Here is a 57,671-nt window from a genome sequence, read left to right as displayed (position 1 = left end):
TCTACTCTCTCACTCTCCAACTAGATAAAAGGGTATGCTTTAAGGGTTAGAAATTCTTCAAAATTTTCGCAGAAAATCAATTCATTGAAAAGTTCTTTGGCGAGGTTGAATTTTCCGCTTTTGAATCGGGTTTCACCTACATATTTTTCAATATGATCCATTTCTTCTTTTTCCCACTGCAGTACCATGCTTCGGGTTAATGTTCTGTCATCACTCAGAACCGCTTCATTTTTCAGCCATTGCCAGATTTGTGTTCTTGAAATCTCAGCAGTAGCGGCATCTTCCATCAGATTATAAATAGCGGCAGCACCGGTTCCCATCAGCCAGCTTTCAAGATAAAGAATTCCTACATTGATATTTTTACGGACTCCTTTTTCTGTGATTTCTCCTTTGGTAATTTCCAGCAGCTGGCTTTCTGTTATATGGTATTCAAATTTTTTATCGATCTGATTTTGGGAAGGCATAAACTGGTCAAAAACTTGTTTTGCTACAGATACCAATGCCGGATGTGCAACCCACGTTCCATCGTGGCCATTTTTCACTTCCCTTTCTTTATCATTTCTTACTTTTTCAAAAGCAATAGTATTGGCTTCGTCATCATCTTTTACCGGAATTTGAGCGGCCATTCCGCCTATAGCATGTACATTTCTTTTATGGCAGATTTCAATCACCCTCTTTGAATAAGCACTCATAAAAGGAGACGTCATGGTTACCTGATCTCTGTCCGGAACAATAAATTCGGTAAGGTTTCTGAATTTTTTAATGTATGAGAAAATATAATCCCATCTTCCGCAATTCAATCCTGCGCTGTGTTCTTTTAATTCAAATAAAATTTCATCAATCTGAAACGAAGCGGTAATCGTTTCTATTAAAACAGTCGCTTTAATGGTTCCCTCCGGAATTCCGAGATAGTTTTGCGCAAAAACAAAAACTTCATTCCACCAGCGTGCTTCTTTATAATGTTCCAGTTTTGGAAGATAGAAGTAAGGACCGCTGCCATTTTCCAAAAGCTGTTTTGCATTTCTGAAGAAATATATTCCAAAATCAGTCAGTGATCCGGAAGCTTTTTCTCCATTGATTTCAATATGTTTTTCAGGAAGGTGCAGGCCGCGTGGACGAACCTGTAAAACAGCCGTTTTTTCATTAAGTGTGTATGCCTTTCCTTTTTCGTTCACAAAATCAATAGTCCGGTTAATGGCATCAGAAAGATTAATCTGTCCCTGAATACAGTTTTCCCACACCGGCGAGCTGCTGTCTTCAAAGTCGGCCATAAATGTAGAAGCACCGGAATTCAAGGCATTGATAATCATCTTGCGGTCAACAGGACCGGTAATTTCTACTCTTCTATCCAGCATATCGTCAGGAAGCGGAGCACATACCCAATTTCCATTCCGGATGTCTGCTGTTTCTTTCAAGAACTCAGGAAGATTTCCTTTATCAAAATTTTGCTGAGTAATTTTTCTTTCTTCTAAAAGTTCAAGTCTTTTATGATTAAAGTTCTGATGAAGCGAAATCAGAAAATCTGCCAAATCGGGAGTAAATACTTCCTCAAACCGCTTCTGTGCCTTTATTTCTAATTGAGTCTTTGTTTCCATAACCTATTGATTTTGTGATTTGATATTACAAACATAAATAAAAATTTTCACAAATAGCGAACGTTCGCTAAATTTATTTAAAAATTATTATGCGAATAATCGCATCTAATTATTTATATTTGAAGTAATGAATTCAGAAAGCGACTTTATCAAAACAGTTTTCGGGCTAAAACTGAAACAGCAGAGACAAAAGAAAAACTGGTCTCTGCAGGACCTTGCTGTAAAGACAGGATTATCAAAATCTTACCTCAACGAAATTGAGAATGGGAAAAAGTATCCCAAACACGATAAAATTATTCAGCTTTCTGAAGCACTCAGCTGCACTTTCGATGATCTTGTTTCTACCAAGCTAGATAAAAGTCTGGCCCCATTCAACGAAATTCTTCAGTCTGATTTCTTTAAAGAAGTTCCGCTGGAGTTATTCGGAATTAATAAAAACAACCTCATCAGCATTATCAGCGATGCACCGAAAAAAGTAACGGCTTTTATTAATGCCCTGATCGAAATTTCTCAGAATTATAATCTTGGTAAGGAAAGATTTTATTTTGCCGTCTTAAGGTCATTTCAGGAATTATATGATAACTATTTTCCTGAAATTGAAGAAAAGGTTGATCTGTTTACCCGGGAAAATCAGTTACAACCCGGAAAAGATCTAAAGTCTGACATACTGGAGGCAATTCTTGCAGAAAAATTCAGTTACACCATTCAGTCTGAAGATTTTGAAAAATATGGGACTCTGGATAATCTTCGTTCTCTTTTCATTCCTGAAAAAAAACTATTGCTGCTAAATCAAAAACTGGAAAAGGATCAGAAAACATTCATTCTGGCTAAAGAAATCGGCTTCAATGTACTGGAATTAAAAAACCGTCCCAATACCTATTCGTGGCTTGATTTCGGAAGTTTTGAAGAAATTCTGAATAACTTTTACGCGTCTTATTTCGCAGGAGCATTGCTCATTTCAAAAGAACCTGTCATTGAAAAGACCGCAGAATTTTTCCAGCAAAATACATGGGAACCTAAAAGTTTTGAGAGCCTTATCAGCAGTTTTACCCACTCGCCTGAAACATTTTATTACCGGCTGACCAACATCCTCTCGGCAGAAATGGGAATCAAAGATCTTTTTTATTTATGTCTGGTAAAAAAGAAAAATTCGGATAAAATACAGATTTTAAAGGAGCTTCACCTTAATCATCAGCAGGCTCCTCATGCCAATGCAATGAACGAGCATTACTGCAGAAGATGGATTGCGGTAAAAAATCTTGGTGATTTAAAAGAAAATGAAACCCTGACGGATGCTCAGGTTTCTCATTATAAAGATCAGGGAATAAGTTATCTGGTAATTTCTACTTCACAAAAAAATCCTTTCTCAGATGGAAGCAACAGAAGTTATTGTTTGGGGATTTTACTGAATTCCCAAACAATTAAAAAAATAGGTTTTATCAAGTCTCCTTCCTTAAAAACCATTAATGTAGGCGTTACGTGTGAATCCTGCAGTATTCCTGACTGTGAAGTAAGACAAGCACCACCGGTAAGACTGGAAAAGGAACATTTTAATATGAGTATGAAGAATGCTGTTGAGAAGATCAGGAAGACGTTTGATGATATTTAAAAAGTGAATGGTGAATTGTCAATACGCTTCGCTTGTGAATTTTTATGTGAGGTTCGGGATGCGGGATTCGGGTTTGTGAATAATCGAATTCGCGAACAATAATAATTCACTATTGACATTGCGAAGCAAAAATTGACAATTATTTTCATATCTTAGTAAAAACACACTATGATATTAGATATATTGTTTCCTAACCGCTGCATCCACTGCAGCAGAATCATTGATCCTGAACTTTTGGTTTGTGATCTTTGTTTCAGTCAGATTCACTTTACCCATTACAATTATTTTGAAAATAATCCGATTAAGGAAAAATGCAGTTTATTTTTTCCGGTTGAAAACGCATTCGCTTTAATACAGTTTGAAAAGGAAGGTTTAAGCCGTCAGATTATTCACGATCTGAAATATAGAAGCAGGGAAAAAGCAGGAAAAATCCTAGCTGATTGGACAGCAGAACGACTTGATTTCAAAGATAATTTCCCTGACCTTTTAGTAAGTGTACCACTTCATCCAAAGAAACTGAAGAAAAGGGGATATAACCAGCTGCATTTATTTACTGAAACTTTATCTTCGTTTTATAACATTCCTTTTGATCATAATTTAATTAAACGAAATCATTATTCTAAAGCACAGGCCTTAAAAGACAAGAAACACAGACTGGAAACTGTCAATACATTCTCCACAATCAAGCCTGTTACCGGAAAACATATTCTTTTGATTGATGATGTTTTCACGACAGGAAATACGGTTTCATCAGTGGCGTGGGAGATTTTAAATGCAGGAGATAATAAAGTAAGTGTTTTAGTGATGGCTGAGGATGTTTGATATGGGAACGGATGCGAGTTTCGGGTTTCGGGATTCGGGATTTTCTGTACGGAGAAATAATCAAAATATTTTTAAATCCGAAAACTCTCAGACACTCTTACACTTCCGCTTCATCCATTTTCACGATTCAATTCTTTTTCCTAATTTTCAGAAAACTATACAACTATGCCCAATCTGATTTTACTGCACGGAGCTTTAGGTCACAGCGACATTTTCAAACCTTACCTGAATGTCCTGTCATCCTATTTTACAGTTCATACTCCTCTTTTTTCAGGACATGGAGACCTGAAACTTCCTGAAGACGGCCTCAATATTAAAAAGTATGTCGAGGAATTATCCGAGTATTGTAAAGTGAACCATCTGACAGACGTATCTATTTTCGGGCACAGCATGGGTGGTTATGTCGCACTTTGCTACGCAATGGAAAATCCTGACAATGTAAATTCTGTTATAACACTGGGCACAAAGTTCGACTGGACTGAAGAACAGGCTTTAAAAGAAAGTAAGATGCTTAATCCGGATGTTATTCTTGAAAAAATTCCGCAGTATGCCCAGCTTTTAGAATCACAGCACGGAACAAAGTGGAAACAGCTTCTTCCTGGTATTGCTGATTTAATGATTGATTTAGGTAAAAATCCTCCTCTGGAAAATAATTTTGCTACGATTACCACTCCCGTTCAAATCATGGTGGGTGATAAAGATAATATGGTAACGCTGGAAGAGAGTTCAAGGGTTTACAGAAGCCTTCCAAATGCAAAACTGGCCGTACTTCCGGATACAAAGCATCCTATGGATAAAGTACGACCTGATTTATTATTGAACTTAATAAAAGATTTCTGGAATCTTTCTTAATTATCGCTGAAGTTTTTCTCCGTAGCTCAAATCTCCGGCATCTCCCAATCCTGGTGTGATATACCCTTTTGAAGTTAAGTGTTCATCAATTGCTCCTACCCAGATATGAGCTTCAGGATATGCATTCTGAACAGTTTCAACTCCCTGTTTCGATGCAATGGCTGCAACAATATGAAGCTGGGTTGGATTTCCGTTGGTCAGCAAATCTTTGATGGCTTCAATAAGAGAAGCACCAGTTGCAAGCATAGGATCAGCTACAATAAGGGGTCTGCCTTCAATGCTTGGGCACGTAAGATAATCCTGTTTGATTGAGAAATAATCGTTGGCATCATGTTTTCTGTAAGCTGCCACAAAACCGCAGTCTGCTCTGTCTAAATAGTTCAGGATTCCTTCGAATAACGGAACACCTGCTCTTAAGATGGTTGTAATAACCGGCTGCACGGCTATTTCCCTGCTTTTTATTGTATCTAAAGGAGTTTGAATTTCAACTTCTCTGTACTCCAGTCCTTTACTGATTTCAAAAGCGGCAATCTCCCCGATTCTTTCCATATTCCTTCTGAATCTCATTCGGTCATGCTGGATCGTAACGTTTCTAAGTTCGTTAATCCATTCGTTGACAAGAGAAAAGTGTTGCGATAAAATAGTAAGCATGAAAATTTTATTTTTAATTTCAGTTAATTGATATTAATTGCCGCAAAATTACAACTAAAAAACGAATTGAAAGATCGGGCTGGAAGAGAAAGTCTGGTTGGGTGATATAAAAAACTCCGGCAAGCTTCGCTTGCCGGAGTTTTCCGATGAACATTTGTTCTATTATTTTTGTCTGAAATACACTTCAATCGGAACTCCGGTAAATCCGAATTCTTTTCTCAGCTGATTTTCAGTAAATCTCTTATACGGTTCTTTCACATACTGCGGAAGGTTACAGAAGAATACAAACTGTGGTGACGGCGTAGGAAGCTGAACACAATATTTGATTTTGATATATTTTCCTTTCAATGCCGGCGGTGGTGTATTTTCGAAGATCGGAAGCATTACTTCATTCAGTTTTGAAGTTTTAATTTTCTTCTTACGGTCTTCATAAACCTGCATAGCTACTTCTACAGCTTTTAAAATTCTTTGTTTCGTTAACGCTGAAACGAATAAGATTGGAATATCCTGGAACTGACCGATTTTATCTTTGATTGATTTTTCAAAATCACGCATCGTATTGGTCTGCTTATCCTCGATCAAATCCCACTTATTCACTAGGATTACGATTCCTTTTCTGTTTTTCTGAGCCAGTCCGAAGATATTCATATCCTGAGATTCCCATCCTTGTGTAGCATCCACCATGATGATCACGACGTCAGAATATTCGATAGAACGGATCGATCTCATTACAGAGTAGAATTCAAGGTCTTCGTTTACCTTAGACTTTCTTCTCATCCCTGCAGTATCTACCAACACAAATTCGTGTCCGAATTTGTTATATAAAGTCTGGATACTATCTCTCGTAGTTCCTGCGATATCGGTTACAATATTTCTTTCAACATCCAATAAAGCATTAGTCATGGTAGACTTTCCTACGTTTGGACGGCCTGCAATCGTAATTTTAGGCAATCCTTCAAAAGGATCTTTATATTCTGTAGTAGGGAAATCTTTAACGATATCATCTAACAAATCCCCTGTTCCTGAACCTGTAGCAGAGGAAAGTGTGTAATATTTATCAATTCCTAACTGATAGAATTCTGTTGCAGGAAGTTCTTCCTTGGAAGAATCTACTTTATTAATAACAATATAAATAGGCTTGTTGGATCTTCTGAGAAGTCTGTAAATTTCGTGGTCTGTGTCAGTAAGCCCTTCTTCCACGTTCATCATAAAGATAATAGAAGTAGCTTCATCCACCGCTAATTGTACCTGCTTACGGATTTCTTCTTCGAAGATATCATCTGTACCTACATCATAACCTCCGGTATCAATTACCGTAAAGTCTACTCCATTCCAGTCTGATTTTCCGTAGTGACGGTCTCTGGTAACACCAGCTGTAGAATCTACAATAGCTTCTCTTCTTTCTAATAAACGATTAAAAAGCGTGGATTTTCCTACGTTGGGACGTCCAACGATTGCGACAATATTTGACATAAAAAATGTTTAATAATCCTTTTGCTTTGCTCAGGATATGTTATTAATGGGTTACTCCAACTTTTGGAGCCCAATTTTTTGCAAAGATAAGGTTTTATTATTTAACAGATTGAAGCTGGGAGAAGGAGGCTGGATGTTATTATCCATCGGACAAATTAATGTAAGCCCTACTCTTTCAATCTAACAAATATATCCACAAATCTACTGTTTATGGGTAGAAGAAGATTTTTTTAAAAAATTTTAATGAAAAATAATTCTTTGGATATCAATACATAAAGCTATCTTCTTACTAATTATGTTAATTAATCTTTACTTTAGATTTTCATATTTAAAATAATTTCTATAATTTCGCGGCATAGAAACAGACCCATGGTGTAGCGGTAACACTACTGATTTTGGTTCAGTCATCTGGGGTTCGAATCCCTGTGGGTCTACAAACCATCCTTTTTCAAGGGTGGTTTTCTTTTTTATTACATTATTACTACTTTCTATATTTCTTCTAGTTAAATTTATGTAATAAGTCTTTCATATGTGAACTAAAAAAAATATTTTTACAAAAATAAAAAATCAATAACCTAACTTAAACCAACATGAAAAAACTCTATATAGGGACATTGTTCATATGTTCCACCTCATTATTGTATACACAGGAAATTATCTGGCAGAAAGACATCAAGTCTTCCACACAAGATATTTTAAGTCAAGTAATTACAACTGCAGACGAGCAATATCTTATCACCGGAAGTTCTATTCAAGCCAATAAACTCTATACTTCTAATAGCAAACAAAACAATGGTTATGACTTCCATGTAATCAAATTGAATCAACAAGGAGAACAGTTATGGGAGAAATACTTCTCAGGATCTGATCATGATTATTTATCTGCTACTGTAGCAACACAAGACGGAGGATTTCTATTAGCAGGAACTTCTTATTCTGTAAAAGGGTTTGATAAAAAGGAAGATTCAAAAGGACAATCAGATATGTGGTTAATAAGAATCAATGAGTTCGGGGATCAACTATGGCAAAAAACAGTGGGAACTACCGTTGACGAGATAACTAAAACAGTCATTCAAACTACGGATCTAGGATTTCTAGTGGCTGGAAATATTCAAAACGCTCCTAATGGTTATGGTTATCAAGATGTATTGATTATCAGACTAGATAAAAATGGAAAAGAATTATCACAGTTGATTATAGGAGGAAATGATCTAGATGAAATAGAAAAGATGATTCCAACAAAAGACGGAGGGGCATTACTGGGAATTTATTCAAGGAGTTCCGAGGTTCGTGTCTCGGGATCAATAAAAAAAATAAACGAAACCATCCCGCCCCCCGTATCCCGAATTGCAAAATCCACAGAAAACTTTGGTGAGGGAGACTACTGGATTATCAAATTGGATAAGAATGGAAAAATAGAATGGGAAAAGAACTTTGGAGGGAAAAGAGATGATCATATCAGAACCCTAGCCTTAACTTCAGCTGGCTTTATTATAGGTGGAGAATCCAGATCGGAAAGGTCAGGAAATAAAACAGTGGATATCGAAGAAGGAACCGATTTATGGCTGATATCTTTAAGTGAGAAAGGAGATGAACAGTGGCAGAAATCGTACAATTTCAAAAACAGGGATATCTTAGTGGGAATGAGTGTGATTCATTCCGCAGATGATAAATCTTCCAAAGGAATTTTACTAGGTGGTTACACTCAAGCTGAAGGAAGAATAGAAACTGATGATGAAACTTTTTGGATGCTATATCTTGATCATAATGGTAATGAACAGTGGAGAAAACATGTAAAGGGAAAATCCAGAAAAAAGGAAGAGAGACTTTCAGATTTAAAACTCAACAGAGATGGTTCCATTATTTTGGCTGGAACCAGTGCAGAGCAACTGGGTAAAGAGAACTGGAAGATTGTAAAGCTGGGAGACAAACAGATTGATCAGTTAATTGAAAAATATGATATTAAGATCTATCCAAACCCTGTTTCAGATTATGCCTATGCAGAAATTGGTCTTGATTTCAAAGAGGTTGAGATTATTTTATATGATATGAGTGGAAAGCAGATTCAAAATATAAAAACAAAAAATAGAATAACAAAAATCAATACCCAAAATTTAATCCAAGGAGCATATTTAATAACTATAAAAACGGATAATAACAAAACAGCAAATGCTAAAATCATCAAGAAATAAAATGAAAAGAACATTACTTATTGTAGCTTTTATTACAGTCAACTTTATCAATGGACAGGACGATCCAAGTTCAATATTGTCCTATTCCACTAGTAATACAGCAACTCCCAATGCATATAGTTTTATAAAATATAAAGAGTCACCCGTTAATTATTATAGCGGAAAAGCTTCTTTGTCAATACCTATTTATACAATCGAAGTAGGAGGGTTAGTTTATCCAATATCTTTGGATTATACTCAAGGAGGAGTCCAGGTAAACAGTTTAGCATCTGATGTTGGACTAGGCTGGAGTTTATCATCATGTTTTGTGAATAGAACCGTAGTAGGAGATGCAGATTTGGAAACTATAAATAATAGTCTTACTTCTTATCAAATGAAATATGGTTTCTTAGATAAACCTTCAGGAAGTCTGAATAATCCCAAGGAGGTTCAATATGATTTTTTCCCAGATATATTCAAGGTATATGCTCCTCAATTTACCACTAACTTTTATTTCTATAATAAAACTTCAGTTGTAGAGTTAGATAAAAAAGGGACAAAAATAGACTGGAATATGGCTTCTAAAAATTATAATTATCTGAAATCATCATATAATGGGCAATGGATAAATAATGATAAAAACATTAAAGACTATGAGAATTTCAATTTAATTAGTAAAAATGGAATTTCTTACTCCTTCCAAGATAAAGATATTACACATAGCTTCACTTCATCTACAGTCGCATTTGGTACAGGAGAACAATTTGGAAGAATAAAAGGGTCTTATCCAAGAGTAAGTGCTTGGCATATTTCTAAAATGAAAAATCTGACCAATAACGAAGAAATCAACTTTGTATATGAAACTTATTCTGCAACAAAATACACTGAAGATGATATTACAAATGGGCCTAATTACCGTATTGACGCTACATACCCTACAAAGCATACTCCTACAAATTATCTTCCTTTTGCTACCGGATGGGCAAATGACAGTGGTAAGCATTACAACAGAATGCTTTCTGTACAACGAATTAAAAAAATCATTTTCCGTGGAGGTTCCATAGAATTCAATTATGGAATAGATAGACAAGATTTATATAATGGCAAGGCTCTTACAAACATTCTTGTAAAAGACGGAGTAGGAAATATTATTAAACAATTTGATATGAATTATGATTACTTTTATTCTACACTTCAGAAAAATGAATTCAGTAAAAGATTAAAATTAATATCTGTACAGGAGTCCGGACAAAATAAATACAAATTTGATTATTATGAAGATAACAAACTTCCAAATATAGGTTCACCTCTTCAGGATATTTTTGGATATAATAACACTAATGAGACCATAGTGGAAACACCTACCACATATACTCCTAAATATTATTTCTATCCAAGAAAGTGGGAAAGTAGTATATTACCCTATAATCTTACAAGCGATACTCATTACTTACTAAATGGTCAAATAGATAAAGAACCTAATGAACTATCCAAAACTTGGTCATTAAAAAAAGTAACCTTTCCAACAGGAGGAACAAATATATATGTTTTAGAAAGTAATACTTTTGATTTATGGGGAAATATAGTTAAAGGAGGAGGAGTAAGAGTTAAACAACAAATTATTCAGGATGAAAACTCTTCCAGAACAATAGATTATAAGTATAATAAAACAGCCAATATAAGCAGTGGATATTTATTCAATGTTCCATACGCTGGCTATCCCGCCTCGACTCTTTATCCAACAACAACAACAGTCCCTCCAGATCTGTCAAATTATACTGAGCTGGAAAAATATTTTTTCCTGTATACCAATGCAAAAATAAATTATGATCTTCTCAACAATTTTTTTGTTGGCTATTCAAAGGTTGAAGAGAATGAAAATGGGAAAAAATCAGTATATGAATATACTAATGATGAATATCCTAATATTCAGACAAGAACAGATTACACATATGCCAACATAGTAGCAGGTGTGGGATTTAATCCAGTAGGAAAGTTTATTATTCCAAACAGTGCCTACGGAAATGATGTTTATTCCGATCAAAGCTATAAAAGGGGATCATTAAAATACCTTTCACAATATGACCAAAATAATAATCTGCTACTAAAAAAAGAGAACACATATAAAAGCTATGATAATTCTGGTCCAATTAGTTATCCTAACAATATTGAGTTTATTGGATCTGCTATTTATTCTGATCCTATCGGAGGTGGTATTTCTGAATTAATGCAGAATAAAAAAGTATATAGCTCAATTTACAATAACCTGGTTCATAGTAAGACAACGATATATAATACAACTGGAAATATTGTTCAGGAAGCTTATTCAGACTATGATGATGTTCAAAATACTAGGACAGCAAGAAATCTTATTGGTAATGGAATTCAAAATCCAGAATATAATATTAGCTATTTTTATTATCCCTACCATTTTCCTTCTGATATGCAAGACCTTATTAATATTAACAAAATTAATAAACCTGTTATGACATATAATTACAAAGGAGAGCTTGATGCAATGGGAGAAGAAGATCCGAATAATTATCCTATTCAGATTGTTTCCAGATCAAAGACAATCTATAAAAAAGATGCTTCCTCCAATAATTTTGTACTTCCTGAGAAAACCCAGACAGCGATGGCTGACAATCCATTTATAGATGGTACAACCAATGATTTATATGATGATAAAGGAAATTTATTACAATATACACCTAAAGATGGAATACCCGTAACCATAATTTGGGGTTATAATCAAACAAAACCTATAGCTAAAATAGAAGGTATCACTTATTCACAACTTGCTAATATCATGAATTTTCCAAATACCAATATTGGATACAAATCATTACAAATTGTAATAAATTCAGATTTAGATACTAATGATAATTTTGAAAATCAAACTTTTATACCATCACTAAATACATTTAGACTAAACAGTCAATTACAAAATTTTAAAATAACCACACTTGCTTATGACCCACTAGTTGGAGTAAAAACAATTATTCCTCCTTCAGGAATAAGGGAGTTTTATGTTTATGATTCTAAAGGGAGACTAAAGGAAGTAAGAGAAAATGATATTAATGGCAATATTATCAAAGAATATAATTACAATTATAAACAATAATTAATTGTTCTAAGATAACAGTTAATTCAAAATTATTATAAATGAAAAAACTTTTAAATATATTCGGTATTCTGTCAATAACAAGCATTTTAAGTGCCCAAACAGTAACTGAAAATTACATTGAAACGAAAGTTTATCTTGAGCCAGTTACTACAAGCAGTTCAACAGCTAAACAAATTCATACTGTTCAATATTTTGATGGCCTGGGAAGACCAAAGCAAGTTGTTAATGTAAAAGCAACTCCAGCAGGAAATGATATTGTTATCCCAACTATTTATGATAGTTTTGGGTTACAAACAAAAAAATTTCTACCCATTCCTAAAAATTCGACCTCAAATGGAAATATATATCCACAAAATCCTAATGCTAATTTTCCTGTAGAAGATATTACTAACTTTTATCAGGGTGAAAAAACGTATTCAGAATCTATAGTAGAGGTATCTCCACTAAACAAAATCTTGCAGTTAAAACAAGTTGGAAATGCCTGGGATTCAAAGCCAGTTAATTTTAAATACGAAACCAATACTGCTGTCGATGGTGTTAGAAAATATGAAGTAGCTTCTACATGGAATCCCATTTTAAATGTTTTTAGCAATACAGTACCTACATTTCAGTCATATCCGGTAAATTTATTATATAAAAACACTGCCAAAGATGAAGACGGAAATGAATCAATAGTTTTTAAGAACAAGATGGGACAGATTGTTTTAACGCGAAAAATAATCAGTGCTACAGAAAAAGCAGACACTTATTATGTCTATAATATTTATGATCAACTAGTTTACATTATACCTCCTTTAGCTTCTGTTAATTCTTTATTGGATACAACTACTCTTGGAAAGCTTTGTTATCAATATATCTATGATGCTCAAAACAGAGTTGTAGAAAAAAAACTTCCAGGAAAAGGGTGGGAATACATGGTATATGATAAGCAAAACAGGTTAGTATTAACGCAAGATGCCAACCTTGGAGCAAACAAACAATGGGTATTCTCTAAATATGATAAATTCGGAAGACCCACATATACTGGAATTCATTTAAGTGTAGAAAGTTATGGAAGTGCTGGACGTTTAGCCGAGCAAAATAATGTGGATGCCAAAGGAAGCAATAATACTGAAAGAACAGCATCCTATAGTAATTTTAATGGTTTAAATTTATATTATACATATGCTACAAGTTATCCAAGTTCTTTCACTACATTGTTAACAGTAAATTATTATGACACTTATCCTGTTGACTCACCTCAGCCCTCAAATGTTTTTTCCCAAAATCTTCTTTCTGATAATTTGACTAACAATAACTCAACAAATGGACTTCCTTTAGCCAGTTATATTAAAAATATTGAGGACGATGCATGGACTAAAACTTATTTATGGTATGATACAAAAGGAAGAATAACAACAACTAAAAACCAATATTCATCTGGTGGATATACTACAATTGATAATAAAATTGATTATTCTGGAGCCATTATTCAAACCAATACTTATCATAAAAGTGCAGCTAATAATCCTGAAACCGTTATTTATGAAAATTTTGAATATGATAATCAATTGAGACCATTAAAACATTGGCATCAAATATCTGGTCAACCACAAGAGTTACTTAGCAATAATACTTATAATGCTATTTCCCAAATTATCAATAAAAAAGTGGGAGGAACACAAGGAAGCCCTATTCAAGATATTAACTATGAATATAATATCAGAGGCTGGCTTTCTAAAATAAATGATCCCCAAAATTTGAATGGTAAACTATTTGGTTATGAAATTAAATACCATAATCCAGCTAATTCATATTCTACTCCAAAATTCAATGGAAATATATCTGAAGTAGACTGGAAATCAGCTAATGGAAATATATTAAAAAGATACTATTATCAATATGATGGACTAGATAGATTAAAAGATGCAATATATGAAGAACCATCCACTACAGTACCTTCGGCAAACCACTATGGAGAATCATTAACTTATGATATAAATGGTAATATCAAAACCTTAAAAAGATATTCTCGTTCTTATGACAACACTCCTTTTATGATTGATGATCTGGATTACAGTAATTATGATGGAAATCAACTCATTTTAATTTCTGATAACCAAAATAATAGTCTTGGCTATCCTTCAGGTGGTAATCCTATTACTTATGATGCCAATGGAAATATGAACAGTCAATTAGATAAAGAAATAATAAATATTAATTACAATTTATTAGATCTTCCATCTCAAATTACTTTTAATTATCTTGATACAAAGTTAAATTTTAAATATAGAGCAGATGGGACAAAAACCCAACAAACTTATACTTATTTCAATAATAGAAGCCAAACTCTTCTCAGCATCTATACCCATTATTTAGACGGATTTCAATATTATTCATCTTCTCTACAATTTTACCCTACTTCGGAAGGTTATTATGATTTTAAAAATAATCGATATGTTTACCAATATAAGGATCAAGTCAATAATATAAGATTAGCCTATTATAAAGGTTCTAATGGAGCAACCATTGATAAAGAAACAAACTACTATCCTTTTGGTATGGAATATGTTGGCTACAATGGCACATATCCTTTAAATACAAACTATAGATATAGTTTTCAAGAACAAGAAAAAATGGAACTAACAGACTGGAGTTCATTCAAATGGAGAAATTACGACCCTACCATGGGTAGGTTCTTCAATGTAGATCCACTTTCTGAGCAATACAGTTTTCAATCACACTATAATTTTTCTGAAAATAGAGTGGTGGATGGTATAGAACTTGAGGGATTAGAAAGACTAAGTACAAATGGAGACTTCTTAGATTATAAAGAAGCCGCTGATTTTGCAAGAAATACTGGTGGTTATGTTCATTTTCGAGATAATGAGATTCCTGAAATATGGCACGACATTGAGAATATTGCATTAACAGGATCAAAAAGAGAAGCTTCACTACCAATACCAATCCCAAATATCGACTTATCAAATGCACCACAAATGGGACCTGCCCCAGAAACACTGGGAACCATGATTCAAGATTTTAGAGATGCAGAGGCTCCAGGTGGTATAATTGGCACTTTAGGCAAAGGAGTTATTGACGGTGCCTTAGATGGAGCTAATCTTTTAAGAAATGTTGTTCTAGGTAAAAAAAATTATGATGGACTTGCTCCTAGAATGACTGGATGGGACGGTTCTCCGATGGGAGGTGAGGAAAGTCTGGATGCTAGCGCGAGTGGAATTATGTTTTTTGGTAGTTTCATGACTGGAGGTCTTTCTGGAGAAGTTAATGCACTAAAAAAACCGCTAAATGCAATAAAAGATCCTATATCTTATGAAGATAAAGCAAAAAATATGTTGAATGAAATGCAAAAACAAGCAAAACAAATGTCTAAAGGTCTTGAATCAGGAAGACATGGTGAATGGATAAATAATAAAATAAAATTAATACAATCATCGTTAAAAAATTTCAAAGAAACTGGGATTGATGACCCCGAGTTTTTAAAATATTTTGAAAAAGAAATAAATAGCCTAAAGACAAAGGCAAAAGGCGTAAATCATAAGGGAGGAATGCGACCTAGGTAATAATTAAAGACAAATAAAAAATGGATAATGATATTTTCAACTACATTGATAAGATTTATGAAATAATTTCAGAATACAATTATGATTATAAAAAAACTTCACAGTCCTTAATTAGTTTGAAATCAGATATTTTAAATCATAATTTTGAAAAAAACGCCTATTATTATCAATTAATGGCAACACTTGAATATTTTATATATTTATCAAATAGTGAAGAATCTCCTTATAAGAGCTTATTGCCTAGTAATAGTAAGATTCACAATTATTTTCAAAAATCTCTGGAGCTTGATATTAACAATCCTCCATTAAGATATTTATTTTCTTTATATCTATATAACACTGGAGACTTTATAAATTCAAAACAGCAACTTTTAGAAATAGATACCCAATATTATAAAGATATAGAAATGTATGACAGAGTAATTAAAATAAAAGAATTGATTCTATGCTGCGAAATATTTTTAAACGAAGCCAAAGAAAGTAATATTATAGATTTCTTTGGAATATTAAAATCTTCTGAAGATTATACTTATCCTGGAGATCTGATTAAAACAATATATTACAACCAAAAATACTATACTAGTCAAATAAAATCTGAAATTAATACTTTTGAATAATTTTCCAGATATATATAATGAAAAATAACAGGCTGCCTTTCCAAGACAGCCTGTTAATTATTATGATTTAAGGAAAATTAGACCAGATCAAACCTGTCCAGATTCATCACCTTCGTCCATGCTGCCACAAAGTCTTTCACAAACTTACCTTGTGCATCAGCACTTCCATATACTTCAGCCACAGCTCTCAATTCAGAATTAGATCCGAAAACAAGATCGGCACGGGTTGCTGTCCATTTTGGCTGACCGGTTTTCCGATCAGTTCCGATATACAATTCTCTATCGTCTGACATTGCTTTCCACTGAGTTCCCATATCCAGAAGATTTACAAAGAAATCATTGGTAAGAACTCCCGGACGACTGGTGAATACGCCATGTTTTGAACCGTCAAAGTTCGTATCCAAAGCACGCATACCTCCTATCAGCACGGTCAGTTCCGGAGCAGTAAGGGTTAATAGCTGTGCTTTATCAATCAGTAAAGATTCTGTAGAGACCGTATATTTTCTTTTCAGATAATTTCGGAATCCATCAGCAGCAGGCTCAAGGTATCCCATAGATTCTACATCTGTCTGTTCCTGAGAAGCATCCATTCTTCCCGGAGCAAAAGGAACTTTTACCTCCTGACCAGCATTTCTGGCAGCCACTTCAACAGCAGCATTACCTGCCAAAACAATCAGATCGGCTAATGATATTTTTTTACCTCCGTTTTGAGAATCGTTGAATTCTTTCTGGATTCCTTCCAGAACATTTAATACTTTATTCAATTGAGAAGGATTGTTGACTTCCCAGTTTCTTTGAGGCTCCAGTCTGATTCTGGCTCCGTTGGCACCACCACGTTTATCACTTCCTCTGAAAGTAGAAGCAGAAGCCCAGGCTGTAGATATCAGTCCTGTATTGCTTAGTCCTGAATTTAAAACTTTTGATTTCAATGCCTCCACATCATTTTCATCAACCAGTTCGTGGTTGACTTCCGGAATAGGATCCTGCCAGATCAGTTCTTCCTGCGGTACATCCGGTCCCAGATAACGGGCGCGTGGTCCCATATCTCTGTGTGTTAATTTAAACCATGCTCTGGCAAACGCATCGGCAAACGCATCAGGATTTTCGTAGAAGTGTCTTGAAATTTTTTCGTATACAGGATCCATTCTTAACGAAAGGTCTGTGGTAAGCATGGTTGGTTTATGCTTTTTGTCAGCATCAAATGCATCAGGAATGATTTCAGCACCGTCTTTGGCTACCCATTGGTGAGCTCCTGCAGGGCTTTTTGTTAATTCCCACTCATTTTCAAAAAGATTTTTAAAGAAGTAATTACTCCATTGGGTAGGAGTTTCTGTCCAGGTTACTTCCAGTCCGCTGGAAATCGCGTCTCTTCCGCTACCAGACTTATATGTGCTTGCCCAGCCTAATCCCTGCTGTTCAATTCCGGCTCCTTCGGGTTCTTTTCCTACATGATCTGCCGGACCTGCTCCATGGGTTTTACCGAAAGTATGTCCTCCGGCAATCAAAGCAACAGTTTCTTCATCATTCATCGCCATACGTCCGAAAGTATCACGGATGTCTTTAGCAGCAGCAATAGGGTCAGGATTTCCGTCCGGACCTTCAGGGTTTACATAAATAAGTCCCATTTGTACAGCAGCCAACGGATTTTCAAGGTTTCTTGAATGAATATCTCCGTCTGCATTATCATCAGTAGGAAGAACCGCCGAATGTCCTTCTGCTACTCCCTCCGAACCGTGAGCATACCGTAAATCACCTCCAAGCCATGTCTTCTCAGATCCCCAATAGACATCGGAATCCGGTTCCCAGACATCTGCACGTCCTCCCGCAAACCCAAATGTTTTAAAGCCCATGGATTCAAGAGCGATATTCCCCGTAAGGATCAGAAGGTCTGCCCATGAGATGTTTCTTCCATATTTTTGTTTGATGGGCCACAATAATCTTCGTGCTTTATCAAGACTTACGTTATCAGGCCAGCTGTTCAACGGTGCGAAACGCTGTTGCCCAGCTCCTGCTCCACCTCTTCCGTCACCTACACGATACGTTCCGGCGCTGTGCCATGCCATACGGATAAACAGAGGGCCATAATGACCAAAGTCGGCCGGCCACCAATCCTGAGAATCTGTCATCAATGCATGAAGGTCTTTTTTTACAGCCTCCAGATCAAGGCTTTCAAATGCTTTGGCATAGTCAAAATCCTTATCCATAGGATCTGAAAGTGAAGAATGCTGGCGCAGAAGATCTACTCTAAGCTGATCAGGCCACCAGTCAGAATTCTGAGTTCCTCCTCCTGCTACATTCTTCTTCATTGTTCCGTTGTGAAACGGGCATTTACTGATGTCATTCAAATCTTTTTCCATTGTCGTTTATTTATTTTTTATGTTGATTAATACAGTTTCCAATTGTGTTCTAAGAACATCACAAACCTACAACGTTTGCTCAATAAATACAATCTATTAATTTTTATCTCAATGATAGTTAAAAACTATAAATAAATATTTTCAACGGCACAATATCTGGTCAGAATTGTGGTATTAAGTTAGTCATTTTTAAGATTAACTTAAATAAAAACAACAGTATACCTTCCAATTTAGAATTACTCAACGTAAGAATGTAAAGGGAGAAGGAAGTTGAAAGGAGGATGTTTGGCGTCACCATGAAAATAACATATTAATTGCTAAAAAATACACTATTACAACATTTTCTGGAAGCTGTTCCTTCTTCCAGCTTCTAACTTTCTTTCACTAAAAATAAATTAACTATCTTTATATTTATAAAACATGAACATCCGCTATGAAAAAAATAATTGTTGTCGTTCTCGTTGTATTTATCATCATACAATTTTTTCCTATCGATAAAACGAATCCGCCGCCAACTCCCGGTATGGATTTTCTGAAAATTAAAAATACTCCTGAAAAGATAGCGCATACAATCAGAACATCATGTTATGATTGTCATTCCAATGAAACAAAGTATCCATGGTACAGCAATATCTCCCCGATGTCATGGTGGGTAAAAAATCATATTGACGAGGGCAGAAATCATCTTAATTTTTCTACCTTTGCAGTGTATGAACCTAAAAGACAGCTTCATAAACTTGAGGAATGTATAGAAATGGTTGAAAAAAAAGAGATGCCGCTTGAATCCTATTATTTAGGCCATCAGAATGCTAAACTTTCTGATGAGCAGCGTGCAGATCTTATCCATTATTTCAAAAAAGTAAAAGAAGACACGGAAAGGGGAATCCTATTTAATAAATAACGTCATGGAAAATTGGGAAAATAAGCATATTGTATTTTTTGACGGAGATTGCGGAGTCTGCAATTTCTGGGTACAGTGGATTTTGGAACGGGACAATAAAGACCAGTTCATGTTTGCTTCTCTTCAATCTGATTTCGGACAGCAGTTTTTATCTGAAAGAGGGCTGGAAACCAATGTATTCAATACTATGTATCTGTGGAAACCCGGACGGTTTTATCTGATCAAGTCAAGGGCAGTACTGGAAATAGCTAACTTGTTGGGAGGCATATATAAACTTTCGTTTATCGGAAAAATCGTTCCGGCATTTTTAAGGGACAAGGCCTATGATCTTATTTCCAGAAACAGGATGAAGCTGGCCAACCAGAAATGTTATTTACCGGACCTTCATCAGAAGAAAAAATTTATTCAGGTGTAATTAATGATTCTTACACCATTTCATTTAACTTATAAAAAGATCATTCCGTAAGAGTTAGCTACAATATTAATGCATTGTATTGATTCCTACGGAATGACAAATAATAAGACGGATAGGTGTTCCTGTTTAATTTTTAATGTTTAATGTTTAATGTTTAATAAAAATTAAACTGAAGAGCAGCCTCTTACCAGCTTAATCAATTATCAATTATCAATTATCAATTATCAATTATCAATTATCAATAATTACTCATTACCCATTGCGCATTACTCATAAATTCAGCGACCACACAGAATAAGAATTCGGCGGACACTGGATTTTCACCCATTTATCTCCCTGAGTTGTTGGGTACCAGCTTGAGTTCCCTGTAAAATCTTTGATCTGCTGGCTGCTCCAGTTGGTTTCTATCCATCTTTCCTGCCAGTTTGAAGACGTATTGATGTAAACTACAAGTCCCGGATTACCATTATAACCGTTACGTCTTGCAATATATTCATCATTATCGGTGTAGAGAATGGAAGTTGTTCCGGTGGCTTTGTTATTGTGAATCCAGATCAGATTGTTCAGTCGTTCCTTATTTAACCATTCTTCATAATCTCTGTAAAAAATGGTAGGATAACCTTCATGGGTTAAGATATAGGCATATGCCGGCATTTTATTGTAGATGATATCGGTATCATGATTGGCAACAAAGGTGACTGCTTTGTATGGATTTCTTTTCCACATCATATCATCATTCAAAGCATTTAAATTACCATTATCAAAGGCTTCATCCATTTTATAATAGGCCGCAAAATCAAATACGGAACTGTTGGCATTATTGGCCCACCATTCCAATGTGTTGACATTTGAATCCCATAATTCCCCGACAGAAAATCCACCTACGTTAGAATTCCAGGTGTTAACAACCCATGGTCCGAACCCCTTAACGTAATCAAACCTCCAGCCATCAAATTTCATCACATTTTTATAATATTTTGCTACGGAATCATCTCTTCCCCAAAGCCAGTCCTGCACATGAGGATTCGCGTGGCATAAATCCGGAAAGCCACCAAAAGCCCCTTCATCATTATTCCCGTAAGCATTTTTGTAAAAGTCATTATAGTTTCTCTGGAATTTTCCGGAAGCCACACCAGAAAAATTGGTCCAGGTATTAGTTCCTGTAAAAGGATTGGCTTCAGACTGCCCGCCACTGTTGTGATTGATTACAATGTCTGCATACACCTGCATGTTTTCAGCATGCGCTTTCGTAATCAATGCTTCCAGTTCGGCTCTGGATCCGAAACGGGTTTCTGTGCTTCCATTCTGATTAAAATTTCCAAAATCATAATAATCTGTAGGATCGTATCCCATAGAATATGCACCGTTCTGTGCTTTTGATGCCGGCGGCAGCCATACCGCACCAATTCCGGCATTGGACCACGCTGTTATTTTGTCTTTAACGGTATTCCACCAGTTACCACCTTCCGGAACATCCCAGTAAAAGCCCTGCATAAGAACTCCGCCACCCGGTCCGGCTACGAATTTACTTTGTGTGGAACCTGAACCGCTTCCTGTACTGAAAGGCCGGCCATCATGATGGGTCACATTCACTGTTTTGTTATGAACCTCTTCCTGCTTGGTAGGTTCTGTCATTAATTCATCACTTGTACGGCATGAGCTTATTAATGCTAAAGCCAGTAGTGAAAGGAAAAAGTTTGTTTTTTTCATCGCTGTAATTAATTATCAATCTATTAAACAAGATACAATTTTATTAAAAACAAAATCAAATAAATGGGAAATATTTTCATTTCACCTAATAAATCAAGATGAAAGGCATTCAATTTTTTTCATTAAAAAATCATAAATTTTTCAGATTCCCGAGACAATTTTTCTTTTAATGCATATATTTGCATACTATGGAATACAACACCCAAAAAACTCAGCTTCATATGCCGGAATATGGCAGAATTATACAACAGTTAGTTGAGCGCTGCAAAGAACTTCCTTCCAAAGACGAAAGGAATGAAATGGCTATGGCAATCATCGATTTTATGGGTCAGAGAAACCCGCAACTTCGCGACGAGGAAAATTATAAACATAAACTTTGGGACCATCTTTTTATTCTTGCCAATTATGATCTGGATGTAGATTCTCCTTATCCGTTCCCTACAATGGAACAGCTGGCGGAAAAACCTAAAAGAATGGAATATCCAAAACTTCAAGGTGACTTTAAGTTCTACGGAAAAAGTATTCTTCAATTGATCGAAAAAGCAATCGAACTGGAAACGGGTGATGAAAAAGAAGCCCTTATCGAGGTGATTGCCAACAATATGAAGAAGTCTTATAATGTCTATAATAAAGAACATGTGACTGATGATGTTATTTTCCGCCACCTGAAAGAACTGTCTGAAAACAGGCTGGATCTTACCGGAATAGATTCTCTTGAAAAGAGTAAAATCTATTACACCAGCAATAACAACAACAGGAACAACAATAACAACAACAGGAACAACAGCAATAATAAAAATAATAACCAGCCCAACAAAAGAAGGCATAATAACAATCATAAAAACAGAAAATAATGAGTGGAACATTTCAAATAAGAGGAGGAAAAAGACTGCAGGGTGAAATAACTCCACAAGGAGCCAAAAATGAGGCTCTACAAATTTTATGTGCGGTTCTTCTGACGGACGAAGAGGTAAGAATTAAAAATATTCCTGATATCCATGATGTGAACAGACTGATTGAAATTCTTGGAGATTTTGGAGTAAAAATTACCAAAAACGGACAGGGAGATTATACTTTCAAAGCGGATCAGGTCAATTTTGATTATATAAAATCTAACGAGTTTAAAAAAGACGGAGCCAAACTACGCGGATCCATTATGCTGATGGGACCAATGCTTGCCCGTTATGGAGAGGCTTATATGCCTACTCCCGGAGGTGACAAAATCGGGAGAAGAAGATTGGATACTCACTTTCAGGGACTTGTTGAATTAGGTGCTGAATTCAATTATGATGAGGAGGAATATTTCTATTCTTTAAAAGCTAAGGAACTAAGAGGAAAATTCATCCTGCTGGAAGAAGCTTCTGTTACCGGAACGGCTAATATTGTAATGGCAGCCGCTTTGGCTAAAGGAAAAACAAGAATCTACAATGCTGCCTGTGAACCTTATCTTCAGCAATTATGTAAAATGCTGAACAGAATGGGAGCCAATATCTCAGGAATCGGGTCCAACCTTCTTACTATTGAAGGGGTTGAATATCTGAGAGGTACTGAGCATACCATGCTTCCGGACATGGTAGAGATCGGCTCATGGATTGGTCTTGCAGCCATGACAAAATCTGAAATCACCATCAAAAATGTAAACTGGAACCAGCTTGGGGTAATTCCGAATACCTTCAGAAAACTGGGAATTCAGCTTGAACAAAGCGGTGATGATATCTATATTCCGGCACAGGAGCATTATAAAATCCAGAAATTTATTGACGGTTCTATCCTTACGATTTCGGATGCGCCATGGCCTGGATTTACGCCTGATTTATTATCTATTATTTTAGTAGTGGCTACTCAGGCCAAAGGAAGTATTCTGGTTCATCAGAAAATGTTTGAATCCAGATTGTTCTTTGTGGATAAATTAATTGATATGGGTGCTCAGATCATTTTATGTGATCCGCACAGAGCTACGGTAATCGGATTGAACCAGGAAGCTCCGTTAAGAGGGACAACAATGGTTTCCCCGGATATCAGAGCCGGAAACGCCCTTCTTATTGCAGCACTTTCTGCGGAAGGAAAATCTATTATCCACAATATTGAGCAGATCGACAGAGGATATGAAAATATTGATGGAAGGCTAAGAGCTATTGGTGCTGACATTGAAAGAATCTAAAATTATTTTATTGAGCTAATCCTTTAAATAATGGCTTCGACAGGCTCAGCCTGACAACGCTTAAAAATTTCGGTTGGTATTAGGGCTGTCACCCTGAGCTTGTCGAAGGGTTATCAATAAGAAAACCTTTGTTAATTATTAATCCCGAGTTATTAATATTAACTAAAGGGATAAGCCAAGAATTTTATTTAAAAACGTTCAGAATATTCTGAGCGTTTTTTTGCTTTACTTCTGTCATTGACTACGTCGAATCTTTGATTTCTGACGAAGGAAGAATCTTATTGTCAATCAAATATATGAGATTCTTCACTACATTTCATTTCGCTCAGAATAACACCCTTGAGGCACCTCTGTTCTGCAGCAATTTGATTCGTCATTTAAATCTGTTATAGTGGCAAATAAAAAGCGCCCGGTAAAACCGGACGCTTTGAGTAATTAAAACTATATGAATCTCACTTAAAAATATGTTCTGCAGGTATATTCTACCGTCGTATTGATAAGTTTATTTTTATTCAGATACACTTCAAGCTGCTGGAAATCTTCTGAATTGACATTAATATATAACTGTACTGAACCGAAACTGTACCCGTTCACATACTCTACGTTAGCAGATAACACTCTATGATAAATGCCAAATTGATTGTAGATCGTATTCATCAAATGTTCAAATTTCATTTTACCATTCAACTCTATTTCCAATAACAATTCTTTTTTAGGCAGGTTAATTTTATTTTGTAAAACCTGCAGGCCGGGATTAGGTGTAATCATTGCTAAACATTTTTGGGTTAAACTCTGTCAGATCATATGACACTTTTGCTTTTAAATCTGTGACAAAAATATAAAAAAATATTAGTCTACCAAATTAGTAGACTAATATTTTTAAAAATTTAACATAAAAAAAGAAGCCTGTTGAGCTTCTCGTACGTTTTAATAGTTCCCTATTCTTTCCAATTTATCAGAACCAGCCAATCCGTTTGGGTTACAACCTGGCTCTCCTTCAGGGACTTTGAGATTTTTCTTAGTATAAAATTCTTCTCAGAATGTATTCGTTTTTCCTGTTTTGGGATCAATAAACGTCATCGGCTCCAGTTTGAAAATATGTTCGTCCCGAAAAGCTCTTTCCACAAAATCTGAACAATAATAGGAATTTTCATCAAGGATATAATTGAAATTGTAAGGTTTTCCCAGCATGGAATTCGCTTTTTTAACCGCTTCAGGAATTGCTTTCCGAAATTCCGGTTTTAACCGGTAAACAATCACATCCTGACCTTCTTCTTTCTGATCTTTAATAAAGTCTTTTAAAGCTTGTCTCTGAGAACCGCCTTTTGGTGCAGCATGCAGAACAAACATTTTGCGGCCCTCTTTTTCCAGAATTCCTATATGATCAAATGAAGCTGTTTTTTGTTTTTGAGTTACATTATTAATCGCTCCGGAAAGCCCTGTTTCTTTTGCAGTTACAAAAAGCAGGTCTCCGTTTTTGAGATCTATAGTACTTTCCGAAACATTATTATTACACTGTACTAATAATAACATCAGACCGTATAAAAGTCCAGCCACAAACCTCTTTTTTAATCTAAATTCAAACATTCGATTCTATTTTCGGAACCAAAATTACAAAATAGAAATCATTACATTTGTGGGAATATTGATCTATTCTTCACACCAACCCAAACACTCCAGGAATCTTATGCCCCATATTTTATTAATTGAAGACGACGACAGACTTTCAAAATTGATTACAAAGGGATTTCAGGAAGCAGAGTTTGAAGTCACTGCAGCTTACGATGGAAATTCTGGTCTGAAGCTGGCTTTACAGACCCATTTTGATCTGGTAGTGACAGATATTGTATTACCCAAAAAAGATGGTCTGGAATTCTGTAATGAAATCAAAAGTTTAAAACCCAATCTTCCTGTCATTATGCTTACTGCATTGGGAACTACGGATGACAAGCTGGAAGGATTTGATGCCGGAGCTGATGATTATCTCACCAAACCTTTTGAAATGCGTGAACTGGTGGCAAGGATCAAAGTACTTCTGAAAAGATTTTCACAACAGCCCCACCAAAAGATTTCTGTTCTTACATATGAAGGTATTGAAATGAATCTGGAACAAAAAACCGTGAGCCGCGATCATACGCCTATAAAATTGACCCCGAAAGAATTTAATCTCTTAAAATTCATGATGGAAAATTCAGAAAGAGTGCTTTCCAGAATTGAAATTGCAGAAAAAGTGTGGGAAACCCATTTTGATACGGGGACCAACTTTATTGATGTCTATATCAATTATCTCCGGAAAAAAATAGATAAAGATTTTGCAACCAAACTGATCCATACCAAAGCCGGTATGGGATTTATTCTTAAAAAAGACTACGAAACAGGTATTATACAGTAAGCATTAAGATAAACTAAAAATATCCGGATGAAAATAAGAACCCGACTTACGCTGCTTTTCACCTTAATTACTGCAATGCTTTTAGGTATTTACAGCATTTCGATCTATTATTCATCCAAAGAAGCCAGAGAACAATCTTTTTACAGCGAACTTCAAAATGAAGCGATTGCCAAGGCCGATTTATTTTTCCGAAGCTCACTCCCCGAGCAGGAAATGCATAAGCTTTATAAAAATAATACCAGAACGCTTAACGAAGTTCAGGTAGCGATTTATGACAGTAATAAGGAGCTGGTTTATCATGATGACGCCAAAGTAGATTATGTAAAGGAAACTCCGGAAATGCTTTCTCAGATATTTCAAAAAAAGAAAATTAATTTCTTTCTCAATGATCTGCAGGTCATCGGAATCGTGTATCAGTATGAAGGAAAAACGTATGCGGTAACTGCGGCAGCTTATGATCAGTACGGATATTATTATCTTACACATCTTCTTACCATCAGTATTATCTCGTTTTTCATTATTCTGATCTTGATCTATCTGGCCGGAATATTTCTTTCTAAAAAAGCATTGAGTCCGCTGACTGAAATGGTTATTCAGATAAAAAAAATAACCGCCGGGAAATTACAGTTACGCCTGAAAACAACCAAAGAAAAAGACGAACTAAATGAGCTTGCTGAAAACTTCAATGGAATGCTGGAACGGCTTGAAAATTCTTTTGATTCGCAAAAGCATTTTGTATCCAATATTTCTCACGAACTGAGAACACCTTTAGCAGCCATCATCACCGAGCTGGAACTCGCTTCTGAAAAAGATAAAACCAAAGAAGAGTATCAGGAAACCATTCAATTCGCGCTGGATGATGCCCGGAATATGGTAAAACTGTCAAATAGTTTAATGGATCTTGCCAAAGCAAGCTATGATCCCGATGAGATCAGTTTTTCGGAAGTACGTCTTGATGAAGTTCTTCTGGAATCTTATACCAAAATCACGAAAGATAATCCGGGATATAAAGTTTCAATGAACATTGAAGATTTGGTAGAAGAACACCAGCTTACCATCCTGGGAAATGAGTATCTTCTTCAAGTTGCCTTCAACAATCTTATTGACAATGCCTGTAAATATTCTCCGGAACATACTTGTCTGATTGATGTAAGTACGGATTCAAAAATCCTTACCATCAGTTTTACCAATACCGGAAATAGCATTAATAAAGAAGATTTACAGTATATTTTTGAGCCTTTTTACAGGAGCGAAAACTCCAAACATGAAAAAGGTCATGGAATAGGATTATTTCTCACCGAGAAAATTATTCTGCTCCACAATGCAAAAGTCAAAGTTGTATCGGAAAAGAATAAAACTATTTTTACGGTAGAGTTTATTACCCAGTAATTGATCAAAAGCTTCATTCAAATGTATTTGAATCTTAACTTCCCTTAAAACCTTAATTAGCTTAATGGTTTTTAAAATTTCTTATTTAATCATGAGAAAGAGATTTTTTATTGAAAACTGTCGTTCCTATACTCGCTGTAATCACACAGGCAATAGAAATCCATTGTAAAAAAGATAATTCTTCAGCAAGAAAAACCAATCCTGAAAGTGCTGCAAATGCAGGTTCCAGGCTCATCAGAATACTGAATGTCTTTGCCGGAAGTTTTTTGAGAGCCATCATCTCCAGTGAAAAAGGCAAAGCACTCGAAAGAACAGCCACGCCAAGTCCTTTTATAAAAATAGCAGGAGTAAGATTGAAAACGGCTCCATCCCAGATGGTAAAGGGAATAATGACAAGACTGGCAAATATCATCCCGGTGGTAACCGCATCTTTTCCATCCATTATTTTGGAGACCTTTCCACCCATTACAATATACAGGGCCCAGAACATCCCTGCCAGAAAGGCCAATCCAAGTCCTAACAAATCGACATGATCATTTTTCCACGGAACAATTAACAAAATTCCCACACAGGCCAGTAATGCCCACACGACATCCAACAGTTTACGTGACAATGCCAATGCGAGAAATAATGGCCCGGCAAATTCCACAGTAACAGCCAATCCCAGCGGAATCCTTTGAATCGCCATATAGAAAATAAGATTCATTGCAGCCAATCCAACTCCATAGATTGCACAGTATTTCCATTTCTGACTGTTAAATTGTAAAAACTTAGGTCGGTTAAGCAAAGTAAGCAAAACAGCAGAAAGTACAATTCTTAAAGTAACCGTACCAATCGCTCCGATTACAGGAAAAAGCTGTTTTGCAATGGAGGCTCCTCCCTGCACACAGATAATCGCTAAAAGCGTAGCCGGTATTGCTAAGTTTGATTTTTTCATTTCTAAAGTATATAATTCAAAAGATATTGGAAGGAAGTCTCCGGGATTTAACAAGCTTTTATTTCATATGACAGATTGTAAAATTCATCATACAAAAATCAGCCTCCAAATGTATTGAAATTTTATCGCTTATCATGGGTACAGTTTACACATATTAAAAGGATATAATAAACAACTATTTCCTGCAGAATCATCAAAAAAACAGGAAGGAACTTTCTCTAATAATTTTCTAATCACATTCTAAAGCTTTTCTAACGGCAAAAAAGGGCAGTCAGTTTTACTTTTGCACAGTAAAAAATAAAGCAATATGGACTCAGATCCTTACAGTAATTATCAATCTTAAAAGCTTTAGTTGTACTCACTTTTCCCGTACAGCTGAAAAGCTTATAAAAACAGGAAAAGTTATGAATACATTCGAATTTACCCTTCGTCTCCTTACCGCATTTTGTCTGGGAGCCGGTATTGGCTTCGAAAGACAGTGGCGCAAAAAAAATGCAGGTCTCCGCACCAACACTCTGGTATGTATCGGTTCTGCTGCATTTGTACTGATTGCTATCAGAATTGGTGGCGATGCAGCCGGCCGAATCACCTCTTATATCGTCAGTGGAATAGGTTTCCTTGGCGGTGGTGTTATCATGAAAGACGGCCTTACCGTAAGAGGATTAAATACAGCAGCCACATTATGGTGTTCAGCAGCCATAGGCGCATTATGCGCTTTGGGATATCCTCTGGAAGCCTTTATCACAGTTCTCTTCATTGTATCTACCAATATATTCCTGAGACCTACTCTATCCTCTCAGAAAGAAGCCAGAAGCAAAAAATGGTTCAGTACCAGGAAAAATAACAAAGAAAAAGTAAAAATCAGCAACAGCACTCAATTGTATTAAGATCATGAAAAAAATAATCTTAAGTAGTATTATTCTCTTTGCAATCTCTTGTAAAGACAATGCACCTCAGCAAAACAAAGATCCGGAAATCATAACAAAAGGTAATCAGATCACCATTCCGGAAACTCATCCGGTTTTCAAAAAAATTAAAACACAGATGGTAACCGAACAGGAACACAGCGACGGAGTGGTTTCAGCGGGAACAATCCAGGCAATTCCCAATCACTACGCGGAAATTGCCAGTCCTTTTTCCGGAAGAATTACAAAATCTTTTATTCAGCTTGGACAGAATGTTTCTGCCGGAAATCCACTTTTTGAAATCCTCTCATCAGATTATTTTTCAGTTCAGAAAGATTATACGGATGCTTTAAATGATGTACAGCTGTCAGAAAAAAATTACAGACGTCAGCAGGATCTCGTTAAACATGGAGTCGGAGTACAGAAAGAGCTGGACGAAGTGGAAACTGATTTTAAAAATAAAAAAACATCCCTTTCCAATGCCTCTTCTGCCTTGAAGGTTTATAACAGCAAAGGAGGAGGCATAGGAAGTCCGCTTGTTGTAAGGGCTCCCATTGGCGGAGAAATTATTTCCAACAAAATTGTCAACGGGCAATACCTGAAGGGAGATGCAGATCCGGTCGTGATCATCGCAGAATTATCAAAAGTCTGGATTTCAGGTGATGTAAAGGAAAAAGACATTCGCTTTGTCAATATTGGCGACCAGGTTTCTGTAAAAGTAAGCGCTTATCCCGACAGAAATATTACCGGAAAAGTATATCACATCAATGAAATGGTGGATAAAGATACACGAAGCATTAAAGTTCTTATTGAATGCGACAATCCGGACAGAAAATTAAAGCCGGGAATGTACGCCACCGTGAACTTCTCAACAACCCCTGAAAAGACGGTGATGATTCCTGTAACAGCTTTAATGCAGGAGGACAGTTCACAATATGTATGGATAAAAACAGGAAAAAACCAATTTACCAGACGTTCTGTGACAACGGGAGAAACCTATGAGAAAACTGTAAGAATCATATCAGGATTAAAACCCGGAGAAACCATCATGACCGAAGGCGGAATTTATATGCCGGATGCAAAATAATGTAAATGAAAAACTATGAAGAAATTATTGACAATCTCTATACAGAAGAGATGGCTGATGCTTGCCCTCTTCCTTTTACTGGGATTCTTCGGATACTATTCCTGGACCAGATTATCCATAGAAGCCTATCCTGATATTGCCGATGTCACTTCCCAGGTGGTAACGCAGGTTCCGGGCCTGGCCGCTGAAGAAGTAGAACAGCAGATTACCATTCCTTTGGAAAGATCTCTGAATGGTCTTCCAGGAATGCATGTGATGCGAAGCAAAAGTACCTTCGGGCTTTCCATTATTACGATGGTATTTGATGATGGTATTGATGATTACTGGGCAAGACAGCGTATCCAGGAAAGACTGACGGAAGTGGAACTTCCTTATGGGGCACAGCCGGGATTAGATCCCCTTACCTCTCCCATCGGCGAAGTGTATCGTTACATTATCGAAAGTAACAGCCACAGCCTGAGGGAATTGACAGATTTACAGAAATTTGTCATTATTCCCCGAATCAAACAGGTTTCAGGAATTGCTGATGTCACCAATTTCGGAGGAATTACCACCCAGTTCCAGATTGAGCTGGATCCGCATAAGCTTGAACAGTATGGTTTATCCCTGTCAGAAGTTACCGAAACAATCTCCAAAAACAATGTCAGCGCCGGAGGAAGCATGCTTCCCCGTGGAAACCTTGCGTATGTAATCCGCGGAATTGGTTTGGTAAAAGACCTGGATGACCTTGGAAAAATTGTAGTCAAAACCCAGAATGGAGTTCCTGTTTTTCTCAATGATGTAGGAACACTGAAATACGGAAACCTTGAAAGAAAAGGAGTCCTTAGCTACACAGACCGAAAACGAGATTATTCTGAAAGTGTGGAAGGAATTGTACTATTGCTAAGAGGACAAAATCCTTCCGAGGTACTGGAAGGTGTGCATGAAGCGATTGAAGAACTGAATAACGAAACTCTTCCACCCGGAGTAAAGATCCACCCTTTTCTGGACAGAACAGATCTTGTAAAAACAACGCTTACCACAGTTTCTCATACCCTTACCGAAGGAATTGTACTGGTTATTATTGTACTGATTGTATTTCTGGGAAGCTGGCGGGGAGCATTACTGGTAGCGATTACCATTCCGCTTTCTTTGTTATTTGCTTTTATACTAATGCATTTTACCAATATTCCGGCCAATCTTCTTTCACTGGGAGCGATTGATTTTGGAATCATTGTAGACGGAGCCATCGTCATGCTGGAAACCATTCTCAAGAAAAGAGAAGAAAATTCTGAAGAAACACTGGAAGAAAAAGCAATTACCCAAAGAGTGATTGAAGTGGCAAAACCTATTTTCTTTTCCACCATCATTATCATTACGGCTTACCTTCCATTATTTGCTTTTGAAAGAGTGGAAAAAAAATTATTTACCCCGATGGCTTTTACTGTTGGATATGCCCTGTTGGGAGCCCTTGCCGTAGCATTACTTCTTATCCCGGGATTAGCCTATGTGATTTACCGGAAACCACAGAAGATCTATCACAATAAATGGCTGGAGAAACTCGGCAAAGCCTATGGAAAAAGCATTGAAAAAATAATGCAGACTCCTAAAAGAGTTCTCATTCCCATTATGATTGTTTTAGTATCTGCCGGAATTCTCTCCTGGCATGTGGGAAAAGATTTCTTACCTGAACTGGATGAAGGCTCTATATGGCTGCAGGTACAGCTTCCACCCGGAATTTCTTTAGCCAAATCAAAAGAAATGAGTGATACCTTACGTGCCCGCACGCTGAAACATCCTGAAATTACCTATATGATGGTTCAGGCAGGACGTAATGATGATGGTACCGACCCGTGGACGGCTTCCCACTTTGAAGTATCAGTCGGAATAAAACCTTACAGCGAATGGCCTTCGGGAAAAACAAAAGCAGACCTCATCAAAGAACTTGCTGCAGATTATAAGGACATGCCGGGATTCACCGTCGGATTTTCACAACCTATGATTGATGGAGTTATGGACAAAATCTCCGGAGCGCACAGTGAGCTCGTGGTAAAAGTATATGGAGAAGATTTTAAGGAAACCAGGCGAATTGCAGAAAATGTATTGTCTACTTTACATACAATTCCGGGTTCGGCAGACCTTGCCATTGATCAGGAGCCACCGCTACCTCAACTGCAGATTATTGCCAACAGAGATAAAATTGCTCAGTACGGACTGAATGTAGCAGATGTGGCCGACCTTATTGAAGTGGCATTGGGAGGAAAAGCCATCTCCCAGATCTTTATCGGCAATAAAGTATATGATATTTCATGCCGTTACACAGAAGACAGCCGCGATACTCCGGATAAAATCGGAAATCTGATGCTGACTTCAGCTTCTGGAGCCAAAATACCTTTATCACAGGTAGCAGAAGTGAAATTAAGTACCGGAGAAAGCACAATTACCCGAGAAATGAATAAACGACATCTTACGGTAAAACTGAATTTAAGGGGCACCGATCTTTCTTCTTTTCTGAAAAAAGCACAGGATACAATTGAAAAAGATATCCAATACGATCATGAGAAATACCAGATCAAATGGGGCGGACAGTTTGAAAATCAAAACAGGGCATATTCAAGGCTGGCATTTATTGTTCCGCTGGCATTAGCTATTATGTTTCTGCTGCTGTATGGTGCCTTTGGAGATTTCAGGCAGGCTTTGGTACTGATGTCTATCGTTCCGCTGGCTTTATTTGGGGGAATGCTGGCTCTCAATATCCGCGGAATGTCTCTGAATGTATCTTCTGCAGTAGGATTTATCGCTCTCTTTGGAGTGGCCATCCAGAATGGAGTAATCATGATCTCTCATATCAATGATTTGCGTAAAAAAGGATATGAACTGAAAGAGGCTGCCATCAAAGGGGCAAAAGACCGTTTCAGACCTGTACTGATGACCGCGACGGTTGCTGTCATCGGATTATTTCCGGCATCGCTGGCCACAGGCATCGGTTCTGATGTACAGCGCCCACTGGCAACAGTAATTGTTTACGGGCTGATGTTTTCTACCATTTTAACCTTATTCGTGCTTCCGGCTATTTATTTTATGGCTGAACGCCGAAACAAAAAACAAAATTTAGAATCAGATGAAAATTAGAGTTCGTTTTATCATATTATCTATCGTATTGCTCAGCATTACAGGGATGAAGGCACAGGAAAAAGAACTTTTACCCTTTGAAGAATACCTGAGTCTTGTAGGAAATAAAAATTTAGGCTATGCTTCTCAAAAATACAATGTAAGCATGTCCGAAGCAGCGATTCAGACGGCTAATATGTTTCCTGATCCTGAGCTGGAAATGGAAACCACCAATAACGGAGTAAGACAAAGTATGGGTTATGTGTATGGTACCTCACTTGGCTGGACACTTGAATTGGGTGGTAAAAGAAAGGCCAGGGTAAATCTGGCAAGAGATCAATCGGAGCTGAGCAAAATACAATTGCAGGATTTTTTCAGGAATCTTCGTGCAGATGCCAGTTTAGGATATATTGAGGCTTTAAAATCCAAGGCTTTGCTTGAAGTACAGCAGGATTCTTATCAAAACATGCAGCAATTGGCAAAATCCGACAGTATCCGCTACCAATTGGGAACGATAACATGGGTCACTTCCAAACAGAGTAAGCTGGAAGCAGCTTCTTTGCTCAATGAAGTATATCAGGCTGAAAGTGCAGAGCAGCAGGCTCTCACCGGTTTATCTGTATTTCTGGGAGATGGCAAAATTACAGGCAGAGATATTGCCGGAGATTTTAATGCTTTCAACCGAGATTTTAATATTGATGATCTGATTCTTCAGGCTTTAAATGAAAGAGCAGATTTATTGGCTGCGAAACAAAATACAGAAGTAACCAAAAGCCAGATCAGCCTTGAAAAAGCTAATCGCATCATAGATTTGGGCATCAGTGCCGGAGCAGAACGGCATACCGAAGCTACGAATGAAATTGCTCCGTCTCCCACTGTAAATGCTGTCAAAATGGGTATTAGTATTCCTTTAAAATTTTCCAACAGAAGAAATGCCGGATTGAAAATAGCAGAAATGGCCCATTCGCAGGCAGAAGTTGAGCATAAACAGATCGAACAGGAAATAAAAGCTGAGGTAATGCAGGCTTATCAACAGTACACTGCCACTCAGAAACAGCTCAGACAATTTCATAACGGAATGCTTTCTGAGGCGAAAAGTATTCTTGAAGGAATCACTTACAGCTACAAAAGAGGAGAAAGCTCTATCCTTGAAGTATTGAATGCGCAGAGAACCTATAACAGTGTTCGAAAAGATTATTATGAAGCTCTAGCAGATAATGCTGCCGCTTTGATTGAGCTGGAACGTAAAGCGGGAATCTGGGATATTCATTTTTAGCTGGAAGAGGGAAGCTGGAGGATGGAAGTTTCTGGATGTCGATGAATAAATACACATCATTTAATTAACTTTTTAATATTCAGATTGCTCATCAAGGAATAACAACTGATAGTTTTTAAACACAAATATAACTTCCTACTTCCTACTCCCATCTTCCAGCTTCCAGCATAAAAAAGAGCCCTGAAATCAAATAGATTTCAGGGCTCTTTTTATTTCTTATACTGTGATTCATAAATTCCGATCCAGTCATCAGGCGTCATTTTCTGACTCAGCTCGGCAATCAGTTCAAAAGGAATATCTTCTGTTTTTTTGAAGCGGACACAGGATTTACCCATATCCAGCTTTTTCTTCGAATATTTGGGATATTCTCCTACGAACCAATCCAGAAGTTCCGGCTTGGAATATAGTCCCATATGATACAAAGCTATAAAATTCTTCTGGGAAGCAAGGTTGATAAAAGGCAACGGTGTCCCGGGTGCACAATGATATCCGGCAGGATAGGTTGTCAAAGGAACTACCCAGCCTATCATCCCATAATTTGAAGCGTCTTCAAAACCTTTCGGAAGGTTGTCGTTCACCGTATCAAAAAGTTTTTTAAAAGCTTCCTGTCTTTCTTCAGGAATTTTTGAGATATAATCTTCTATAGAAACCGACTGAATCTGCATGTGATAATTTTTTCTAAAATACGATTATTTTATAAAATTGTACACACTGAACATCTGAACCTCCTTGCTGCTCTTTTGAAGGAACATCATTTTGTTGACATTCGGAACGTACTGAATCATATTTCCATCTGCAAAACCGTAGTTCTGGAAGAAATTTCTACCTTTATAATCGAGGCTTACTTCCTGAGGTTTCAGATTGGCGAAGTCAAAAACTTTCATAGAAAATCCTGTATTACCAAATGCTCCTTTAGGATAGAAAGCGGAAATATAAAGTTTATCTCCTGCTTCAACCACATGAATTCTTTTTCCGGTAGAAGTTCCTGCTGCTACGAATTGCTTTACTTCACCTTCTTTATTAAATTTGATCAGCATTCCCGCATCCAGAGAATATACAGGATCAGGGAAACGGTTCATTGCTGTAGGCATCGGTCTTGTCACCGTCTCCTGCTGAACAGCCATTAAAGTTTCATCCCCTTTTACAATCGTTTTGATGACTTTCACATCACTCATGTCTTTGCTTCCAGCCAGATTGGTATTGCTGATGACTGCTTTCCCAGACTTCATATCATAGTACATTACCGTTCCAAAAGTACTTGCTCCAATGGTAACCGCTGCATTTTTTCTTCCAAAAGTTACCAGGTAATCATTATCATTTTTACTGAATGCATATAATTTTTCAGGAATATATTTATCATCGAACGGAAGGTCTTTATCTTCCGTATTGGAAACCAGTTCCAGCTTGTAAGCTTCCTTCCAGCCTGTTGCTTTACGTAATAGAACGATTTTCGCCGAGTTAGTTAATGTCAAAGACTTTTCAACATAATCATTACTCAATGTTATTTCTTTGTTCCAGACCGGAGAAAGTGTTCTCAAATCCATTACCAGCACATCATTGACATTATCTGTCTTTTTATTCGCATATCTGTCATTGAAGATGGCTGCATATTTCCCGTTTTCTGAGAAAAGGACATAAGTAGTTCCTGATTTGTTGGTAGACTCGATGCTGTATTTTGCAATACTCTTTGTTGTAAAAGTACCTTCTTTTCTGCTGAAAACATGCTGGAAAACTTCTTTTCTGTTTTCTTTTCCGAAATACTCTTCCGTAAATGCTATAAATTTATCATCATCAATCTGTTGTGACCCCAGATAATTGTGAAGAACACCATTCGTTTTGTTGGCATAATCTTTCACATAAGTATCCACAAGACTTCCGTTCTGATCCAGTTTTCTCATCAGTAATTTCTTGTGAGGAAAAACATTTCTCATCAATCCGTCAATATTAATAGCACTGAACATATAAGAATTGTAGTCATCTGCCAGTACCAGTTTATCATCCGTTTCAAGATTGGCATCCACTGTGAATTTTGTTCCTTCTGTTACTTTCGACTGTGCAAAAGAGTACACAGAAGCGGTAATTAATGCCGAAGCAATAATCTGTTTAATCATATCGTTTTCTTTAGTTATTATAAATTTTTTCTTCCAATCTTTTCAGTTCAAGATTAGCATCGTAGGATAGTTTAATATCCACTAAATGCTCCTGTAACTCATTTAAATATTTCTCTGCTTCCTGATAGTTTCCTAAAGCAATATTCAATCTGATCAGGTTAAAATAAAGGTATTCTCCGATCTTCTGATTGTAAACTGCTTTCTTATCGTTGTAATTTACTTTTGTTAAAGCTGTTTTCCAGAGATCAATTCCTTTCTGCATATTCTCCATGGCAATTTTGTTCGGTGCATAATCCGATTTTGCCTGAAGTTTTTTCAGATTGGTGGTCACATAGATATACGCTTTCTCCAGATCATCATACTCTCCTTTGTTCTTCACAGTTGCCAAGGTCACGGTAGAATTGATGGTCTGATACCCAAAATTTTCATTGATAATATTTCTTGTACGGTCAATCGTTCTTTGCAGGAATCTTTTTTCCTGAGCATTCAGATTAATTTCATTAGTCGGAACGATTGCTATTTCTGCAAAATCTGAGAAGTAGGTTTTATCGAACTTTACTGTACCGCCTTGTTTCGCTGTGATTTTTGTAGGCTGGTTGGCAAAAGTTTTCCCCTGATTGTCCTGAAAATTTGTTCTTTCCATTTCAATGACAATATCAAGATAATTTCCACCTTTTGAAAAACCAGTCACATCAATTTGAGAAGCCAGAATTTTGTTATCTACAATTAAAGCATCCCTCAGATCAGGCTGCTGGTACACCGGCATTGGAGGAATATTAAGGATAGGTCTTGAAGGAAGCCTCAGTACAGGAGCTCCATTGGTTGCTGCAATTTTTTCAACAGCTGACAATTTGCTGTATTCTGCAGATTCAAGTTTGTATTTTTCCTGAAGTTTTTTTACTTCAGCATCATAGTCTTTTAATCTTTCCTGATGCTCATACTTGGCATTTTCAACATTAGTCTGGTAATTATCTACCTTTTTCTGGTGGTCTTCTTTTGAAATTCTGATGACATCATCTTTTGTAATATTGTAGGGAGACTTTACCGTAATCGTATAATTTCTGTTGGAAAGTTCCGTAGGAAAAACCGGCTCTTTTAAAAGCTGGAAACTGATTATTTCTTTATCAATTCGCTGAGCCTGGGAAAATTCGGAATAAAATAATGGTATTAAAAAAAGCAGTTTAAATTTATTCATGGATATTATAGTTTTCGGTGCAAATGTATAATAATTTTATGGACATTTTCTGATAATATTTTGTCCAGTTATTATCAAAACTGGTCACAAAAAAGGCAACCGCACGAGTGCAGCTGCCTACAGAAATTATTGACTCAAAAATTATTATTTTTTCAAGGCTTTTACTGTTGATTTTGAACCATCTTTAAAGTCTATCGTCAGCAAGTATAAACCGGCATTCAATTCTCCTAACTGAAGTTCATTAGTTGGATTGTCAATAGTTTTCACTACTCTTCCCGCTACATCTGTAACTGTTATAGCCTTAACATTTTTTACATTATTAATATGAAGTGCATCTTTAAAAGGATTTGGATAAATATCTCCTTTTTTAAGACCATTTACTTCAGCGGTACTGAGTTGTGTATTTTTTTCTGCAGAAAAGGCAAAAAGATTGATAATACCATCACCTCCGCTTTTTGTCAGGGTTACACTTTTTACAGGTTTAGATTGGTTCGCCGTATCAATATTCAATGCAAACTGATATATTCTGGGATTAGAGCTATCAGGTTCTAGATCATCATTACCCACAACAACCCTTCCCAGCCCCTGAACCGCATAATTGGCTCCGCCATACCAGTCAGCAATACTTATATTGGAAAATATCTGAGAAGTATTATCGGTGAATGTCACAGTAGCCGTTACAATAGCGCCGCCACTTCCGCTTGTAGCAAGCATATATAATTTTAAAGCTGTTGATGGAGTCACAAATTCAAGTGTTCCATATTCCCCGGTACTTTCCAGCCTCAGCGAATTATTGGAATTCAGAGCTCCCAACTGATAACTTAATCCGGGAGTCGAGGCTACTACAGAATTGAGAATACCATTAGCAGGTACACCAAAAGTTAGCGGCGGATCAGAACTCACAGCTTGAAAATCTGTTGCAACAAAAGCATAACCTTGCCCATCAATGTCATTGGTAGTAGAATCATAAGCAGATCCGATACCATTAGCAATTACATCAGCGGTAAAGCCTGAGGAAACCGGCATGGTTTGATAATTCTGAGCCTGCATGGCAACGGTAGAAAATAAAGCAATGTATGAAAGCTTTTCTAAAAATAGTTTTTTTTTCATAATGAGATGTTTTTTGTGTTGAATCTAATCCAAAAATAAAAAACCAATACTAAAAAAGCTATTTCCTAAAAAAAATAAATAACATATCGACTTAAATTCTAAAAAATATCTACAAAAAAACTAAAATTATCAACACTCAAAAAATATGTAATGAATATTATTTACTTACTTATTCTCAATAATAGATTTTGGAAGTCAGAAAATTATCCGCGTTATAAAAACAAAAAAGGCAGCCGCACGAATGCAACTGCCTACAGAAATTATTAACTCAAAAAATTTTATTTCTTAATGGCTTTTACCGTTGATTTTGAACCATCCTTAAAGTTCATCGTCACTAAGTATAAACCGGCATTTAATTCTTCTAACTGAAGTTCATTAGTTGGATTGTCAATAGTTTTCACTACTCTTCCCGCTACATCTGTAACAGTTACAGATTTTACATTTTTGATATCTGCAATATGAAGCACATCTTTGAAAGGATTAGGATATACATTCACTTCTTTTTTCTTCAGATTTGTTTCTGAAGTGGATAAAGAGGTAGCTACTTCAAAGTTAAAATCAATAAATTCTCCTCTTGAAATAGCAGAACAAGGGTTTGAAGGGGCTGTACTGTTATAATCAGTCACCACTCTCATTCTATAAGATCCAAGAGGTGTTCCTGCAGGGACTGTGATAGATCCCGACGTACTTGTAACATAAGTATTGGTCACAAACATTCTTTCTGAAGCTTCAAAAGTTAAATTATTATTCCAGTCTACCCAAACCCCGATTCCACACGTAGGACCACCGGCGGTAAAAGATACGGAAGTACTGGATCCCGGAGCATTGATTATTTTGTTACTGGTTGTTGTTAAGTTTTGGTATCCGCCAGCAACACTTGAACCGGATGAATAAGCCATATCTACAAGTCCTCCTGTAGAACTGAAGTCAGAAAGCCATGAATTCTGAGAAGTAGATGAAGGTAAGCAATACCCTGTTCTGAATGTAAGCATTTCACTCCAGATACTTTTATCCGCAGCACTGCATACAGATCTTACCCATACATAATAATTGGTATCAGAAGATAATGAACTTAATGGTGCAGAAGTGGTAGCAGAAGTTACAGAGTTGGAAGCGTTCAAGACAGTAGATGCATCAGGTGCAGTATTCGTTGTACTGTAGTATACTTCGTATCCATTTGAAGGAACCGAAAGAGGAGCAGTCCAGCCAATTGATGCAGAGTTCATTGTAAGATTGGATACCGCAACCGCAGTCGGCTCAAGGCAGGAAGGAATATTCTGAACGGTAATATTATCAATATAAATAGAACGTGAAGAACCTCCTAAACCGTGTTTAAATGCCAGTTGCAAATCAGAACCTGCAGGAATATTCACGGTATACTGTGCATGCGTAGTTGTAAGGGAAATAGGAGCTCCTATCTGTGTAAAGGATGCAGGATCCGCAGGGTTTGATAAAGTACCAACTAACAATGTAGTCCCTGTTGTTCCTGTTTTTGCATAGAATCTCACACGTTTGTTCCCGTCTGAAAGGTTCACCGTTGGAGGTGAAACCAACATTTGACTTCCCGTTGTAGCACTTGAATTGGTCATATAAAAGGCATTAGGTGCTGAGTAGTTGTTGGATGTACTTACATATCCATACCCCGAAAATGAAGGAGTTTCCAGATACGCCCAGCAACTTGGCGCATTGGTATTACTTTGTGAACCTGTACTTGTCGTATCAAAGTTTTCTGTATAGGGAACCGTGAAAGTAGAACAAGCCGTTTTAAATGTTCCTGCAAAAGACCATACACTTTGGCCGGTTGCGGTATTACAGTTGGATCTTACCCAATAGTAATAAGTTGTATTGGAGTTAAGACCTCCTATTGTTGTACTCGTCCCTGTTACTCCCGGATAAGTAGGTGTTACTGTACTTGCCGGTATTGTGTTGGAAGTACTGTGGTACACGTCATAACTGGCAGCACTGCCTGTCCATGAGACTAAAGCAGAGTTGGCTGTGATTCCGGAAACCGCCTGCAATACAGGAGGCATACAATCCGAATAGGCATCTGCCGAAAAAGCAAAAATATTCGGTATACCTGAACCGCTTGCTTTGGTTACCGTTATGCTTTGTATTAGTTTTGCCTGGTTCGCAGCATCTATTGCCAGTTCAGCCTGATATAATCTTGGATTGGTTCCGCCCTCAGGAGAGGGAATATCATCACCGGCACCAGGAGTAGCCCCTGGCTTTTTAATCCTTCCTATTCCCTGGATGGCAAAACTAGGTCCATTATACCAGTCAGCAAGACTGATACCTGAAAACGTCTGCGAGCTGCCATCGGTAAAATTCACTACTACATTTACTGTAGAAGTACCACTTCCACTTACAGCAAGCATATACAGCTTGGTCGCAGCTTTCGGTGCTGTAAATGCCAGGGTTCCGTTATCATTAATTGCAGCCAGTCTTAAAGAGTTGTTCGCACTCAGACCCGCCAGTTGAAAACTCAGTCCCGGAGTGGTTGCCACTACAGAATTAATAATCCCGTCAACAGGAATACCATACGTAATAGCTGCACTTGTGGAGGTTAACTGAAAATCTTTAGCTACAAAAGTGTAAGAAACTCCGTCTACGTCATTGTTTGTAGTAATTGTGGAAGAACCGATGCCATTAGCAATTACATCAGCTGTAAAGCCTGAGGAAATGGGCATGGTTTGATAATTCTGAGCCATCATAGCCGTGGCTGAAAACAGAGCAATAGCAGGTATTACTCTAGAAAATAAATTTATTACCATTTTAATCACATTTGAGGCGAAATTTAAGAAAAATAATAACACGAAAATATTATTTTTAACATAATCATAAATTTTATTTTAAATACATGAAAATTTAATATTAAACGATCAAATTTTAAAGACAACATAAAACGTAATGAAACATCTTCTTATTGATTCTTAATTTTATTATTGAGAAATTAAATCCTATTTTTGTCATACAAATTTTTTGAACAATGCCGAATATTTCAAACAGAGCACTGCATATGCCGCCATCGCCGGTAAGAAAACTGGTTCCTTTTGCGTTACAAGCAAAACAAAAAGGAATAAAAGTATACCACCTTAATATCGGACAGCCTGATATTGAAACTCCGGAAACAGCTTTAAATGCTTTAAAGAACATCGATTTAAAAGTATTGGAATATGCTCTTTCTGAAGGTAATATAGAATACAGAAAGGCCCTTACTGAATATTATCATTCATTAGGCTTCTCAGATCTTACTCCCGATAACTTCATTGTTACCAACGGAGGTTCTGAAGCGCTTAACTTTGCGATCTCTACTCTATGTGACGAAGGTGATGAAGTCATTATTCCTGAGCCTTACTATGCTAACTACAATGGTTTCACCAGCACATTTGATGTGAATGTAGTAGCTGTACCTTCTACAATTGATACTGGTTTTGCTTTGCCGCCTGTTGAAGAATTTGAGAAAAAAATTACCGAAAAAACAAGAGCGATCATCATCTGTAACCCTGGTAACCCTACCGGATATCTCTATACCCGTGAGGAACTTCAGAAATTAGCAGAAATCGCTTTGAAATATGACATCGTCATCATTTCTGATGAAGTATACAGAGAATACGTATACGATGGAAAGCAGCAGATCTCAATGCTTGATTTCCCTGAATTAGCTGAAAACTGTATCATTATTGACTCTGAATCCAAGCGTTACTCTATGTGTGGAGTAAGAATCGGGTGTATGGTGACACGTTCCAACAAGATCCGTAATGCAGCGATGCTTTTTGCACAGGCAAGATTAAGCCCGGTTCTTTTAGGACAGATTGCAGCAACAGCAGCACACCAAAATGACGGCCCTTACATCAGAGCTGTAAGAGAAGAATATACCCACAGAAGAAATGTATTGGTAGATCTTTTAAACACTATTCCTGGTGTGATCTGCCCTAAACCAAGAGGAGCTTTCTACTGTGTTGCAGAACTTCCGGTAGACGATACTGAAAAATTTGCCCAGTGGCTGCTTGAAAAATATTCTCTTAATAACGAAACCATCATGGTAGCACCTGCGGGAGGCTTCTATAGTGATCCTGAATTAGGTAAGAAACAGGTAAGAATTGCCTACGTACTGAAAGAAGAAGATTTAAAAAGAAGTGCTGAAATTCTTAAAGAAGCTTTAAAGAAGTACAGAGAAGAATTCAGTCTGTAAAAATATATTGATGCCGACAACAAAAAAACTCCATCTGAAAATCCTGTTTTCGATCCTTTTGCTGTCGGCATTTTTTTCCTGTGATTCCAAAAAGACAGAGCCATCTGTTTCTCAAAAAAATCCACATGAGATTACATTCATCAGCGTATCCGACATCGGAGGACATCTGGGAAACTACAGAATTGTGAAGGCCACAAAAGATTCTGTTTTTGCAGAACAAGGGATGACAGCCAATCAAACCCATAAATCATGGGTATCTGCTATGAATTCCGAAACCTGGAAAAAGCTGGTATCAACAATCAATATTGTAGATCTTGATCATATCAAAAGTTCTCCAAGCCAACAGTCTGTAGACGGAACAGATGAAACCTTCCAGATCCGGACTCCCAAAAAATCACATATCTATGTAAATGCTTATGCAGATACTTTACATTACAAGCAGTTACAGCAACTTAAAGAACAACTAGACAAAATTCTTCCCAAAGAATACCAATAAAAACATGCAGGAAAATTTTTCATTACAACCTTACAACACATTTGGTGTTGATGCCCAAGCCCGTTATTTTACGGAAGTTAATACTATTGATGAATTAAAAGAGGCACTCATTTTCGCGAAAAACCAAAATCTTCAGCTTCTGTTCCTGGGAGGCGGAAGCAATATTCTTCTTACCAAAGATTTCGATGGTCTTGCTATCAGACTTAACTTAAGAGGTATTTTCGAAGAAATCACCAATGAAAATGAGGTATGGGTAACCGCAAAAGCAGGTGAAAACTGGCATGAATTTGTAATGTACTGCCTGCAAAAAAATTATGGAGGACTTGAAAATCTTTCTTTAATTCCGGGAAATGTTGGAACTTCTCCGATGCAGAATATCGGAGCTTACGGAACAGAAATTAAAGATATTTTTGTAAGCTGTGATGTATTGGACCTGGAGAATCTTGAATTGAGAACTTTCAATCTTGAACAATGCAGGTTCGGATACAGGGATTCTATTTTCAAACAGGAAGGAAAAGGCAGATATGTTATTCTGGAAGTTACTTTTAAACTGACTCAAAAAGATCACCATATCAAAACCGAATATGGAGCAATCCAATCTGAACTCGAAAATCTTGGCATTGAAAATCCAACCATTCAGGATGTTTCAAAAGCAGTGATCAATATCCGTCAAAGCAAATTACCGGATCCTAAAGAAATTGGAAATGCCGGAAGTTTTTTCAAGAACCCAACCATTCCTTTAGCTCAGTTTGAAGCATTAAAACAAAAATTTGAAAATATTCAGGGTTACCCGAATGGAGATGGGGTAAAAGTTCCTGCCGGATGGCTGATTGAACAATGCGGATGGAAAGGAAAACAAATCGGAAATGCAGCTTCACACAAACTGCAATCTCTGGTGATCATCAATGCAACCGGGAGTGCTACAGGAAAAGAAATTTTTGATTTTTCTACAGAGATCATTAATTCTGTAAAGGAAAAGTTTGGGATAGAACTTGAACGGGAAGTGAATATTATTTAATCTAAAAATATATAAAGGCTGATTCGTATGAATTTAGTCTTTTTTTATTACTTATTATCTGTAACTGTTGGATGAACGCAAAGTCGCAAGGATCTTTTATTTTTCTTTGTTATTATTTTAAGGCGCAAGGATTTTATCTTCGATAACATTTAATGCTGTACGATCTTTGTGCTACAAAAAGATTAACCTTATTTCATTCTCACCCTTGCTGAAAATCTCGATTTTCTCGCGTCTTAAAAACGGCATATTATTCAAAATCTTTAAGCCTTTGCGCTCACCCAACAAAAATTAATTCAGAATCATTTCATATCTAGTCTCCGGAAAATCATTATTTTAGCTTAAAAATTACTAGTTGTGATGAAAATAGCTATTCTTGGTGCCGGAAATATGGGGCTTTCTTTTTCGAAATCATTCTTAAAATACGAACTGATCAAACCTGAACATCTGCATCTTATTATCAGAAGTCAGGAAAAAATCTCCAAAATAGCTGACGAATTTCCCAAATCCAAAATCTCCACTTTCGAAGAGGTAAAAGATATTGATGCTGATTTAATCATCATTGCAGTAAAGCCTCAGGATTTTCAGGCGGTTGCCCACAACATTCAATTTACTTTCAAGGAAAACCAGATGGTCTTATCCATCATGGCAGGGATTAATATTGAAAAAATCCAAAAATTGCTAAATCATCCGCTTGTGGTAAGAGCAATGCCGAACTCTCCTACCCTTCTGGGAATGGGAATCACAGGTTATACTGCTGCCAACGGAATTTCTTTCAGCCAGTTAATCAATATTGAAAGATTATTAAACAGCACAGGAAGATCGGTTTATCTGGAGGATGAGGAACTTCTGGATGGTGTCACTGCCCTTTCAGGAAGCGGCCCTGCCTATTTTTATTATATTATTGATGCTATGATTAAAGCCGGCATTGAAATGGGAATTGAAGAAAACCTTTCCAAACTTTTTGTAAAACAGACGATGCTGGGAGCTTATCATCTGATCAATAATTCGGAAAAAAATCTTGAGGAACTGATTAAAGATGTTGCATCCAAAGGAGGAACTACTGAAGCTGCTTTAAAAACATTTGAAGAAAACAGTTTCAAAGAAATTCTGAAACAAGGGATTCTGAACGCTGAAAAGCGTGCAAAGGAACTTAATAATTAAGTTTCCTATCCAAAAATCTGCGTAGCAACCAACCAATATATACCCCGAAAGTATTCAGGAGGATATCATCTACCTCAAATATTCCCATTCTGGTAAAATATTGAAGCGCTTCCACAATAACAATACATGAAATAAAACCAAATATCAGGGGTTTCAGCTTTTTCAGTCCGGGAATTACCCAGCCCATAAACCCAAAAGGAATAAACATCATAATATTACCCAAGACAATTGTTACTATATCTATAGTTTTATTGGGTCCCTGGATAAATTTGATGGTAGAAAAAACTGGTTCTACGGTGATGAGATTTTCCTCATACTGAAATCTGCCCATTCCCAAAAACATCAGATAGAGCAGAAACAGAGTATACGGAACAATTATGATTGTATAAATTTTCTTTAACATCGAACTGCTAATATATTCATTTCAAAAACATTAAATTTGTGTATTAAAATAATTTAATGAAATACGTTCTGCTTACACTTATTTCAGCAATGCTGCTGTCGGTTTCATGGCCAACTTATGGGGTTCCGTTTTTTATATTTTTTGCTCTTGTTCCTCTTCTGATGATGGAACATGGCATTTCAAAATTTTCTGATTATAAAAGGAAAAGCTGGGTGGTCTTCGGATTATCTTACCTATGCTTTGTCATCTGGAACGTAGTCACTACAGGATGGCTGTATGGTTCAAAGAATCCGGATGGAAGCCACTCACTGATGGCTGTTTTATTCCCTGTATTAGTCAATTCTCTTTTATATTCTCTGGTATTCCAATGTTATCACTGGTACAAAAATGCTCAGGGAACGTATTGGGGATTAGGCTTTTTAATTGCCATCTGGATGAGTTTTGAAAAATTTCATTTAGGATGGGAACTGACATGGCCGTGGCTGAACCTGGGGAATGTATTTTCAGACTATCCCAAACTGATCCAGTGGTATGATACTTTGGGAGCAAGCGGAGGAAGCTTCTGGATTCTGGTCATCAATGTTCTGATTTTTTATACTGTAAGAACATGGGAAGCCGGAAGAAAGAGAAAAGACCTGATCAAAAACTCCGCTATTGTTGCTGCTTTAATTGTTCTGCCGATGATTATTTCAATAATCAGATACAACAATTTTGATGAAAAGCCAATCGGACAGGTTAATGTTCTGATGCTTCAGCCGGATCTTGATCCTTATGCTGAAAAATACTCCAAAGATAGCCTGACTATAGAACAGGATTTATTAGCGCTTGCTGAAAAAAACTCAACCGGTAAGATTGATTATTATATCGCCCCGGAAACCGCTCTTCCGGGAAGAGGATCTATTTCCGAAACAGGTTTTGAAAAGAGTTTACTTCTTAATAATATCAAAGGATTTTTATCCGGTCACCCGGAATCTGTTTTTGCTACAGGAATTTCTTCACACCGATTCTTTTATAATCCTACCGACTTACCTAAAGAAGCTTACCAGATTAACAGCGGTGTTTGGGTGAGCAGTTATAATACTGCCATTCAACTGGTGCCTAACCAAAAAGTACAAGCTTATCACAAAGGAAAACTGGTGCCAGGTGTTGAAATATTCCCTTATATGAATGTTTTGAAACCATTATTGGGAGATGCCATGCTGAATCTTGGAGGTACTGTAGCTTCTCTGGGAACAGACAAAGAACGAGTTGCCTTTGCAAATCCTTACAACAAAGGAAAACTAGCGCCTATCATTTGCTATGAAAGTATTTATGGTGAATTTGTAACAGACTATGTAAAAAAAGGAGCTAACTTTTTAGGTATTATGACCAATGACTCATGGTGGGGCGTTACCGAAGGGCACAAACAGCTTTTATCTTATGCTAAACTGAGGGCTATTGAAACAAGAAGAGAAATCGCCCGTGCAGCGAACAGCGGAATTTCAGCGCATATCAATGCTAAAGGAGAGATAACAGCCGATACTTTCTATGGTGACCAGACAGCCTTATTCGCAAAGGTAAACCTGTATGATACAATGACATTTTATACAAGAGCAGGAGACCTTCTTTCAAGGTTTTCCATATTTGCGTTAGGATTCCTATTGTTCTACTATCTGATTGAATGGTTCAAAAAGAAAACAAAGAAAGCGTAATCCGAAGATTAAGTAAATTTATTAGATAGAGATAAAATGAAAGAAAAAATATTCAGATACAGATATTCTCTCATTTTTCTGGTGTATTGTCTTGCAGTATACTTTTTAAGTAAAAATGCCAGTCTTGTATTTGAATGGAAGGTAATCATGGAAGATTTTTCCGTCTATCATGATTATTATTACCTAGGCAAACCTTCGGCTTATATGCCGCCTTTATATCCTTATTATTTACTTTTAATAGAAAGTATTGTTAAGACACCAAAGTGGGTTATGATTTCATGTGTTCTGCAGTCTGTCATTTTATTTTTCTCGGTTTTATTACTTGTTGTGTCTTTTGAAGAAAATGCGATAAAAAAAAACAGGTATTTCTTTGCTTTTGTGGGTGTTATTTTTTTTCCGCCTATTCTTTTAGGCGCTACAAAAATCAGTTCATTTGCTCTTACACTATCTGTATTCAGCATTTTCTTTGCGTTGGTATTGAAATTATCACAGAAGGTCAATGTAAAAAATATAATATTAATTTCAATATTTTCAATAGCCGGGCTGTATCTCCGGTTTGAATTTCTGTTTTTAATGATCAGCTCAGCAATTATGCTGATCGGATATAAAAAAATAAAATATTACAACCTTCTGCTTGTGTTTGTATTTATTTTCATTACCTATCTTCCATGGTGTATAAGAAACTATGAAAAAACAGGAGTATTCCATTATTCAACTTCTCTCAATTATAATTTCGCAAAGGGGAATAATGAAAAATATGATATTTTCTCAAGTGAAAACCTGCCGTATGATCCGGCAAAAAAAATGATATTAACCGATGAATATCTCCGTCAGAATTTCACAGATGAGAAACAAATAGATCAATATCTGCAACAGCTCAACAAAAATTTCATTTCGGAGCATCCGGAACTGTTTATTAAAAACAGTTTAAAAAAAATAGGAATCAATTTTTTAAATTATTATCCAGGAAACTATAATTTCCCAAGCGTTTACATAATGTATCTGTACTCTGTTATTTTACTCGTTTTTAATTTGCTTTTAATTTACACAATTATTCAAAAGCTAAGATTAAGATTCACATTTGATGCTGCATTTCCCGGAGTTATTTTCATTTTCTATTTATTGTTTTATTCTGTAGCACCGTTACCAAGATATTTCCTGTTATATTTCCCGCTATTTTTCCTTTTTGTATTTCAGAATTTGAATGATAAACTCTATTTATATTTGTTGAAACTCAAAAAGACAAATGGATAAAAAAGAGAAAAGCCAGCTGGACGTCTGGCTTTTCTCATTGATAGAAGATAGAATTGATTCAATTACTTAATCGTAAGTTTCCTGGTGGTTATTTCGTTTTTTATCTTCAGTTTTAATACATAGATTCCTTTTGGTAAATGAGCAACATCAATAGACTGATCTCCATTGATACTGATATTCAGTTTTCTTCCGTCCATCGAATACATTTCAACTTCTGAAACTTTTTCTCCTTTTATATAGACTTTATCTGACACAGGGTTCGGATAGATAACAAGCTGCTTTTCAGATTTGATTTCCGCTGTTCCCAAAACACTTTGGGCAGAAGCGTCAGAATATACTTTTGCAGCATCAATTGATTTCACGCTCCAGTATACATTCTGAACAGCCTGATCAAGCTCAAGGAACCATGATGGTGTCGTTACCACATATTTGGCAATATCATGAGCTCCCTGCGTAGTTCCTACCGAGATCTCATAACGTAATGCACTCATCGGAGTTTTATCATCAGAAGCACCACTCCATGTAAAATTGAAACGGTTTCCGTTTTTAGTCAGATTCAGTTGCGTTGGTGCTGTAGGTTTGGCATTTGCTTCTGCAGCATTATTTTTAAATACTTTAGTCAGTGAAGGCAGATCTGAAGCAGACCAGTCGAATCCACCCAATAAGATGTCAGGATGATGATCATTATTAAAATCAAAAAGCTGCACCAGCCCTGGCCCTCCAAGGGCAGTAATACCATTTAGAGTTCCTTCATTGAATTTATGATTGGAAACATCATAGATATAGGTTTTCACTACAGCATTATAATTTTCATTTCCTGAAATAATAAAGTCGTAATAGCCGTCATTATTTAAATCTCCGACACTTAATGCAACATCAGAAATATCGCCTGCTTGAATTATATGAGGAGTTAATGCTCCGGTACCATCATTCATTAAAACAGCAGAATAGGCATCATCATTGGCATCTCTCCCAATTACCACGATATCCTGAAAGCCATCAGCATTAAAATCTGCAAAATCTATTTTTCCCACTGCAACAGGCGCAAGATCCTGTGTAGGAGTCAGAACTCCAGCCTGGTTCATATATACTTTGGATACCGCATCTCCGTTGATGTCTGATCCGATAATCACAAGATCCAGCAGGTTGTCGTTATTAAGGTCTACTACTTTAAAACTTCCACTCTGAGTTCCATCTATCCAATTTTCCGTAAGATCAAAACCAGTCCCTGTATTTTTATAATAATCCAGACTGTTTCCGAAGCCTCCTCCATGAGCATATTGAGTTCCATTAAGAGCATAATCAGGCTTTCCGTCATGATTAAAATCAAAAACTTCCAGGGATCCGTAAATTTTTCCCGGCAGTTCTGCTTCTTTTATAAATCCTGTCCCGGTATTTTTGAATCGGTATTGTTTATAATTAACAACATCCATATAGCTGAGCCCTGTAGAAACAATATCCATTAGGCCGTCATTATTATAATCAATGAATTTAATATCTCCAAGATGGGTTACATCAGCTCCCAACCCTGCAAACGGTAACAATGTTGTTCCATTGTTCTGATATACTTCATTATACGTACTGTCCACATTTCCATCGCCATCAGTATCTATTGCTCCGTTAAGTACAATATCCAGCGTACCGTTGTTATCTATATCTGCAATATCAGCTGCAGAATAATAAAAATTATTCATGCCGGTCTGAATCTCAGTAAAGTTCTGAGCCATGATACTGACAGGCAGCATAGAGCATAAAATATAAATCCTTTTCATAATTGTTTTTATTTAGATTAATTAAAAACAAAGATAGAATATTAAATTTTCCGGGTGAAAAAAAGGCTGTATGAAATATATCAGCACTGATTATCTGCTGCATCCCAAGGATTCTGCTATTTTAAAAATTCAATATTATTAATCAGCCACTTATTTGCAAATATTTTCCAAAAGATTTGTCTATCTAAAAAATTCTTCGTTATTTTGCACTCTCAAATATTATACAAATAAGAACATCGAGATATGTCAAGAATTTGCCAAATAACAGGAAAGCGTGCAATGGTTGGTAACAACGTTTCTCACGCTAATAACAAAACGAAGCGTCGTTTTGAAATTAACTTATTAGAGAAGAAGTTTTACCTTCCGGAGCAAGATAAGCACGTTACACTGAAAGTATCAGCTCATGGATTGAGAGTGATTAACAAGATTGGAATCGAGGAAGCTATTGAAAGAGCTACTAGAAACGGATTGATTAAAAAGAATTAATAAATCATGGCAAAAAAAGGAAACAGAGTTCAAGTAATCCTTGAATGTACAGAGCACAAAGAAAGTGGTATGCCAGGAATGTCAAGATACATTTCTACAAAAAATAAAAAGAACACTACAGAAAGATTGGAATTGAAAAAATACAATCCTGTTCTTAAGAGATCTACCATTCACAAAGAAATTAAGTAATTTATAAATAATAACTTACCATGGCAAAGAAAGTAGTAGCAACCCTACAAAGCGGTCAGTCTAAGAAGATGACTAAAGTGGTGAAAATGGTTAAGTCTTCTAAATCAGGAGCTTACGTTTTCGAAGAAAAAGTAATGAATGCTGATGAAGTAGATGGTTATTTAAAAAAATAATCAGTACTTTGTTTACAATATAAAAAACTACTCATTTTTTGAGTAGTTTTTTTGTTATATTCGTTTCATAAAAAACACATTATGAAGCAATTCTTTATTTTATTTTCAGTCCTACTATTCACAGAGTCTTCCTATCATTCTCAAACCCTTCAAAATAAAAGAAGCGCTACAGATAATGTGAAAATTATTATTCTGGGGAATGTACAGGATGCCGGCTCTCCTCAGATCGGATGCCGTAAAGAATGCTGTGTGGATCTCTGGAAACATCCCCAGCCCGACAGAAAAGTATCTTCTCTGGGAGTCATCGACAACGAACTGCAGAAAAATTATATCTTCGATGCCACCCCGGATTTCACTCAGCAGCTGCAATTCCTGATGGAGCATTCAGCTGATCCAAAGAAAGCCGTGCCTGATGGTATTTTTATTACCCATGCCCACATCGGACATTATACAGGTCTTATGTTTTTGGGGAAAGAAGGTATGAATTCCAAGGATGTCCCCGTCTATACCATGCCCCGTTTAAAAAAGTTCTTTGAAAACAATGGCCCATGGTCCCAGCTGGTCCGTTTAAATAATATTATTCCCTATGAGATGCAAAATGAAACACCAATAAAGGTGAACTCTCATTTAGAGGTTACTCCTATACAGGTTCCTCACCGTGATGAATATTCGGAAACAGTAGGTTTCATCATTAAAGGTCCTCATAAAAAGGCATTATTCATTCCGGATATAGATAAATGGAATAAGTGGAAATACCATATTACAGATCTCATAAAAACAGTAGATTATGCATTTCTGGACGGTACATTTTATGATTCGGAAGAAATAGGCTACAGAAATATTGAAGATATCCCGCACCCCTTTGTAGTGGAGAGTATGGAACTGTTTAAAAGCCTGCCGCCTGAATATAAAAAAAGAATTTTCTTTATCCATTTTAACCATACCAATAAAATTTTAAATCCTGATAGCAGACAGAGTAAACAGGTTATTGAAAAAGGTTTTAATATAGCACGCCTGGGAGACGAATTTGACTTATAATTGCAATCAGTTTCTTTATCAGACTGTAATAAAAACCCTGCTGCTGAATATCAGGAAATAAAAATAATAAAGACTTTGTTTACATATAAAAAAACAACTCCTGTTTTGGGTAGTTTTTTTGCTATCTTTGCTCACCAGATTATTAATCAGTAAAGTATGAAAAAGATACTTGTTCTGGCCTGCACAGCAACTTTTCTATTTTCATTCAGTCAGAAAACAATGAATTTAGAATATAAAAGTTCGCCGAAAGTTTTCAGCATAAAAGGATTATCTCAATCGGTAAGTATTGATTGCGGAAATTCCAGAATGATTTTGCTATCCGGACAGGTTCCTCTGGACACGGAAGGCAATCTTGTGGGAAATACGATTGAAGAGCAGACCCAGCAGGTTTTCAAAAATATTGAAAACATCCTGAAAGAATATGAAGGTACAGGAAAAGATATTATCAAACTGGTCATCTACACCACAGACATCAAAAAAACACCTGATTTCAGAAAAGTAAGGGATTTGTATGTCAATCTTCAGAATCCTCCCGTAAGCAGCCTTGTAGAAGTGAGCAGGCTTTTCAGAGATGATGTGTTGATAGAAGTAGAAGCCACAGCAATGATTAAAAATAAATAAGAATAAACTAAAACTATGAGTTGGTTTAAAAATATTTTCAAAAAGGAAGAAAAGGAAACCTTAGATAAAGGATTGGAAAAATCCAGCCAGGGATTCTTTGAAAAAATGACGAAAGCCGTAGTCGGTAAAAGCAAAGTAGATGATGAAGTTCTGGATGATCTGGAGGAAGTACTGATTGCTTCCGATGTAGGTGCCTCTACCACTATCAAAATTATTGAAAGAATTGAAGAACGTGTTGCCAGAGATAAATATGTAGGCGTCAACGAACTTGACAAAATTCTCCGTGAAGAAATTTCGGGATTATTGCTTGAAAATCCACATGCCGGTACGGGAAATATAGACACTTCAAAAAAACCATATGTCATTATGGTAGTAGGAGTAAATGGAGTGGGAAAAACAACAACCATCGGAAAACTGGCTCATCAGTTCAAATCGGAAGGTAAAAAAGTAGTTCTTGGAGCGGCTGATACCTTTAGAGCGGCTGCCGTTGACCAGCTTGTTATCTGGAGCGAAAGAGTGGGTGTTCCCATTATAAAACAGGAAATGGGATCGGATCCTGCGTCTGTAGCTTTTGATACGGTACAAAGTGCTGTAGCTCAAAATGCAGATGTTGTCATCATCGATACTGCAGGAAGACTTCACAACAAGATCAACCTGATGAACGAGCTTTCCAAGATCAAAAGAGTGATGCAGAAAGTAATTCCTGATGCACCTCATGAAATTTTATTGGTGCTTGACGGCTCTACAGGGCAGAATGCTTTCGAACAGGCAAAACAATTTACAGCAGCAACGGAAGTAAACGCGTTGGCAGTAACAAAACTGGACGGAACAGCCAAAGGAGGTGTTGTTATCGGTATCTCCGATCAGTTCCAGATTCCGGTGAAGTATATCGGTGTAGGCGAAAAAATGCAGGATTTACAACTTTTTAATGGTACGGAATTTGTAGACTCATTCTTCAAGAAAAGATGATTTATATCATGTTTTCCCTTATATTAGTAACAAATCATTTTTAAAATATTAACAATAAAAAAATTTGCAACTATGGGAATTATTACATGGATCTTATTCGGTCTTATTGCAGGTGCTATCGCTAAAATGATCATGCCTGGAACTCAGGGAGGAGGATGGCTTATCACTATCATCCTTGGAATTCTGGGAGCATTTGTAGGAGGAGCTATAGGAGTTTACGTTTTACACTGGGGAGATGTTACTTCATTCTGGAATCCGAGAAGCTGGATTCTCTCAATCGGAGGCGCTTTAATCATTCTCTGGATTTATGGAATGGCAACAAAGAAAAGCTGATAGTAACGCTGATAAAAAATAAAATCCCGGATCTGAAATTTCAGGTCCGGGATTTTTGTATACAATATAAAATTTAGTTAGTTGTTGATTCTGATCTGATAAGGCATTTCCATTTTCACCTCAGACTGTAGCTTTTTGTTTGTGATCTGCTGCAAAATCTCATAGTTGGACTTCCCTATCTTATTTTTGATAATTCTTGCCGAAACATCTTCCTCATTCAGGTCTTTAAAGATTTGTTCGAACGGAGTCATTCTCTTAGGGAAAGCCTCTACGTGGTAAGATTTCATTCCTGCTTTCTGAGCGGCGAATTTCACAGCATCAGTTAAAGTTCCCAATTCATCCACCAATCCAATTTGCTTGGCACGAACACCACTCCATACTCTACCACCTCCTACATTATCAATCTGTTCAAAAGTTTTCTTTCTGTTCTGAGTTACAAAATGTACAAATCTTTTATAGGTACCTTCCACACTTCTTGTCATCATATTGACTCCGTAAGGGGTCACTCCGTTTAATCCTGAATAATACATAGAGTTGGCATTGGTAGAAACAATATCCGCACGAATCCCGTTTTTAGCAGCAATATCTTTATAGTAAGGCATCACCCCGAACACTCCGATAGAACCGGTAAGTGTATTAGGTTCCGAATAAATTTTATCTGCAGCCATTGCTACATAATATCCTCCTGATGCTGCATAGTCTCCAAAAGAAACGATCAGTGGCTTTTTCTTTTTCAGCTGCTGTAATTCAAATAAAATTTCATCTGAAGCATTGGCACTTCCTCCCGGAGAGTTGATTCTGAACACAACCGCTTTCACTTTATCATCCTCCTGAAGTTTTTTGATGTACTTCACATATTTCTCGGAATGAATATCATTGTATTCATCTCCGTTATTAATAGATCCCGAAGCATAAAGTACAGCGATCTTTTCACCGGATTTATCTTCATCCGCATAAGAATTGATATAGCTTGTCAAAGAAATCTTGTTCAGCTTTTCTTTATCTTTTACATTAAGCTTCGCTTTCAGAAGATCTTCATATTCGGATTTCTGGATCAGCTTATCCGCAAGTTTATACTGTAAACTCTGCTCAGGAATCATTCCGTATAAGCTGTCTGTAATTGTTCTGAACTGAGCAGTATCAATTTTTCTTGAAACAGCCATTTTATTGGATGTATTTTTCCAAAGATCATTCAAAAGAGTACTTAACTGTTCTTTATTTTCAGGAGAAATATCATTTCTTAAAAAGGGTTCTACCGCAGACTTGAATTTACCGTGACGGATTACTTCGATTCCGATTCCGTATTTATCTGCAAAATCTTTGAAGAAAGTAACCTCAGTAGAAAGACCTTTTAATTCGATCATTCCTGCCGGATGCAGGTAATATTGATCAGCAACAGATCCTAAATAATAAGCAGACTGTGATACTCCGTTTCCATAAGCGTATACAAACTTTCCGCTTTTCTTGAAATCCTCAATAGCATTTCTAAGATCATCAATCTGCGTAAGGCCTGCAGACAAGTCATCAGCTTCTATACTGATTCCTTTAATATTATCATCAGTTTTTGCTTTGTTGATAGCCTCTAATGCATCATATATAAGAATACTTTTATTTTGGGTGCCTATCCCGAATAATCCCATCTCTTCTTCGGTAGGACTATCGATGATACTGGTCTTTAAATTAATCGTAAGAACTGAGTTCTTTTTCACCGCCACCGACTTATCATTCCCCATTGCACTGAACACAAGCATCATGATGAAAAAGATGAAAAATAGAGCGCAAAGTATGATAATTGCGACTATATTTGCCAAAACATTTTTGAAGAAACTTCTCATAAATCAATCAATTTTCTAATATGTCGCAGCATAAGGTCGTTTTGTTACTGGGAAGTAACTTAGGAGAGCAAAAAAAAAATGTAGAGCTTGCATTAAAAAAAATCAGTGAAGCCGGAAATTACATTTCACAAACCAGCGAATTTTTAATGTCTGAGCCCGTAGAGTTTGCCAGTTCCAATATTTTTTGTAATATTGCAGCAATAATATTCACACATCTTTCACCCATTCAACTGCTTGATTGTATTAAGAATATAGAAGTTGAGATGGGAAGAATTAATGATTCAAAAGTATCCGGTGGTTACACAGACAGGATAATTGATATTGATATCATTAAGTATAATGAGTTGAATTTTAAATCAGAAAGATTAGAAATCCCTCATAAAAAACATCTTTTTGAAAGGGATTTTTCCAGGATATTATTAAAAGATTTTATTTAAAACATAAAACATATTGTATGAAATTAGGTTTATTATTATTGGCTACGTCATTGCCAATTGCAGCTTTCGCACAGAACAGCGGCACAA

48 protein-coding genes and 1 tRNA gene (1 of these 49 cut by a window edge) are annotated in these 57,671 nt (G+C 36.5%); 33 read left to right on the top strand and 16 right to left on the bottom strand.

All coding sequences use genetic code 11. From position 1 onward, the window contains the following. Nucleotides 1–20: 20 nt before the first annotated feature. Nucleotides 21–1,595, bottom strand: coding sequence for a malate synthase A (gene aceB, locus AC59HC_RS10980; protein WP_496558596.1), 1,575 nt, complete (start codon nt 1,593–1,595; stop codon nt 21–23). A gap of 127 nt (nt 1,596–1,722) precedes the next feature. On the opposite strand from aceB, the gene AC59HC_RS10975 reads away from it, so the two are divergent. From AC59HC_RS10975 to AC59HC_RS10965, 3 genes are all read left to right on the top strand, one after another. Further along, on the top strand, nt 1,723–3,204 hold the full coding sequence (locus tag AC59HC_RS10975; protein ID WP_411413508.1) for a helix-turn-helix domain-containing protein: 1,482 nt from the start codon (nt 1,723–1,725) through the stop codon (nt 3,202–3,204). Between the two features lie 168 nt (nt 3,205–3,372). After that, a complete protein-coding gene (locus AC59HC_RS10970) occupies nt 3,373–4,026 on the top strand; it encodes a ComF family protein (protein ID WP_411413507.1) in 654 nt (217 codons plus the stop codon). Nucleotides 4,027–4,191: 165 nt separating this feature from the next. Next, nucleotides 4,192–4,878 carry an alpha/beta fold hydrolase gene (locus AC59HC_RS10965; protein ID WP_137905768.1) on the top strand — a complete coding sequence of 229 codons (687 nt, stop codon included), beginning with the start codon at nt 4,192–4,194 and terminating at the stop codon, nt 4,876–4,878. On the opposite strand, the gene upp is transcribed toward AC59HC_RS10965, so the two are convergent. Together upp and der are read right to left on the bottom strand one after the other, a co-directional pair. Further along, the gene (gene upp, locus AC59HC_RS10960; RefSeq protein WP_062676151.1) at nt 4,879–5,529 is read right to left on the bottom strand and encodes a uracil phosphoribosyltransferase; all 651 of its coding nucleotides are present in this window, start codon (nt 5,527–5,529) and stop codon (nt 4,879–4,881) included. Nucleotides 5,530–5,691: 162 nt separating this feature from the next. Continuing rightward, the gene (gene der, locus AC59HC_RS10955) at nt 5,692–7,002 is read right to left on the bottom strand and encodes a ribosome biogenesis GTPase Der (RefSeq protein ID WP_110008006.1); all 1,311 of its coding nucleotides are present in this window, start codon (nt 7,000–7,002) and stop codon (nt 5,692–5,694) included. A 363-nt stretch (nt 7,003–7,365) separates the two neighbouring features. Between der and AC59HC_RS10950 the strand changes: the two genes are divergently transcribed. From AC59HC_RS10950 to AC59HC_RS10930, 5 genes are all read left to right on the top strand, one after another. Next, nucleotides 7,366–7,436 (top strand) — tRNA-Gln (locus AC59HC_RS10950). A 156-nt stretch (nt 7,437–7,592) separates the two neighbouring features. Continuing rightward, complete coding sequence (locus tag AC59HC_RS10945; protein ID WP_496558595.1) at nt 7,593–9,194, top strand: T9SS type A sorting domain-containing protein; 1,602 nt, start codon at nt 7,593–7,595, stop codon at nt 9,192–9,194. A gap of 1 nt (nt 9,195) precedes the next feature. Continuing rightward, nucleotides 9,196–12,297, top strand: coding sequence for a hypothetical protein (locus tag AC59HC_RS10940; RefSeq protein WP_496558594.1), 3,102 nt, complete (start codon nt 9,196–9,198; stop codon nt 12,295–12,297). 41 nt (nt 12,298–12,338) lie between these two features. Then, nucleotides 12,339–15,863, top strand: coding sequence for a DUF6443 domain-containing protein (locus tag AC59HC_RS10935; protein ID WP_496558593.1), 3,525 nt, complete (start codon nt 12,339–12,341; stop codon nt 15,861–15,863). 20 nt (nt 15,864–15,883) lie between these two features. Continuing rightward, entirely contained in the window at nt 15,884–16,480 is a 597-nt protein-coding gene (locus AC59HC_RS10930) for a hypothetical protein (RefSeq protein WP_496558592.1), read from the top strand. Between the two features lie 77 nt (nt 16,481–16,557). Here the strand turns inward: AC59HC_RS10930 and katG are convergent, their stop codons facing one another. Then, nucleotides 16,558–18,837, bottom strand: a complete 2,280-nt coding sequence (gene katG / locus AC59HC_RS10925) for a catalase/peroxidase HPI (protein ID WP_496558591.1) — start codon at nt 18,835–18,837, stop codon at nt 16,558–16,560. A 433-nt stretch (nt 18,838–19,270) separates the two neighbouring features. Here katG and AC59HC_RS10920 point away from each other — a divergent pair, with 433 nt between their 5' ends. Continuing rightward, nucleotides 19,271–19,738, top strand: a complete 468-nt coding sequence (locus tag AC59HC_RS10920) for a heme-binding domain-containing protein (RefSeq protein ID WP_202841185.1) — start codon at nt 19,271–19,273, stop codon at nt 19,736–19,738. A gap of 4 nt (nt 19,739–19,742) precedes the next feature. Then, on the top strand, nt 19,743–20,153 hold the full coding sequence (locus AC59HC_RS10915; RefSeq protein WP_202841187.1) for a thiol-disulfide oxidoreductase DCC family protein: 411 nt from the start codon (nt 19,743–19,745) through the stop codon (nt 20,151–20,153). Between the two features lie 270 nt (nt 20,154–20,423). On the opposite strand, the gene AC59HC_RS10910 is transcribed toward AC59HC_RS10915, so the two are convergent. Beyond that, entirely contained in the window at nt 20,424–21,863 is a 1,440-nt protein-coding gene (locus tag AC59HC_RS10910) for an alpha-amylase (protein WP_202841189.1), read from the bottom strand. A 188-nt stretch (nt 21,864–22,051) separates the two neighbouring features. Between AC59HC_RS10910 and AC59HC_RS10905 the strand changes: the two genes are divergently transcribed. Next, nucleotides 22,052–22,717, top strand: coding sequence for a DUF4290 domain-containing protein (locus tag AC59HC_RS10905; protein ID WP_202841191.1), 666 nt, complete (start codon nt 22,052–22,054; stop codon nt 22,715–22,717). Next, a complete protein-coding gene (murA, locus tag AC59HC_RS10900) occupies nt 22,717–24,024 on the top strand; it encodes a UDP-N-acetylglucosamine 1-carboxyvinyltransferase (protein WP_110008022.1) in 1,308 nt (435 codons plus the stop codon). Before AC59HC_RS10905 ends, murA begins: the two co-directional genes overlap by 1 nt. Before the next feature lie 456 nt (nt 24,025–24,480). Here the strand turns inward: murA and AC59HC_RS10895 are convergent, their stop codons facing one another. Beyond that, nucleotides 24,481–24,792 (bottom strand): NIL domain-containing protein, encoded by a 312-nt coding sequence (locus AC59HC_RS10895; RefSeq protein WP_227942834.1) that lies wholly within the window; start codon nt 24,790–24,792, stop codon nt 24,481–24,483. Between the two features lie 267 nt (nt 24,793–25,059). Further along, a complete protein-coding gene (locus tag AC59HC_RS10890; RefSeq protein ID WP_496558590.1) occupies nt 25,060–25,581 on the bottom strand; it encodes a YiiX/YebB-like N1pC/P60 family cysteine hydrolase in 522 nt (173 codons plus the stop codon). 130 nt (nt 25,582–25,711) lie between these two features. Between AC59HC_RS10890 and AC59HC_RS10885 the strand changes: the two genes are divergently transcribed. Continuing rightward, entirely contained in the window at nt 25,712–26,416 is a 705-nt protein-coding gene (locus AC59HC_RS10885; RefSeq protein ID WP_496558589.1) for a response regulator transcription factor, read from the top strand. A gap of 27 nt (nt 26,417–26,443) precedes the next feature. Beyond that, nucleotides 26,444–27,805 (top strand): HAMP domain-containing sensor histidine kinase, encoded by a 1,362-nt coding sequence (locus tag AC59HC_RS10880; RefSeq protein WP_496558588.1) that lies wholly within the window; start codon nt 26,444–26,446, stop codon nt 27,803–27,805. An 85-nt stretch (nt 27,806–27,890) separates the two neighbouring features. Here the strand turns inward: AC59HC_RS10880 and AC59HC_RS10875 are convergent, their stop codons facing one another. Continuing rightward, the gene (locus AC59HC_RS10875; protein WP_496558587.1) at nt 27,891–28,742 is read right to left on the bottom strand and encodes an EamA family transporter; all 852 of its coding nucleotides are present in this window, start codon (nt 28,740–28,742) and stop codon (nt 27,891–27,893) included. Nucleotides 28,743–29,146: 404 nt separating this feature from the next. Here AC59HC_RS10875 and AC59HC_RS10870 point away from each other — a divergent pair, with 404 nt between their 5' ends. The 4 genes from AC59HC_RS10870 to AC59HC_RS10855 are packed head-to-tail and all read left to right on the top strand — an operon-like array spanning nt 29,147 to nt 35,100. Next, complete coding sequence (locus tag AC59HC_RS10870; protein ID WP_227942839.1) at nt 29,147–29,629, top strand: MgtC/SapB family protein; 483 nt, start codon at nt 29,147–29,149, stop codon at nt 29,627–29,629. Between the two features lie 4 nt (nt 29,630–29,633). After that, entirely contained in the window at nt 29,634–30,734 is a 1,101-nt protein-coding gene (locus AC59HC_RS10865; protein WP_496558586.1) for an efflux RND transporter periplasmic adaptor subunit, read from the top strand. A 15-nt stretch (nt 30,735–30,749) separates the two neighbouring features. Continuing rightward, nucleotides 30,750–33,845, top strand: a complete 3,096-nt coding sequence (locus AC59HC_RS10860) for an efflux RND transporter permease subunit (protein WP_496558585.1) — start codon at nt 30,750–30,752, stop codon at nt 33,843–33,845. Then, on the top strand, nt 33,835–35,100 hold the full coding sequence (locus AC59HC_RS10855; protein ID WP_202841206.1) for a TolC family protein: 1,266 nt from the start codon (nt 33,835–33,837) through the stop codon (nt 35,098–35,100). Before AC59HC_RS10860 ends, AC59HC_RS10855 begins: the two co-directional genes overlap by 11 nt. A 209-nt stretch (nt 35,101–35,309) precedes the next feature. Here AC59HC_RS10855 and AC59HC_RS10850 read toward each other — a convergent pair whose 3' ends face one another. The 5 genes from AC59HC_RS10850 to AC59HC_RS10830 all read right to left on the bottom strand — a co-directional run bounded on the left by AC59HC_RS10850 (nt 35,310) and on the right by AC59HC_RS10830 (nt 42,287). Continuing rightward, nucleotides 35,310–35,765 carry a DUF1801 domain-containing protein gene (locus AC59HC_RS10850; protein ID WP_110008029.1) on the bottom strand — a complete coding sequence of 152 codons (456 nt, stop codon included), beginning with the start codon at nt 35,763–35,765 and terminating at the stop codon, nt 35,310–35,312. Nucleotides 35,766–35,789: 24 nt separating this feature from the next. Then, nucleotides 35,790–37,211: a hypothetical protein gene (locus AC59HC_RS10845; protein WP_202841208.1), complete on the bottom strand. Its 1,422-nt coding sequence runs from the start codon at nt 37,209–37,211 to the stop codon at nt 35,790–35,792. A gap of 10 nt (nt 37,212–37,221) precedes the next feature. Further along, nucleotides 37,222–38,406 carry a hypothetical protein gene (locus AC59HC_RS10840; protein ID WP_496558584.1) on the bottom strand — a complete coding sequence of 395 codons (1,185 nt, stop codon included), beginning with the start codon at nt 38,404–38,406 and terminating at the stop codon, nt 37,222–37,224. A 144-nt stretch (nt 38,407–38,550) separates the two neighbouring features. After that, nucleotides 38,551–39,516, bottom strand: coding sequence for a T9SS type A sorting domain-containing protein (locus AC59HC_RS10835; protein WP_496558583.1), 966 nt, complete (start codon nt 39,514–39,516; stop codon nt 38,551–38,553). Nucleotides 39,517–39,794: 278 nt separating this feature from the next. After that, nucleotides 39,795–42,287, bottom strand: a complete 2,493-nt coding sequence (locus AC59HC_RS10830) for a GEVED domain-containing protein (protein WP_496558582.1) — start codon at nt 42,285–42,287, stop codon at nt 39,795–39,797. Nucleotides 42,288–42,502: 215 nt separating this feature from the next. Here AC59HC_RS10830 and AC59HC_RS10825 point away from each other — a divergent pair, with 215 nt between their 5' ends. The 4 genes from AC59HC_RS10825 to proC all read left to right on the top strand — a co-directional run bounded on the left by AC59HC_RS10825 (nt 42,503) and on the right by proC (nt 46,383). Then, nucleotides 42,503–43,708, top strand: coding sequence for a pyridoxal phosphate-dependent aminotransferase (locus AC59HC_RS10825; RefSeq protein ID WP_496558581.1), 1,206 nt, complete (start codon nt 42,503–42,505; stop codon nt 43,706–43,708). Nucleotides 43,709–43,718: 10 nt separating this feature from the next. Beyond that, on the top strand, nt 43,719–44,204 hold the full coding sequence (locus tag AC59HC_RS10820; RefSeq protein WP_496558580.1) for a hypothetical protein: 486 nt from the start codon (nt 43,719–43,721) through the stop codon (nt 44,202–44,204). A gap of 4 nt (nt 44,205–44,208) precedes the next feature. Continuing rightward, nucleotides 44,209–45,222 (top strand): UDP-N-acetylmuramate dehydrogenase, encoded by a 1,014-nt coding sequence (murB, locus tag AC59HC_RS10815; protein WP_496558579.1) that lies wholly within the window; start codon nt 44,209–44,211, stop codon nt 45,220–45,222. A gap of 357 nt (nt 45,223–45,579) precedes the next feature. Then, complete coding sequence (proC, locus tag AC59HC_RS10810) at nt 45,580–46,383, top strand: pyrroline-5-carboxylate reductase (RefSeq protein ID WP_202841216.1); 804 nt, start codon at nt 45,580–45,582, stop codon at nt 46,381–46,383. Here proC and AC59HC_RS10805 read toward each other — a convergent pair. Continuing rightward, nucleotides 46,373–46,786, bottom strand: coding sequence for a VanZ family protein (locus tag AC59HC_RS10805; RefSeq protein ID WP_429812799.1), 414 nt, complete (start codon nt 46,784–46,786; stop codon nt 46,373–46,375). The two genes, proC and AC59HC_RS10805, sit on opposite strands and share 11 nt — an antisense overlap. A gap of 56 nt (nt 46,787–46,842) precedes the next feature. Here AC59HC_RS10805 and lnt point away from each other — a divergent pair, with 56 nt between their 5' ends. Both lnt and AC59HC_RS10795 read left to right on the top strand, forming a co-directional pair. Further along, nucleotides 46,843–48,477 (top strand): apolipoprotein N-acyltransferase, encoded by a 1,635-nt coding sequence (lnt, locus tag AC59HC_RS10800; RefSeq protein WP_496558578.1) that lies wholly within the window; start codon nt 46,843–46,845, stop codon nt 48,475–48,477. Nucleotides 48,478–48,513: 36 nt separating this feature from the next. After that, nucleotides 48,514–49,731 carry a hypothetical protein gene (locus AC59HC_RS10795; protein ID WP_343641886.1) on the top strand — a complete coding sequence of 406 codons (1,218 nt, stop codon included), beginning with the start codon at nt 48,514–48,516 and terminating at the stop codon, nt 49,729–49,731. Nucleotides 49,732–49,793: 62 nt separating this feature from the next. Here AC59HC_RS10795 and AC59HC_RS10790 read toward each other — a convergent pair whose 3' ends face one another. Continuing rightward, nucleotides 49,794–51,503, bottom strand: a complete 1,710-nt coding sequence (locus AC59HC_RS10790) for a T9SS type A sorting domain-containing protein (protein ID WP_429812796.1) — start codon at nt 51,501–51,503, stop codon at nt 49,794–49,796. Nucleotides 51,504–51,746: 243 nt separating this feature from the next. On the opposite strand from AC59HC_RS10790, the gene rpmB reads away from it, so the two are divergent. The 7 genes from rpmB to AC59HC_RS10755 all read left to right on the top strand — a co-directional run bounded on the left by rpmB (nt 51,747) and on the right by AC59HC_RS10755 (nt 55,312). Continuing rightward, complete coding sequence (gene rpmB, locus AC59HC_RS10785; RefSeq protein WP_002976757.1) at nt 51,747–51,989, top strand: 50S ribosomal protein L28; 243 nt, start codon at nt 51,747–51,749, stop codon at nt 51,987–51,989. Nucleotides 51,990–51,995: 6 nt separating this feature from the next. Continuing rightward, complete coding sequence (gene rpmG, locus AC59HC_RS10780; RefSeq protein ID WP_002976756.1) at nt 51,996–52,178, top strand: 50S ribosomal protein L33; 183 nt, start codon at nt 51,996–51,998, stop codon at nt 52,176–52,178. A 20-nt stretch (nt 52,179–52,198) separates the two neighbouring features. After that, nucleotides 52,199–52,351, top strand: coding sequence for a DUF4295 domain-containing protein (locus AC59HC_RS10775; protein ID WP_002976755.1), 153 nt, complete (start codon nt 52,199–52,201; stop codon nt 52,349–52,351). An 81-nt stretch (nt 52,352–52,432) separates the two neighbouring features. Further along, complete coding sequence (locus tag AC59HC_RS10770) at nt 52,433–53,389, top strand: MBL fold metallo-hydrolase (protein ID WP_496558577.1); 957 nt, start codon at nt 52,433–52,435, stop codon at nt 53,387–53,389. A gap of 156 nt (nt 53,390–53,545) precedes the next feature. Next, nucleotides 53,546–54,010, top strand: a complete 465-nt coding sequence (locus AC59HC_RS10765; RefSeq protein ID WP_496558576.1) for a RidA family protein — start codon at nt 53,546–53,548, stop codon at nt 54,008–54,010. A 15-nt stretch (nt 54,011–54,025) separates the two neighbouring features. Further along, entirely contained in the window at nt 54,026–54,979 is a 954-nt protein-coding gene (gene ftsY, locus AC59HC_RS10760) for a signal recognition particle-docking protein FtsY (RefSeq protein ID WP_076595870.1), read from the top strand. 72 nt (nt 54,980–55,051) lie between these two features. Beyond that, nucleotides 55,052–55,312 carry a GlsB/YeaQ/YmgE family stress response membrane protein gene (locus AC59HC_RS10755; protein ID WP_034694983.1) on the top strand — a complete coding sequence of 87 codons (261 nt, stop codon included), beginning with the start codon at nt 55,052–55,054 and terminating at the stop codon, nt 55,310–55,312. Between the two features lie 77 nt (nt 55,313–55,389). On the opposite strand, the gene sppA is transcribed toward AC59HC_RS10755, so the two are convergent. After that, the gene (gene sppA, locus AC59HC_RS10750) at nt 55,390–57,147 is read right to left on the bottom strand and encodes a signal peptide peptidase SppA (RefSeq protein ID WP_496558575.1); all 1,758 of its coding nucleotides are present in this window, start codon (nt 57,145–57,147) and stop codon (nt 55,390–55,392) included. Nucleotides 57,148–57,167: 20 nt separating this feature from the next. Between sppA and folK the strand changes: the two genes are divergently transcribed. After that, nucleotides 57,168–57,584: a 2-amino-4-hydroxy-6-hydroxymethyldihydropteridine diphosphokinase gene (gene folK, locus AC59HC_RS10745; RefSeq protein WP_202841227.1), complete on the top strand. Its 417-nt coding sequence runs from the start codon at nt 57,168–57,170 to the stop codon at nt 57,582–57,584. Between the two features lie 17 nt (nt 57,585–57,601). Next, nucleotides 57,602–57,671: the beginning of an OmpA family protein gene (locus tag AC59HC_RS10740; protein ID WP_227942856.1), read on the top strand. 1,046 nt of this gene lie beyond the right edge of the window; 70 of the gene's 1,116 nt are visible here — the first part of the coding sequence; the start codon lies at nt 57,602–57,604; its stop codon lies off the right edge, out of view.

It is taken from the genome of Chryseobacterium sp. DZ-32 (genome assembly GCF_059587025.1).
This window is presented reverse-complemented; position numbering and strand designations above follow the sequence as displayed.

Bases quoted from the DNA above. Each gene is read 5' to 3' on its own strand.
- ftsY (WP_076595870.1), top strand. From the start codon at position 54,026: ATGAGTTGGTTTAAAAATATTTTCAAAAAGGAAGAAAAGGAAACCTTA.
- AC59HC_RS10805 (WP_429812799.1), bottom strand. From the start codon at position 46,786: ATGTTAAAGAAAATTTATACAATCATAATTGTTCCGTATACTCTGTTT.
- AC59HC_RS10965 (WP_137905768.1), top strand. From the start codon at position 4,192: ATGCCCAATCTGATTTTACTGCACGGAGCTTTAGGTCACAGCGACATT.
- AC59HC_RS10915 (WP_202841187.1), top strand. From the start codon at position 19,743: ATGGAAAATTGGGAAAATAAGCATATTGTATTTTTTGACGGAGATTGC.
- AC59HC_RS10790 (WP_429812796.1), bottom strand. From the start codon at position 51,503: ATGAAAAGGATTTATATTTTATGCTCTATGCTGCCTGTCAGTATCATG.
- AC59HC_RS10905 (WP_202841191.1), top strand. From the start codon at position 22,052: ATGGAATACAACACCCAAAAAACTCAGCTTCATATGCCGGAATATGGC.
- AC59HC_RS10945 (WP_496558595.1), top strand. From the start codon at position 7,593: ATGAAAAAACTCTATATAGGGACATTGTTCATATGTTCCACCTCATTA.
- AC59HC_RS10830 (WP_496558582.1), bottom strand. From the start codon at position 42,287: ATGGTAATAAATTTATTTTCTAGAGTAATACCTGCTATTGCTCTGTTT.
- AC59HC_RS10835 (WP_496558583.1), bottom strand. From the start codon at position 39,516: ATGAAAAAAAAACTATTTTTAGAAAAGCTTTCATACATTGCTTTATTT.
- AC59HC_RS10910 (WP_202841189.1), bottom strand. From the start codon at position 21,863: ATGAAAAAAACAAACTTTTTCCTTTCACTACTGGCTTTAGCATTAATA.
- aceB (WP_496558596.1), bottom strand. From the start codon at position 1,595: ATGGAAACAAAGACTCAATTAGAAATAAAGGCACAGAAGCGGTTTGAG.
- AC59HC_RS10895 (WP_227942834.1), bottom strand. From the start codon at position 24,792: ATGATTACACCTAATCCCGGCCTGCAGGTTTTACAAAATAAAATTAAC.
- katG (WP_496558591.1), bottom strand. From the start codon at position 18,837: ATGGAAAAAGATTTGAATGACATCAGTAAATGCCCGTTTCACAACGGA.
- AC59HC_RS10920 (WP_202841185.1), top strand. From the start codon at position 19,271: ATGAAAAAAATAATTGTTGTCGTTCTCGTTGTATTTATCATCATACAA.
- AC59HC_RS10820 (WP_496558580.1), top strand. From the start codon at position 43,719: ATGCCGACAACAAAAAAACTCCATCTGAAAATCCTGTTTTCGATCCTT.
- AC59HC_RS10770 (WP_496558577.1), top strand. From the start codon at position 52,433: ATGAAGCAATTCTTTATTTTATTTTCAGTCCTACTATTCACAGAGTCT.
- AC59HC_RS10850 (WP_110008029.1), bottom strand. From the start codon at position 35,765: ATGCAGATTCAGTCGGTTTCTATAGAAGATTATATCTCAAAAATTCCT.
- AC59HC_RS10845 (WP_202841208.1), bottom strand. From the start codon at position 37,211: ATGATTAAACAGATTATTGCTTCGGCATTAATTACCGCTTCTGTGTAC.
- AC59HC_RS10880 (WP_496558588.1), top strand. From the start codon at position 26,444: ATGAAAATAAGAACCCGACTTACGCTGCTTTTCACCTTAATTACTGCA.
- murB (WP_496558579.1), top strand. From the start codon at position 44,209: ATGCAGGAAAATTTTTCATTACAACCTTACAACACATTTGGTGTTGAT.
- lnt (WP_496558578.1), top strand. From the start codon at position 46,843: ATGAAATACGTTCTGCTTACACTTATTTCAGCAATGCTGCTGTCGGTT.
- AC59HC_RS10855 (WP_202841206.1), top strand. From the start codon at position 33,835: ATGAAAATTAGAGTTCGTTTTATCATATTATCTATCGTATTGCTCAGC.
- AC59HC_RS10795 (WP_343641886.1), top strand. From the start codon at position 48,514: ATGAAAGAAAAAATATTCAGATACAGATATTCTCTCATTTTTCTGGTG.
- AC59HC_RS10755 (WP_034694983.1), top strand. From the start codon at position 55,052: ATGGGAATTATTACATGGATCTTATTCGGTCTTATTGCAGGTGCTATC.
- der (WP_110008006.1), bottom strand. From the start codon at position 7,002: ATGTCAAATATTGTCGCAATCGTTGGACGTCCCAACGTAGGAAAATCC.
- AC59HC_RS10930 (WP_496558592.1), top strand. From the start codon at position 15,884: ATGGATAATGATATTTTCAACTACATTGATAAGATTTATGAAATAATT.
- rpmG (WP_002976756.1), top strand. From the start codon at position 51,996: ATGGCAAAAAAAGGAAACAGAGTTCAAGTAATCCTTGAATGTACAGAG.
- AC59HC_RS10860 (WP_496558585.1), top strand. From the start codon at position 30,750: ATGAAGAAATTATTGACAATCTCTATACAGAAGAGATGGCTGATGCTT.
- upp (WP_062676151.1), bottom strand. From the start codon at position 5,529: ATGCTTACTATTTTATCGCAACACTTTTCTCTTGTCAACGAATGGATT.
- AC59HC_RS10885 (WP_496558589.1), top strand. From the start codon at position 25,712: ATGCCCCATATTTTATTAATTGAAGACGACGACAGACTTTCAAAATTG.
- murA (WP_110008022.1), top strand. From the start codon at position 22,717: ATGAGTGGAACATTTCAAATAAGAGGAGGAAAAAGACTGCAGGGTGAA.
- folK (WP_202841227.1), top strand. From the start codon at position 57,168: ATGTCGCAGCATAAGGTCGTTTTGTTACTGGGAAGTAACTTAGGAGAG.
- proC (WP_202841216.1), top strand. From the start codon at position 45,580: ATGAAAATAGCTATTCTTGGTGCCGGAAATATGGGGCTTTCTTTTTCG.
- rpmB (WP_002976757.1), top strand. From the start codon at position 51,747: ATGTCAAGAATTTGCCAAATAACAGGAAAGCGTGCAATGGTTGGTAAC.
- AC59HC_RS10765 (WP_496558576.1), top strand. From the start codon at position 53,546: ATGAAAAAGATACTTGTTCTGGCCTGCACAGCAACTTTTCTATTTTCA.
- AC59HC_RS10935 (WP_496558593.1), top strand. From the start codon at position 12,339: ATGAAAAAACTTTTAAATATATTCGGTATTCTGTCAATAACAAGCATT.
- AC59HC_RS10875 (WP_496558587.1), bottom strand. From the start codon at position 28,742: ATGAAAAAATCAAACTTAGCAATACCGGCTACGCTTTTAGCGATTATC.
- AC59HC_RS10825 (WP_496558581.1), top strand. From the start codon at position 42,503: ATGCCGAATATTTCAAACAGAGCACTGCATATGCCGCCATCGCCGGTA.
- AC59HC_RS10840 (WP_496558584.1), bottom strand. From the start codon at position 38,406: ATGAATAAATTTAAACTGCTTTTTTTAATACCATTATTTTATTCCGAA.
- sppA (WP_496558575.1), bottom strand. From the start codon at position 57,147: ATGAGAAGTTTCTTCAAAAATGTTTTGGCAAATATAGTCGCAATTATC.
- AC59HC_RS10865 (WP_496558586.1), top strand. From the start codon at position 29,634: ATGAAAAAAATAATCTTAAGTAGTATTATTCTCTTTGCAATCTCTTGT.
- AC59HC_RS10975 (WP_411413508.1), top strand. From the start codon at position 1,723: ATGAATTCAGAAAGCGACTTTATCAAAACAGTTTTCGGGCTAAAACTG.
- AC59HC_RS10970 (WP_411413507.1), top strand. From the start codon at position 3,373: ATGATATTAGATATATTGTTTCCTAACCGCTGCATCCACTGCAGCAGA.
- AC59HC_RS10870 (WP_227942839.1), top strand. From the start codon at position 29,147: ATGAATACATTCGAATTTACCCTTCGTCTCCTTACCGCATTTTGTCTG.
- AC59HC_RS10940 (WP_496558594.1), top strand. From the start codon at position 9,196: ATGAAAAGAACATTACTTATTGTAGCTTTTATTACAGTCAACTTTATC.
- AC59HC_RS10775 (WP_002976755.1), top strand. From the start codon at position 52,199: ATGGCAAAGAAAGTAGTAGCAACCCTACAAAGCGGTCAGTCTAAGAAG.